Here is a 52947-nt window from a genome sequence, read left to right as displayed (position 1 = left end):
TGGGCCACCTGCTGGATCACGACGGGCGGTTCACCGAGCGGTACGTCGTGCCGCCGGCCTAGGCGCCCGTCTTCCACGGGGGGGGAAGCGGACGACGGAGGGGGAAGCGGACGACGGCGCCGCGGCGGGTCCTCCGCGCACCCCGCTATCCACAGCCTCGCTCCCCGCGCGAGATCGGTGGGCGAAGCCGTCCTAGACTGCCGGTGACGCCTCCGAAGCCAAGGACACCATGACCCGCAGCCTCCGCCTGATCCGCCCCGATCCCGCCCGCTGGCGGGACCTTCCCCTCGACGTGTCCCCGGCGCTCCAGGCGCTCGTCGCCGGGCTGATCACCGGCGCGACGGTCGGCGGCCTGCTGCTCATCGAGCGCCTCCTGCCGGACGAGGGCGGGGGCCCCGCCGTCGAGTACTTCGTCGGCGGCTTTCTCATCGGACCCCCGTGGGCCTCCTATGTGTTCGTCGGCCTCTTCTGGGTCGGCCTCGGCCGGCACGCATCGATCGCGACGCCGCCGGTGCTCGCCGCGCTCGCGGTCCCCTATGGGATCGACGGATCCGGCGGCGCCTACGTTGCCGCTGCGGGCGCCGTGCTGTCCCTGGCGTGGGCCGCCGTCTGCCTCCGCCGGTCCGTCCGCGGCACCCTGGCCGCGGCGTCGCTCGCCCGGGACACGCCGGACGGGGGAATCGTCCCGGAGGTCGGGGCCGGGGTCGACTCCTACGTCCTGCGGACTGCCCGCAAGGGCGTCCTCCTTGCCGTCGGCACCACCGCGGCCGCAATCATCCTTTTCCTCATCGCGGACTTCGAGGTCGTCTCGGACCCGGAACCGATGTATCAGAGGCGCTTCCCGAGGTTGGACTTCAGGGGCCACCACCCGGGCGCAGGCGCCGTCTTCGCCGTCCTCTTCACCGCCCTGGCCTTCGGGTACTGGGCGCGCGTGGCAGGACGTTCCGCCGCGCGCCTGATGGTCGGCCTTGCCGTGTGGGAGGTTCCGCTGCGCGAAGGCCCGCTGCGGCTGCCGGCGGAGGCGGCGCACGACGCGGACACGGGGTTCGTCGCCTACTACTTGGGGCCGGCCTCCACCGGGCTCGCGGTGACCCGCTCGGGCCGCGGGTTCACGGAAGTGGGAACGGAGGCTCCCCCGGCCATCTCGGTGCATGCGCACCCGGACGCCGCCGGGCCACGCGGACCCGGGAGCCCGTGAACCGGCCTCAGCCTTCGCCGGCGAGCAGCCCGTCGAGCTCGGTGCGCGTGGGCGGGTTCGCCCCGGCCCGGCGCACGGTCAGGGCCGCTGCCGCCGCGGCGAGCGAGCCGAGCCGCGCCAGTTCTGCCACCCCGAGCTCCTCCGTCCCCGTTTCCAGGACGCCCGCGATGAGCGCCGCCATGTAGGAGTCGCCGGCGCCGATGGTGTCCACGACCTGCGAGGCGACCGCGGGGACCCGCAGCTCCCGGTCCGCGCTGCGCAGCAGCGAGCCGCCGGCCCCGAGGGTGACGACGCCGAGGCGCGCGCCGAGCTCGACGATCCTGGCCGCGACGTCGTCGAGCCCGCGACCGGGGTAGAGCCAGGCGGCGTCCTCGTCGCTGAGCTTGACCACGTGCGCGAGCGGGGCGAGCTCCTCGAACGCCGCGAGCGCCTCGGCGTGCGTGCCGAGCAGCGCGGGACGGATGTTCGGGTCGTAGGTGATCACCGTGCCGGCCGGCGCTCCCTCGAGGATCGAGCGCACCGTGGCCGCGCCGGGCGCCAGGAACGCGGCGATCGAGCCGGTGTGGATGGCCCGGGCCGCGGGCAGCGGCAGGACGGGTGCCGGCTCCCAACGGATGTCGAACTCGTACTCGGCGGAGCCGTCCGGGGCGAGCACCGCCGTCGCACTGGCCGTGCGCTCGAGCGGAGCCTCGACGGGGGCGAGCCCGACGCCGGCCCCGGACAGGTGCTCCCGGATCAGCGCCCCGTGCGCGTCCTCGCCCAGGGCCGTCAGGAGCGTCGTGTCCAGGCCGAGGCGGGCCAGCCCGTAGGCGACGTTCGCCGGCGAGCCGCCGGGGTGCTCCCGCGTGCCGCCGTCCTGCAGGACGACGTCGACCAGGGCCTCGCCGACCACGAGGACGTCATGGGACGGAACGGTGTTCTCTGCTGCGGGCATGGGGAAGGGACCTCCGGTGCGGTGGCGGTTGGGGTGGGTGGCCGCGACGTCGTCGACCGTTGCCGTCCAGCGTAGGCGCGCGGCCGTGATGCGGGGCACACATTGCGCCAACGTGACGCACTCCGGTTCCGCGGCCCGCGCACGGCAGGCACTCGCAGGCTCAGCCTTCCAGCCGGCGCTCGAGCGAGTCCAGGATCAGCTCGAGCCCGGGCGCGAACTCGTCCGCGTAGGCGTAGTCCCGCCGCGAGACCACCCCGCCGACCATCTCGAGCAGGTGCGGATACGGCGCGAGGGCGTCGAGGAGGCCCTCGGCGAAGTCCGCGGCCGCTCCTCCAGTCTCCCGGCCGGCGTCTCCGCTCCCACCGGCTCCCGCGCCCGCCGCCCGGCCCGCTGCCGCCTCCCGACCGGCTCCCCCGCCCCCGCCGTCCCCCGCCTCCCCGTTCGCGCCGTCCCCCGCGGCGTCGAACGGCAGGTTCAGTTCGGTCAGCACGAACCCGTAGACGTACGAGTCCAACGCGGAGAACGCGTGGGCGGCGAGCCGGACGGGGAAGCCGTTGGCGCGCAGGTTGCCGAGGACCGCGTTGTGGTGGGCGAGCAGCGCCGGTCCGGGCACGCGGCGGGACTCGATCAGGCCCAGCGCCCACGGGTGCGCGGCCAGGACCGAGCGCGCGGAGGCGGCGCGTGCGGCCATCGCGGGCCGCCACGGATCGCGCTCCCCGGGCAGTTCGATCCGTGCGAAGACCCAATCCACGAGCGCGTCCAGCAGGGCCTCCTTGCCGGCCACGTGGTGGTAGAGCGACATCGCCTCCACGCCGAGCTCCGCCGCGACGCCGCGCATGCTCGCCGCGGCCAGCCCGCCGCGGTCGGCGACGGCCACGGCGGCCTCGACGACGCGCTCGCGGCTCAATGGTTCCCTCGCGTTCACGTCCCACCCCTTGTCTTCTTACAGCCGTAAGCCTACGCTCGATCCCACAGGCTTACGAGTGTAAGGGGAAGTTCATGAAGGCAGCGATCGCGCACCGCTACGGCCCGCCGGAGTCGCTCGACGTCACCGAGGTCCCGCGCCCCATACCGGGTCCCGGCGAGGTCCTCGTCCGCGTCGAGGCCTCGGCCGTCACCGCCGGGGACTCGCGCATGCGCGGCGGCCGCTTCCCGCGCGGCTTCGGCCTCCCGGCCCGCCTGGCGATCGGCCTGCGCGGCCCGCGCCGCAAGGTCCTCGGCATGGCGTTCTCCGGGACCGTCGAGGAACTGGGCGACGGAGTCGAGGGCCACGCGCCGGGCGATCAGGTCGCCGGGATGAACGGACGGCTCGGCACCCACGCCCAGTTCGCCGTCGTCCCCGCCCGCATCCTCGTGCCCAAGCCGGCGCAGCTCGGCCACGCGGACGCCGCGGGACTGCTCTTCGGGGGGACGACGGCGCTGCACTTCCTGCGCGACAAGGCCCGCCTCGCGCCGGGTGCGAGGGTGCTGGTCAACGGGGCCTCCGGGGCCGTGGGCTCCTCGGCGGTGCAGCTCGCGAAGCACTTCGGCGCGCACGTCACGGCCGTCGCGGGGCCCGCCAACCAGGAGCTCCTGGCCCGGCTGGGCGCGGACGAGGCCGTGGACTACACGCGTACGCCCGTCGAATCGCTGACCGGCCCCTTCGACCTGGTCCTCGACGCGGTCGGCAACGTCTCCGCCGCGCTCGGCAAGCGGCTCGCCGGCGAGCGCGGCACCGTGGTGCTCGCCGCCGCCGACCTGCTGACCACCATCACGGCGCGCGGGCGGGTCGTCGCCGGGATCGCGAGCGACTCCCCCGAGCTGGTCGCGTACCTGCTGGACCTCGCCGCCCGCGGCGCGCTCGACCCGTTCACCCGCGTGATCGGCGGCCTCGACGCGCTCCCGGAAGCCCACGCCCTGGTGGATTCCGGCCGCAAGACGGGCAACGTCGTCGTCCTCCCCTGGGCCTGACCACCCCCACCTTCCCCAGCGCACTTTTACCTTCAAGCAATCCGAAACGCCCTGGTCAGCGGCGTCCGCGCGGAGCAAAAGCGCGCCCGAGGCGTGAAAGGTGCGCGGGAAGCGGGCGGCGGCCCGGCAATGGATCGTCGCGACGGCCATCGCCGCGCTCACGATCGCCGCGGCGTTCGTCGCCGACCGCGGCTGGGAGCAGCTCGACGGGCCCACGTGGGAAGGCCCGTGGACCGTGCGGGAGGCGTACGAGCAGGCGGGGCTGTACCTGGTGCTCGCCTTCTGCTTCGGCGCCTGGACCCTGGGGGGCGCGCCCCGGCCGCCGCGCCGCCCGTCCTGGCCTACGCCGCAGCAGTCTTCCACCTCGAGGGCAAGCCCGGCGTGGCCCTGGTCTGGCTGGCGGGCGCGGCCGTCGCGGCCGGCTGGGCCGGGTGCCAGCTGCTCGGAGTCCGACGCCGGGGCGCCGCCGTCCGCACCCTCCTCGTCGCGGGCGCGACGTCCGAATCCGTGGAGGTCGGCCCTCGCGCCCGGGCCAGCCTGTCGCTGGCCCGGCGGCGTGGGCTGAAGACGGCGCTGTTGTTCACCGCCGGTTCCGCGGCCGGCTTCGCGGCGGCGCGGTGGATCCTGCCCGGCGAGCTGGGGCTGACCGAGGCCGAGCTCGGCGAGACGACCTTCTCGGACGTGGCGCTCGCCGTGGGCCTCGGTGCCGGGCTGCTCGCCGTGATCTGGTGGGCCGGGTGCCTTGCCCGCCAGGTGGTCGTCGGCGGCGCAACGGGCATGGTGTGCCAGCTGCCGTTCGCGCCGGGCGGCCCGGTGGTGCTCGACCCGAGCCGGGAGACGGGCATGGTCCCCTGTGAGGGCGGCCCCGATTGCTCGTGTGCCGCGGAGCTCGAGCGATGGCCGGACGACGCGGAGCTGTTCGACGAGCTGGTCCCCGCCGCCCCGTATTGCCCCGAGCACGGGATCGACGTGGTCAACGCGCTGCGGCCGGACGCGTTCCGCCGGATCGCGGAGCAGCCGTGGCTCTGGGACGGGGAGGCCACGCCGCCCGTTCCGCGGGACGCGGGCGGCACGGGACCGTACGTCTTCGCGTTCGCCGGGGAGCTCTTCGCCGGGATCCCCGTGGCGCGGACGCCGAGCGGCGTGGAGGCCGTGACGGCGTCCACGGAGGAGGCGGAGTTCCTCGGCGAGGACGAGTACCGGGACCGCGTGCCCGCCGTCCTCCGCCCGCAGGACGGAGTGCTGGACCGGATCGACCTGCGCCCTGCCGGCTTCGACGGCTGGGCCGTCCGATACCGCCACGGCCGGGCCTGGTTCGAGCAGGAGTCCTCGTAGGCTCCACACCCGAGGGCGGCCCCTTGGCTTCAAGCCCGCTGCGTAGGGATGATGGCTCCATGACGACGGATTCCGGCAACCCCCGACACGATCGGCAGGACCCTTGGGACACCACCCTGATCAAGCTCCGTCAGGCTACGGACAACGGGCACCGCACCGATCTAGACGATGCCCTCGAGGCCTTCGGTACGAGCCGCGACGAGCTTCAGGCCGAGCTCGAAGCACATCCGCTGCGGGACAGCTGACCACGGGAGCCGGGCCCCGGCGTCGTGCTCCTGGCCGTCGCGCGGATCAGCCGAGCTCGACGACTTCGAACTCGAGCAGCTCCGCGCCCGAGGCGACGGGCGCCTGGCCTGAGTGGTCGCGCGCGGCGCGGTGGTCCCGCCAGTTCTCGTAGTCCTCCCGCGTGGCCCACTGCGTGTAGACGAAGTAGCGCGACTCACCGGCCGTGGGGCGCAGCAGCTTGAAGCCCTCGAAGCCGGGGGCGTTGTCGACGGCGTGCTTGCGCGCGGCGAAGCGGGCCTCCAGCTCGGTGCCGGCCCCCTCGGGGACGTTCAGGGCGTTGATGACGACGACGGACATGGTGCTCCTTTGCCTCGCCGGCCCCACCACACGGGGGCCGCTTCCGGCCCACGCTACCCCCTCACAACCACCCCCCCGCCCCCCCAGCGCACTTTTCCCTTCAAGTAACCCGGAGGGCCCCGGGGTGGCGCGGTTCACACGGGGTAAAGGTGCGCAACAAGGGCGAAAGGTGCGCAGGAATGAGCACGACGGCGGGGCGAGGAGCGGAAGGGAGCACGACGGCGGGGCGGGGCGGGCGCGGGAGGGAAGCCCGCGAGGGGGCTCAGCCGCGCAGGCGCGCCGGCAGGGTGAGGATCTCGGCGCCGTCCTCGGTGATCGCGATCGTGTGCTCGCTGTGCGCGGTCCGGCAGCCGGTCGCGCTGCGCAGGGTCCAGCCGTCGTCGTCCGTGACGAGCTCGGCGGTGTCCGTCATGACCCACGGCTCCAGCGCGAGCAGCAGGCCGGGGCGCAGCCTGTACCCGCGGCCCGCCCGGCCCGTGTTGGGAACGTGCGGGTCCTGGTGCATCGTGGAGCCGATCCCGTGGCCGCCGAACTCGAGGTTGACCGAATAGCCCGCCCTCTCGAGGACCGAGCCGATGGCGTGGGCGAGGTCCCCGATCCGCGCGCCGGGCCCGGCTGCGGCGATGCCGGCGGCCAGCGCCTCCCGGGTGGCGCGGATGAGGGCGGCGCTCTCCGGCGCGGCCTCGCCGACGACGAAGCTGATCGCCGAATCCGCGGCGATCCCGTCGAGGGAGACGGCGAGGTCGAGCGTGACCAGGTCCCCGTCGGCGATCGCGTAGTCGTGCGGCAGGCCGTGCAGGACGGCGTCGTTCACCGAGGTGCAGATGTAGTGGCCGAACGGCCCGCGGCCGAAGGCCGGCGCGTAGTCGACATAGCAGGACACCGCCCCGGCGGCCTCGATCATCTCCCGCGCCCAGCCGTCGAGCTCGAGCAGGTTGGTGCCGACCCCGGCGCGCTGGCGCAGCGTGTCCAGGATGTCGGCCACGAGCGCGCCCGTGGCACGGGCGCGGTCCAGCTCGGCGGGGGTCAGGATCTCGATCATGGGGGTCGCCCTTCGCGCGGTTCCGGTAGGTTCCCACCCTAGCGCCCGGGGCCGGGGCCCCCTCTACTTGACCGGCGGGGTGCGGCCGACCTCCGAATGCCGGATGGCCACGGCGAGCGCGAAGTCCATGAGGTAGTCGTTGAGCGCCAGGGCGGCCTGCTGGGCGTGCCCGGACTCCCGGTCCAGGAGGGCGTCGAGCAGGTCCAGGTGCAGCGCCTTGCCCCGGGCGACCTCTGCCTCGGCGTCGACGATGTTGGCGAGCCAGAAGCGGCGGGAGAGTCCCTGCAGCGGGGTCATCGCGTCGGCCAGGTACTCGTTGTGCGCGGCGGCGGAGAGCAGCTCGTGGGTCTGCCGTACGGCGGCCAGGTAGGGTTCCAGCTCGTCCAGGCCGCGCAGTTCCCCGGTGAGCGCGCGGATGACGGCGAGCTCTCCGTCGGTCGCGCGGGCGCAGGCCAGCGCCACGGCGAGGGCCTCCATGGAGCGGCGCACCTCGAGGCGCCGCAACTGGTCGTCCACCGAGATGGAGGGGATCTCGATTCCGTGGCCGGGCCGGATGCGCACCAGGTGGTCGCGGTCTAGCCGCTGCACGGCCTCCCGCAACGGAGTCCGCCCGACGCCGAGCTCCTCCACGAGCCCGGCCTCCGTCCAGAAGTCGCCCGGCTTGAGCTTCCCGGTCTCGATCATCTCGGCCAGCAGCTCGTAGGCCTCGTCCGCCTTGGTCATCGGTCACCCCCTTCCAGAAGAGATTACACATCTCTCCGCCACATACCCTTGATATACGCCGCATATATGGCGTACGGTGGCCATGTCATAGTGACACCGATCACCCTTGGAGCTCCCTCATGAAATACAACCCCGGCTCGGAACCCAGCCCCCTGCCGTTCTCCCCGTTCAAGAGCTGCACCGTCCCCCGCCCCATCGGCTGGCTCTCGAGCGTCAGCGCCGACGGCGTCGAGAACATCGCCCCCTACAGCCAGTGGCAGAACCTCACCTTCGATCCCCCGATGGTCATGTTCTCCGCCAACCAGTACCCGGACGGCCGCCGCAAGGACACCGTCCTCAACGCCGAGACCACCGGATGGTTCGTCTGGAACATGGCCACCTACCCCCTGCGCGAGGCCGTGAACACCTCGGCGATGGCACTCGAGCCGCACGAGAGCGAGTTCGACCATCTGGGCCTCGAGCGCGTCTACGCGGACAACCACCCCGTCCCGATGGTCAAGGCCAGCCCCGTGAAGTTCGAGTGCAAGTACCACTCGACGCACCGCGTCAAGGGCGCCTCCAACGTCGGCACCATTGACATCGTCTTCGCGAGCGTCGAGACCATCCACATCGACGACGAGGTCATCACGGTCGACGGCCGCCTGGACATCCGGAAGATCGAGCCCATCGCGCGGCTCGGCTACTTCGACTACACGGTCGTGCGCGAGACGTTCGAGATGCGCGTCCCCGGCGCGGACCTCGACGCCCAGCTCGGCCTGGAAGGACGGGCGGCATGAGCGCCGGAACCGCACCCACCGGCACGGCCGGGCGCGCGCACGACGCCGGGCGGGCGCGCCGCGTCCGCGACCTGATCGCCGTCAACTTCGGCAACACCCTCGAGTGGTACGACTGGACGATCTACTCGATCTTCGCCCCGTACTTCGCGGTGCAGTTCTTCAACCCCGAGAACGCCGCGTCGGCGCTGCTCGCGACGCTCGCCGTGTTCGCCGTCGGATTCGTCACCCGCCCGCTCGGCGGATTCCTGTTCGGCGCGTATGCCGACCGCGCCGGGCGCCGCAAGAGCCTGACGGTGGCGATGATGCTCACCGCCGCCGGCAGCCTCGTGATCGCGTTCGCCCCGACCTTCCAGTCCGTGGGGCTGCTGGCCTCCGTGGTCCTGCTCAGCGCCCGGCTCCTGCAGGGCCTCGCCCACGGCGGGGAGATGGGCACCTCCGTGACCTACCTGGTCGAACGCGCCCCGGCCGGCCGCCGCGCGCTCTGGGGCAGCACGTCCTGGGTGAGCGTCGTGCTCGGCACCATCCTGGCGACGCTCACGGGCCTGCTGCTGACGTCCAACCTCGCCGAGTCGGACATGCGGGAATGGGGCTGGCGCCTCGCGTTCGGCGTCGGCGGCGTCCTGGGCCTCTACGCGCTCTACCTGCGACGCCGGCTGACGGAGACGGACGCCTTCGAGGAGACGCGGGAAGACACGCAGGACGACGCCGGGGCCGCACCCGCCGCCGCCGGCCCGGCTTCCGCGGGCCCGGACCGTCGCGGACTGTGGCACCACTGGCGGGCCATCCTCGTGGTCTTCGGCCTCTCCGCGGGCGGCTCGGTGATGTTCTACACGTGGCTGATCTTCATGCCGACGCACGTCCAGCTGCAGCACGGGCAGTCCGCCTCGAGCGCCCTGACGGCGAGCCTCGTGGCGCAGGTGTTCTTCCTCGGGGCGATCCTCGCGGCGGGCTGGCTCGGCGACCGGATCGGCCGCCGCCCGCTGGTCATCGCGTTCGGCGCCGCCTTCATCATCCTGACGATTCCGGTGAACATGCTCCTGGACGGGACCTTTGCCACGACGTTGACCGCACTGCTGATCGCGCTGACCGCGCTGGCCCTGCTCTTCGGCGTCAACGGCGCGGTCTGGGCGGAGGTCTTCCCGACGCGCGTCCGGGCCGCCGGCGTCGCCGGGCCGCTGTCCCTGGCCACCGCGATCTTCGGCGGCACGGCCCCGTACGTGAATACGGCCCTCGCGCAGGCCGGGCGGCAGGACCTCTTCCTCTACTACCTCATCGGCGTCGCGGCGATCACGCTCGTCACCGGCCTGCTCATGAAGGAGACCAGGAACAACAAGCTGTCCCGGTGACCCGGACGGCCCACGGAACGCCCCCTCCCCCGCAACAGGCCGCCGCCCCGGACCACTTGGTCCGGGGCGGCGGCCTGTTTCCCCGTGTGTCGCGGTTTCCGAACCGCGGAGTTCCGGCGCGGCCCGTCGTCGGCGACGGGCCGGTGCTGCTACGCGGTTCCGCCGCTGGACTTCAAGAACGTCCGGACGGCCTCCTCGGGCACCCGGTAGGTGTGCCCGAAGTGGACCGACGGAAGCTCCCCCGAGTGCACCAGGCGGTACACCGTCATCTTCGAGACCCGCAGGACCTCGGCCACCTCGGCCACGGTCATCAGGTGCGTGTCCGGAAAGTGTTCTACGACGCTCATTCTGCTCCCTCCCCAACGAGGTTTCGGCCGCCCCCAAACGGCGCCGGCACCCCGCCTTTTCGGGGCGCCGATGCATCAACGCTATCCACGGCTGGGGACGATGTGAAGCACGGAGACGATGTTACTGACGAGGTGCAATCAATCCGTGACCGGGCCTGCGGATAACCGAAAGAAATGTGGTCGCGGATCATCGGAATTCCGGCAGAAGTGTATATTTGCAGAACTGCTAATTTGCACTCCCCGCACCACAGAACGGCGGCCCATGGGTACCCCTGTCCTCGAAGCCCACGACATCCACAAGACCTACGGCCACGGCGCGGGGGCCTTCAACGCCCTCAAGGGCGTCTCGCTTGCCGTCCACGAAGGCGAATCCGTGGCCATCGTGGGCAAGAGCGGCTCGGGCAAGTCCACCCTGATGCACATCCTCGCCCTCCTCGACGCCCCCGACGCCGGCAGCCTCGCCGTCAAGGGCTCCGACCCCGCCCGACTCAAGGGCCGCGACATCAACCGGCTGCGGAACGAGGACTTCGGGTTCGTCTTCCAGCAGTTCTTCCTGGTCCCCAACGCCACCGTCCTGGACAACGTCGTGATGCCCCTGAAGATCGCCGGCGTCGGCTCCGCGGAGCGCACGCGCCGCGGCATGGAGGCGCTGCGCGCCCTGGAGCTCGAGGACAAGGCCAGGAACAAGGCCACCGACCTCTCGGGCGGCCAGAAGCAGCGCGTCGTCATCGCCCGTGCCCTCGTGAACAACCCCAGGGTCCTCTTCGCCGACGAACCCACGGGCAACCTCGACTCCGCCACGGGCGAGGTCGTCGAGGACATCCTCTTCCAGCTCAACCGAGAACAGGGCATCACCTTGATCATCGTCACCCACGACCACGAGCTGGCCTCCCGCTGCGACCGCCAGCTCCACCTCCGCGACGGCCTCGAGGTCGCGGCATGAGGGCCCCGGACCTGCTCGCGAGCGCCGTCCAGAACACCTTCCGCAGCAAGCTCCGCACCGGCCTGACGGTCGTGGCGATCTTCATCGGCGCGTTCACCCTGACCATCACGAGCGCCATCGGCGCCGGCATCTCGAGCTACATCGACAGCCAGCTCGGGGCCATCGGCGCCGAGGGGGTCCTCAACGTCACCGCCGCCCCGGAGGCGCAGGGCGCCACCGACTCGGGACCGGCCCCCTACGACCCGGAGAAGGCCACGGCGGGCGGCCTGCCCGGCGGCGCCCCCGGCTTCGGCGAGCTGCTCGGCGACGCGGACATCGACGCCATCTCCGCCGTCGCGGGCATCGACCGGGTCGAGCCGAGCCGGATGGTCGCGGCCGACTTCATCGGAACGCCGGACGGCGACCGGTTCGAGGTCTCGCTCAACCCCTTCTCCGCGGCGACGAACCCCGACCTGGCCGCCGGCTCGGCCCTGTCCACCGACGCCCGCCACGAGATCCTCCTCCCGAGCGACTACGTCGAGCCCCTCGGCTTCGCCGACGCCGCCGACGCGGTCGGCGCCGAGGTCGTCCTCGGCGCGAGCAACGCGCTCGGCGAGCAGGAGACGCTCACCGCGACCGTCGCCGGCGTGCAGAACACCACCCTCCTGGACCTCGGCGCCGGCGTGAACACCCACCTCATCGACGCGCTCAACGAGATCCAGTCCTCCGGGCGCACCACGGCCGCCCCGAGCGGATACGTCGGGGCGATCGCCCACTTCGACCCGGCCCTCGGCGAGGACGAGCTCGACCGGATCAAAGACGAGCTCGCAGCCGACGGCTTCCAGGCGATGACCACGGAGGACCAGATCGGCGCCTTCCAGACGGTCATCAGCGGCATCATCGGCGTCCTGAACGCCTTCGCGGTCATCGCCCTGATCGCCGCGGGCTTCGGGATCGTCAACACGCTGCTCATGAGCGTCCAGGAGCGGACCCGCGAGATCGGCCTCATGAAGGCCATGGGCATGGGCAGCGGCAAGGTGTTCGGCCTCTTCAGCCTCGAGGCCGCCTTCATCGGCTTCCTCGGCAGCGCCCTCGGGGCCGGCGTCGCGATCGGCGCGGGCACCCTGATCAGCAACGCGCTCGCCGACACCGTCCTCTCGGGGCTTCCGGGCCTGCGGATCATGCTGTTCGAGCCCTCCTCGATCGCCGTCGTCGTCCTGGTCGTCATGCTGATCGCGTTCATCGCCGGAACCCTTCCAGCCCGCCGCGCCGCGGTCCAGAACCCGATCGACGCGCTGCGGTACGAGTAGGCGCTCCCGTGACGGACACCCATGAAGAGGGGCTGCGGGCTCGCAAGCGGCGGGCGACGCGCGAGGCGATCGAGCGCGCCGCCGTCGAACTCTCGCTCGAGCACGGCTACGAGCACGTGACGGTGGAGATGATCTGCGAGGTCGCCGACATCTCGCAGCGCACCTTCTTCAACTATGCCGGCTCCAAGGAGGGGGCGGTCCTCGGCATCGAGCCGCCCCTTCCGGACCAGGAGCTGCGCGCGGCCTACGTCGCCGGCCGCGGCAGCGACCCCCTCGAGGACCTCCTCGCGACGCTGGCCGAGGCCTTCGCGCGCATGGGCGGCGCGGCCCCGGAGCTCTTCCGGAAGCGGCGGAGGGTCATCGAGTCCCATCCCGCGCTCGCGCTCAAGGAGTTCGCGCGGATGGAGGAGGCCCAGAGCACGGTCGTCGAGCTGGTCCGGGAACGCCTCGAAGAGGACGACGCCGGGGCCGCACCCGGCGGGGCCCCCTCCCCGGGGCGCGGGGCCGGGGATCGCCGGGCCGGGGAGCGCTCGCTGGACGCGCGCATGACGGTCTCGCTGGCCTTCGGCGTCATGCACTTCGCGGCGGCGAGCTGGCTCGACGAGGGCCTTCCGCCCGACCCGGGCCCGTTCCTGGCAGCGGCCCTCGAGCGGGCCCGCCGACTGACGGGACGCTGACCGCCCGCCGCACCTCCGCATTTCATTAGTTGCGCAATGATGCAAACAAGGGCAGAATGACCGCATGCTCCGCGCCCTCGCCCACCCCGCGTACCGCCGGCTCTTCGGGGCCCAGGTCCTGGCCCTGGCCGGGACCGGACTGGCCACCGTGGCCCTCGCCCTGCTCGCGTACGATCTCGCCGGTCCCCGGGCCGGAGGCGTCCTCGGCACGGCGCTGGCGATCAAGATGGCCGCCTACGTGCTCGTGGCCCCGCTCGCCGCGGCGGCCTTCGCCCGCTTCCCGCCGCGCCGGGTCATGGTCGGGGCCGACCTCCTCCGCCTGGCCGTCGCCGCGTCGCTGCCCTTCGTCGACGGGATCTGGCAGGTCTACGTCCTCGTCTTCGTCCTCCAGGCGGCCTCGGCGACGTTCACGCCGACGTTCCAGGCCGTCATCCCCGAGGTCCTCACGGACGAGGAGGACTACACCGCGGCGCTCTCGCTCTCCCGCCTCGCCTACGACCTCGAGGCCGTGTTGTCCCCTATGCTCGCCGCGGCCCTGTTGCTCGTGATCCCCGCCCCCACGCTCTTCTTCGGCACGGCGGCCGGCTTCGGCGCGTCCGCGCTGCTCGTGATCTCGGCCTCCCTGCCGCGCCCGCGCGCGGCAAACGAGGGAGCCGGCGCCACCGCGGACAACCCAGCCGATGCCCAGGCCACGCCGGAAGCCACCGCCGGCCCGGACTCCTCCCGTCGTACCGGGCCCGCGATGCCGTTCGGCGCGAGGGCGCGCGAGGGCACCGCGCTCTTCCTCGGCACGCCCGCCCTGCGCCCCATCCTGGTCCTGAACCTCGCCGTCGCGGCGGCCGGGGCGCTCGTCATCGTGCAGACCGTGGTCATCGCCCGGTCCGTCCTCGGCCTCGACGCGGCGGCCGTCGCCTGGCTGCTCGCGGCCAACGGGGCCGGGTCCATGGCGGCGGCGCTCGCCCTGCCGGCGGCGCTCAAGCGCATCGGGGAGCGGCAGGCGATGCTCGGCGGCGCGGCCCTGCTGGCCGGAACGACCGCGGCCGCGGCCCTCCTGCTCGGCTCCGCCACCGCCTCCGCATCCACATCAGCGTCCGCCATCATGTCCACCACCGCACCGGCCGCGCCGCAGGCCGGAGCGCACACGTGGACCCTGGCCGGGATCGCCGCGCTGTGGTTCGCGATCGGAATCGGCTGGTCCGCGGTGGAGACGCCCGTCGGCCGCCTGATCCGGCGCCACGTCGAACCGGCCCGGCGGCCCGCGGCGTTCGCGGCTCAGTTCTCGCTCTCCCACGCGTGCTGGCTCCTGACCTATCCGCTGGCCGGTTGGCTCGGCTCCTGGGGGCTCGGCCCCACGGCGTGGCTCCTCGCTGGCCTCGCCGGCGCGTCCGCCGCCTGCGCAGCCTGGCTCTGGCCCCGGCGTCGTCCCCCGGCGCCCCTGGGGCAGGAGGAGCGCGACGCCGGCACCGCACCCCAGCCGCGCCCGGAACCCCGGGCGGGCGCGGGCACGGCAGAATAGGCCCATGAGCTACGTCAAGGCGACCGGCCCGGCCCTGCCGGGCGATGCCGAACTCGGGCAGTCCGTCGAGGTCCTGCGGCTCCTCGCCGACCGGACGCGTCTGGCCCTGCTCGCCCTGCTCGACGGGCGGGAACTGTCCGTCGGCGCGCTGTGCGGGGAGCTCGACCGCCCGGCCCCGGCCGTCTCCCAGCACCTGGCCAAACTGCGGGCCGCCGGGCTCGTCGCCAGCCGGCGGGAGGGCACGAGCGTCTTCTACACGCAGCCGGACGAGCACGTCGCGCTGCTCGTGGCCAACGTGGTCCAGTACGCCGAGCACGTCCTGGACGCGGACCCGGCCCACCACCGGGGTTGAGCTAGCCGCGGAGGCCGAGCTCGGGGCCGGCGAGCGCGTCGAGCGAGCCGGGGACCAGCGAGTAGTAGGCCCACACGCCGCGCTTCTCGCGGGACAGGAAGCCTGCCTGGACCAGGACCCGCAAGTGGTGGGAGACGGTGGGCTGCCCCAGGTCGAGGGGCTCGGTGATGTCGCAGACGCAGGCCTCCTGCCCGTCGGCCGCCGCGACGATCGAGAGGATCAGCAGGCGGTTCGGATCCCCCAGCGCCTTGAAGCGGGCCGCAAGGCGGTCGGCCTCCGCCCGGGCCAGTCGGACGGGCGCTCCGGAGGGCGCGCAGCACTCGGTCCCGGTGCACGCGCCGGAGTCGGAAGCGGAGCCGGAAGCGGACGCTGCCACGGATGCCGACCCGGGCACGGTCCCAGGTACCGGCGCAGCATCCCCGGCGCCCCGCTCGTGCTGGACGGTCACCGAAGGCGTGGGCATTGCGTCTCCTCGCATGGCTTCACATTGACACTCATCAATATAGTCCACGATACTCAATCCATCGATGATCATCGATGGAATCGATCTTGTCCCGTCGCCTGCCCCACCCATCGGAGCACCCCGTGCCAGCTGCCCCACGCCCTTCCACCTCTCGGTCCTCCGCCCCGCGGCGCCTGGGACTCGCCACCCTCGACCGGTGGCTCCCTGCCTGGATCCTGGCCGCGATGGCCGTGGGGCTGGGCATCGGCCGGCTCGTGCCAGGCCTGGGGGTGGCGCTCGAGTCCGTCCAGCTCGCCGGCGTCTCGCTGCCGATCGCCCTCGGCCTGCTCGTGATGATGTATCCCGTCCTGGCCAAGGTCCGGTTCCACGAGACCCGCCGGGTCGTCGGCGACCGCAAGCTGATGGCCACCTCGCTCGTCATCAACTGGCTCCTGGCCCCGGCGTTGATGTTCGGCCTGGCCTGGCTGTTCCTGCCGGACCTGCCCGAGTACCGCACGGGGCTCATCATCGTGGGCCTGGCCCGGTGCATTGCCATGGTGCTCATCTGGAACGACCTGGCCTGCGGCGACCGCGAGGCCGCCGCGGTGCTCGTGGCCGTCAACTCCGTGTTCCAGGTGGCAGCCTTCGGCGCGCTGGGCTGGTTCTACCTGCAGGCGCTTCCCGACTGGCTCGGGCTGCCGACCACGTCCGCCGAGTTCTCCGTCGGGGCGATCACGCTCTCCGTCCTCGTCTTCCTCGGCGTGCCCCTCGCGGCGGGCTACCTCAGCAGGACCGTCGGCGAGCGGACCAGGGGGCGGGACTGGTACGAGTCCAGCTTCCTGCCGCGCATCGGCCCGTGGGCGCTGTACGGCCTGCTCTTCACGATCGTCGTCCTCTTCGCCCTGCAGGGGGACGCCGTCATCGCCCGGCCGTTGGACGTCGCCCGGATCGCCGTGCCGCTGCTGGTCTACTTCGTGGTGGTCTTCGGCGCGTCGATGGTCATCGGGCGCGGCCTGGGCATGGGCTACGCCCGGACCACGACGCTGTCCTTCACTGCGGCCGGCAACAACTTCGAGCTCGCCATCGCCGTCTCGATCGCCACCTTCGGAGCCGCGAGCGGGCAGGCCCTGGCCGGCGTCGTCGGGCCCCTCATCGAGGTGCCCGTCCTCGTCGCGCTTGTCTACGCGGCCTTGTGGTCGCGCCGCTTCTTTCCCACGGCAGGACACGACGGCGGATCCCCCGCCCCGCGTCCTGCTCCCGCCACCACCACGACCCGAAAGGCCTGACCCATGGGCAGCCCCGTCCCCGTTCCTCCCGCTTCCGGAAACCACGCCGCCGGTCCGGCCAGGCCCTCGGTGCTCTTCGTCTGCGTCCACAATGCCGGCCGCTCCCAGATGGCGGCGGGCTTCCTGACCGCGCTCGGGCAAGGCCGGATCGAGGTCCGCTCCGCCGGTTCCCAACCGGCCGAGACCGTGAACCCGGCGGCCGTCGCCGCGATGGCCGAGCTCGGGATCGACCTCTCCGCCGAGACGCCCAAGGTCCTCACGACTGACGCCGTGCAGGCCTCCGACGTCGTCATCACCATGGGGTGCGGCGACGAGTGCCCCTACTTCCCCGGCAAGCGCTACGAGGACTGGAAGCTCGATGACCCCGCCGGCCGGGGAATCGACGCGGTCCGTCCCATCCGCGACGAGATCCGGGAACGCGTCGAGGCCCTGATCGCGTCGCTTCTCCCGCCCGTCGCCTGAGCGGTCCGGGCAGGGCGGCCGTCCTCAGCCGCGCCCGTCTCGACGCCCCGTGGCGCTCTGCTGCACGCCCGAGACCAGGAGCACGGCGCAGCTGAACCAGATCGCCCCGGCCGGACCGAGGGGCGCCGCGGCCGCGCCGGCGAGCAGCGGCATCGCGACCTGTCCGACCCGGTTGCCCATGAGCCGCACCGCGAGCGCCGTGCCGCGCCAACCGTGCGGCACCGCCTCCGAGATGAGCGACATCGTGAGGGGCTGCCCCAGCCCCAGGAACACGCCGCCGGCGAAGAGCAGCAGCAGGCTCAGCCACGGCACGTCGAGCAGCAGCGGCGGCACCGCGAGGCCGGTCCCGGCCCCCAGCAGGCTCGCGCGCAGCAGCGTCCGGCGGGCGAAGCGGCGGCTCAGGTACGGCAGGAAGCCGCGGGACAGGATCGTGCCGATGCCACGGGCGGCCAGCAGCACGCCGACCCACGCCGGGGAGATCCCGTGCTCCTCCCCCACGAGCGGCAGGAACGCGGTGAGGATGTCGAGCATCGCCAGTAGGGCGAGCGAGGCGAACATCTGCCCCGGAACGCCGGGAACGTGCAGGATCCCGGACATGGTCGGCCGGGGCACCGCGGCCCCGCCGTCCGCCGCCGCGCCCTCGCGCGCAGCACCTCCGCCCCCGGCGGCGGGCGCGGAGGAGGCGGGCCCCGGCGTCGTACTGCCCGGCCGGCGGCGCGGCGAGAGGCCGGCCCAGCTCGAGCGTCCGATCAGCACGATCGCCGGCAGCACGAGCAGGGACAGGACCGCGCCGAGCCAAAAGGACGAGGTGATGCCCGCGGAGCGCCCGGCCGCGCCCTGCGTTCCGAGGAGGGCGCCGGCGATGAGCGGGCCCACGATCTGCCCGCCCGCGTAGGCCGCGGTGAACCAGCCGAAGCCGGCGTCGAGGGACCCGTTCGGGGAGAAGCGGCCGATCGCCGCCTGCCCGGCGATGGTGAAGACGAGGTGGCCCATGCCGAGGACCGCGCTCGCGACGGCGACCGCGGCGATCCCGGGCGAGAGCGCCAGGCCCGCCGCGCCGAGGCCCAGCATCACCGCGCCGCCGCCCACGAGCAGGCGCAGGCCGGGGACCCGGTCCGTCAACCGGCCGAGCCACAGCGCCGCGACGACCGGCAGCACCGCGTACGCAGCCGTGACCAGGCCGATCACCGCGGCGTCCGCGCCGAGCTCCAGGAGCCGGTAGGTCGTCACGGGCCGGACCAGGTTCAGCGCCGTCTGCGAGAAGAAGGCCGCGACCACGAGGGACCACAGCCACAGCGTCGAACGCCGGCCGGCTGCGGGCATGGGTCCTCCCGGAGGGTGTCGTCAAGGGTCCCTTCAGGCTACTCCGCGGCCCCGTGGTGGCAGAATCGGAGCATGGCGCCGCGTCGAGGTCCTTCCAGCCCGTCCCCGGACGCCGCGCGGCTGCTGCCGCCCGGCGCGGTCGAGGAGTTCGCCGAGGCCGCGGGCGGACGGTTCCGCGTCCTGCGCAGCACCGCGTCCGGGACGGGCACGCCGCTCCTGCTCATCCACGGTGGCGGGCCGGACAACGCCGCGATCTCCTGGTACCGGGCCTTCGCTCCCCTGTCCGTGGACCGGCCCGTGTTCGCCGCCGACCTGGCCGGATGCGGCTACACCGAGGACGTCGCCGTGACGGGGACCGCCGCGGGGATGGCGGACCAGCTGGCGGAGCTGGCCGACGCGTTGGGGCTGGGCCGCATGGCCGTCGCCGGGGTCTCGATGGGCGGTGAGGTCGCGCTGCAGTTCGCGCTGCGGCATCCCGGGCGCTGCGCGGCGCTCGTCGCCGTCGCCCCCGGAGGGCTCGTCGAACGCCTCCAGGGCCGCTACGCGCAGCGCGCCGCCTGGCTCGCGACGCTCCTGCCGGATCCGGTGCTGAGGCCGCTCGCGGCCCTGGCCAACCGCTTCGTGGGCGCGGCGGTCAAGCGCATGGTGCACGATCCGTCCACGCTGCCCGCCGAGGTCGTCGCCGAGATGGTGCGCGAGGCCCGGCGGCCCGGATCCGGGATGGCCTACGGCGCCTACAACAAGGCCTCGATCGGCCCGCGCGGGATGCTGAACAACCTGCTGCCCGAGGTCGGCCGCATCACGGTTCCCACGCTGTTCTTCCACGGCGCCGCCGATCCCCTCGTCCCGCCGTCGGGTTCCGCCGGGGCCGCCGCGCGGATCCCCGGCGCCCGGCTCGTCCTGGTCCCCGATTGCGGGCACTGGGCGCAGCTCGAGGCGCACGGGGCCTTCGTCGACGAGGTGCGGGGCTTCCTGGCCGGGTAGCCCGGCCCCGGAGCCCTCCCGCTCAGCCCTCCAGGACCCGCGCCTCGGCCTCGGCCCGGGCCTTCGCGGTGTGGCGCGCCTCGAGCCAGATCGCCAGGAGCACGATCCCGGCGCCGGCGAGCGCGAGGATGCCGGCCGGGAACGCCTCCCCGGCGCCCGCGGCGACGAAGTTGCGGTCCTCGTCCTGCCACGGCCACAGGGCCCGCAGCCCGCCGGCCATGAGCCCGGTGACCACGACCATGGTGGCGTGGTGGTAGTGGTGCAGGAGCCAGCGCAGGAAGAACACGATCGCGACGCCGCCCAGCGCCGCGCCGCCGAAGAACCAGGCGAGGTGGCCGAAGTCGCGGTTGTTGACCGCCGACAGCGTCGGCTCGTACATCCCGAAGGACAGCAGCAGGAAGGACCCGGAGAGCCCCGGCAGGGCGAGCGCGCAGACGGCGACGGCCGCGGTGACGACGATGATGAGCGGCGTGGGCTCGAGGGTCTGCGGCGGCAGGGACACGGCGAAGCCGGCCAGCACGGCGCCCGCGACGGAGATCGCGACGTCCCGCAACCGCCAGGTGCCGGCCAGGCGCACGGGGATCAGCAAGGACGCGGCGACCATGCCGAAGAACGCCGCCCGGACCATCACGGGGTGCTCGTGCAGGAGGGTCTCCATGACGTCGGCCATGGTGACGGCGCCGACCAGCATGGCGGCGAGCAGGGGCGCGACGAGCAGCCATTCGACCTCGCGCAGCCGCGCCCGCCCGCGCGCGGCGTGCTCCTTGTCCTTCCACAGCGAGGTGGTCAGGAGCACGAGGCCGCCGAGGAGGGCGGTCGCGGAGTCGATGAGCCGCTCGTAGACCTTGACCACGAGGGCCACGGTGCCGCCGCTGACGCCGGGCATGGTCTCCACGGCGCCGATGAGGAGGCCGCGCAGGGCGTTGAGGAGGATTTCGACGGCGGGGCGGGCCTTGCGCCGCTCCCTCGCCTCGGCGGCGGCCGCGTCGAGGAGGGCCGCGCGCGCGTCCGGATCAGGCTCGAGGTCCGGGTTGCGGAGGAGTTCGGGATCCGGGCGGCCGGAGGGCCGGTCTGCGGGAGGATGTGCCAAGGGAGCTCTTTCGGTGGCCGGTCGCTGGTGCCCCTCAACCCTACCGGGCAACGGGGCACTCGCAGACCCTGCCGCGGCGCCGACGGAACTGGTCTGCTGGTCATGGCGCCCCGCCGAACCGAGACCCCGGGGCGTGCGAAGGAGCCCCGCCGTGACCGACCGAACCATCCCCGCCACGCCGCACCGAGTGAGCCCGCCACCGCGCCCGTCCGCGCTACGGGGGAGCCGGACCTGGATGGTGGCGGCCGCCGTCGTCTTCGCCGCGCTGAACGCCCGCACGGTGATCGCCGCCGTCTCCCCCGTCGCCGCCGAGGTGGACGCGGAACTGGGGCTCGGGACGCTCGGATTCGGGATCCTCGGCGCCCTGCCGCCGATCGTGCGACGGAATTTCCGGAACCGGATCGGCACGGCGACGTCGCTCTACGTCGTGGCGATGTCTCTCGGAACCGGCGGCCCGGCGCTACTCGGCGTGCCCGTCACCGATGCCGCCGGATGGCGCGCCTCGCTCGCCGTCTGGGCCGTCGCGGCCGCGGCCGCGGCCGTCCTCTGGTTCGGGGCGGTCCTCTTCCCCCGCCGGCGGCGACCACTCACCGGACCCGAGCCGAAGGCGGCGTCCGGGCGGCAGTCGGGCCCCGTCGTCGTCCCCGGCCCGGTATGGCGCTCCCCCACCGCATGGGCCATCGCCGCGCTGTTCGCGCTCGCCGCGACGCACGCCTACGCCGCCATGGCGTGGCTTCCACTCATCATGGCCGAGACGGCGGGGGCCTCGCGGGCCGGCGCCGGAGGGCTCTTGGCGCTGTTCGGCATGATCGGGATCCTGCCGTCGCTGACCGCCCCGGGCCTCGCGGCCCACCGGGTGCGGCTGAGGTCCTACCTGATCGCGGCCCTGGCCCTCATGGCATCCGGATACGCGGGGCTCATCGCCGCGCCGGGCGCTGCGCCGCTCGTCTGGACGGCGTGCATCGGGACGGGCAGCGCGTTCTTCCCTCTGTGCCTCGCGCTCGTGAACTTCCGGACCCGGACCGCGGAGGGCACGGTGGCGCTCAGCGGGTTCGTGCAGGCGTTCGGGTACGGCGCCGGGGCGCTGGGGCCGCTCGTGGTCGGAGTGCTGCGCGAGGCGACGGGCACGTGGACGCTGCCGCTCGCCCTACTGCTGGGCAGCACCGTGGTGGTCGCCGCGAGCGCTTGGGTGCTGGAGCGCGGCGCCTGCCTCGAGGACGAGACGACGCCGGCTACCGGCCGAGCAGCTCCTCCATCAGGGCGATCTCCGACTCCTGGTCCTCGATGACCTTCCCGGCCAGCTCGAGCGCCTCCGGGTCCCGCCCGTCATCGAGCTGGGCGCGGGCCATCTCCACGGCGCCCTCGTGATGGGCGATCATCTGCTCCAGGAAGAGCGGCCCGGCAGCGGCGGCATCGGCGGACCCGAGCTCGGCGAGCTGCCCGGGGGTCATCATGCCGTCCATGTGCCCGCCGTGCCCGGCGTGCCCCTCCTCCGGCTCGCCCCACCGCCCGAGCATGGCCTTGAGCTGGCCGATCTCCGGCCCCTGGGCGGCCTTGATGTCGACGGCCAGCTCGCGGATCCGGGGGTCCAGCCCGTCCTTTCCGAGGACCGTCTCGCTCATCTCGATGGCCTGTTCGTGGTGCGGGATCATCATCTGCGCGAACGCCACGTCGGCGTCGTTGTGCCCGGCGTCGGCGGATGGCCCGGCCGAGCACCCCGCGATCAGCAGGGCGAACAGGACGGCGGGCAGGGCGCGGATCAGGCGCGTCATGGCTTCCTCGGGGTCGGTGGCGCTGGCATGCCGCGGACGGCACCGACGACTATATACCCTCCAGGGGTATCTTGGGGAGGGTGGCGGCCGCGTCCCCATGCCTCGCGGACGCGGGGACGCCGGCGTCGGAGGGCTGCGGGAGCATCGGAGCGGCCCCCGCCGCCGGGCCTTCAGGCGGACTCGCGGCGAACGATCGTCGACCCCGTCCCGTCGGACGGCACACCCTCCGCCTCCAGCCCCAGTGCACGGCGCGCCGCACGGCGGCCGTAGGCCTCCGCGTCGATGCGGAGCGTGGTCAGGGACGGTTGCCAGATCGCCCCGTGCGGACCCTCGTCGAACCCCATGACGGCGAGCTCGGACGGCACGGACATCCCGAGGTCGCGAAGGGCGGTGAGGGCGAGCAGGGCGGTGTCGTCGTTGAACGCCGCGATCGCCGTCACCGACGGCCGCTCACGCCGCATCCGGGCCAGGGCGGCGACCGCTTCGTCGCGCGACGGGCCCACCACGACCAATCCGGGCTCGGGCAGGCCGAGCGACTGCGCGGCCCGGCGGGCGTGCGAGAGACGCAGCGCGACGACCCGTTCGTCGATGTCGTCCCGGGGGCAGGCCAGGGCGATGTGGCGATGCCCGCGTTCGGCGAGATACCGCAGTTGGGCCAGGGTGTGCGCCGCCATCCCGTCGACCCATCCCCCCTCCCACCCCGACTCCTCGCTTCCGTCGAAGACGGCCGCGAGATCGAGGACGGCGCGGGGGGCGAACGCCTGGATGACCTCCCGCGTCAGGGAGTCCGCATCGCGGCGATGCGTGACCAGAAGGATGTGGTCCAGCCGGCGCAGCTCGTCATCCAGCCCCGCGATGAATCCGCCGAGGCCGCGCCCGGAGGGAACCCCCGCCGTGTTCAGCACCACCATCCGCGACGCGCCTTCGCGCAGCGCCCGGGCGATCCGGTGCGGCGTGTAGCCGAGCCGCCGCGCGGCCGCGCGCACGCGCTCCTGCGTGTCGGCGGGGATCGTCTGGCCGGGCGTCTCGTTGAGCACGAAGCTGACGGTCGACGGCGAGACCCCGCTCTCCCTGGCGACGTCCTTGGCGGTCGCGCGCGCCCTGTCCCGTTCGATGTCCACCGCACCAGACTACGGTTACTAATTCGATTTAGTGACGACAGTCGGCCATGGCGTCGTCCGGCGCCCCACCCCCGCAGGAAGGAAGCCATCATGAGGTCCGTCTACGTCACGGGAGCCGACGAGAATTCGTGGGTCGAGGTCGGCGACCACGTCGTCGTCGACACGATGGCGTTCTCCGACGGGCTGCTCGGGTCCGGCGGGGCGCAAGGGGCGCTGTCCGAGTACGTGATCGTCCGGGACTTCGAGCCCGGCCACCAGCTCAAGGTCATCCCGAAGGAGATCCCCTGGCACGTCGCTGCGGGGCCGGCCACATCGTTGTCGTGGACATCGTCGCCTCGCGCCTCGAGAAGGCCCTCACGATCGGTGCGGACGCCGTCATCAACTCCGCCGAGGAGGACGTGGCCGCCCGGCTCGTCGAACTCCATGGCGACGGCCGGAGCGCCCTGGTCCACGGCACCCGTTCCGGAACGGACGTCTTCCTCGACGCCGCGGGCGTGGCCCGCGTCGTCCAGTCGGCCACGGGCCTCGCCAAGCACGGTGCCACGCTCGGCGTCGTCGCCGTCCACAAGAGGCCCGTCGAGATCGACTTCGGGGGCATCCTGACGACCGAGCTGAACATCGTGTGGTCGGTCGGCTACCCGACGGAGATCTTCGACGTCACGGACGACATCGTCGAGAACTGGGAGCGCTACGCCCACATCGTCAGCCACACGCTGCCGTTCGACCGGGCGCTCGAGGCCCTCGAACTGGCCAAGACGCCGGGCGCGGCCGACAAGGTCGTCGTCACCTTCGACTGACGCCCGGCGGGACCGGCGGCACGACGGCGGCGATCCTCGCCTCGAGCTCGCCCGGGTCCAGGGCGAGGCCGTCGGGGCCGCGGAGCGCGCCGTCGCGGTACTGCCAGAGGACCTCCACGCCGGCATCGGTCACGAGCCGCCAACGCGTCCCCTCGACCATGGCCTCCGCCCCGACCCCGGCCTGCGCGCCGGCCTGCGCGAAGGAGGCCACCGCGGCCGGGAGTCCGGCCGCCGCCACGGCGTCGACGCGGTAGGGCGTGTTCTCGAGCCGCTTGCGGCCGGGCCCGCCGCTCAGCCCCAGCCGCGCGGCGACCGGGCGCGCGTCCTCCGCCTGCGACTGGTCCGCCGGCCAGCGCTCCTCCTGCCAGAACACGCACGCGTGCCCGGGGGGTCCGACGTCGGCGCGCAGCTCGCGCGCCGTCACCGCCTGTCCCGCGGGGCCGGGCACGGTCTCGAGGACGTGGAGCACGCACGACGGCGTCCGCCGCGGCTGCGTCAGCAGCAGCCCCTCCGGTGTCGCCCGGCCGTCGCGCCCGATGAGCCCGGCCTCGAGCAGGGGGCCCACCGAACCGTCCGCGACGGCCCGCGCGGGCGCCCTCGCCGCGAAGTTCCGCCACAGCAGGTCGACTTGGTGCTGGTCCAGCACGGGTCCCGCCGAGGCGCGCAGGTGGGGCCCCGGCGTCGTTCCCGGCCCACCCGGCGCACCTGTCTCCCGGCCGGGGCCCGCGGACGAGGCGAGCGTCCACGCCGGCAGCCGGGCGGGCGTCCCGTCGGCGGCGCGGACGGGCTCCAGCCCCTCGATCTGGCGGATCCACGACGGACGCAGCCCGGCGGGCATCCACCAGTACGCGAACACGACGCCGGCCACGACGCCCACCGCGCCGAGGGCGCCGAGTCCCGTGCTTGCCCACTGCCACGCCGTGCCGTCCGGCGCCGGGACCGATCCGGCCACCGCGGCGCCCCACGCGATCCAGACGGCCGCGGCCACCACGAGGAGACCGCCGCCCATCCAGGCCAGCGCCGGGCCGAGGTAGGCCATGAACACGTTCCATGGGCGCCACAGCCCCCGGTAGCACTGGATCCCGAACCACAGGGCCGGGGCGCCCGCCACGGTCAGGCCCAGGGCGAACAGCAGGGTCGATTCGGTGTCCATGCGGGGCTCCTTCGCTCGTCACCGCCAGCCTAGCGGCGCCGTCCTTCCCCGCGGGGCGGACCGCCTGCGACGATGGCCCCATGACCTCCGCGCGCGGACCCCTGCAGCCCCTCGGCCCCGGGCGCGCCGTCGTGACGCGCGCGGCTCCCCCGGCGCACCTCGCCGGACTCGTGCGGCACTACTGGAGTGCCCGCTGGGACGTCCCCGACGGCGCCGTCCAGGTCCAACGCGTCCTGACCTACCCCAGCTGCAACCTCGTCGTGGAGACGGGCGCGGGCGCCGAGGGCATGCTCTACGGACCCGTCACCGGGCTCTCCACACGGCGCCTGGCCGGGCGCGGCACCGCCTTCGGCGTCCTGCTCCAGCCGGCCGCGGGGGCCCTGCTCTCCGACGTGCCGATGCCCCGGCTCGCCGACTCGGGCCGGCCCGCCGCCGCCATCGGCTTCACGGCCGGACCCGACATCGCCGCGCTGCTGCCGCTGGGGCTGGACGGGGACGACGCCGGCGCGGCCGGTCGCGCGCACGGCGGCACCACCGGCGCCCCGGAAGACGACGACGGGAGGGTGGCCCCGGCGTCGTACGCCCGGCCCTTCGAGGACTGGCTCGCCGCGCGGCTCCCGGACGGGGCGGACCCGGAAGGGGCGCTCGTGAACCGGATCGCGGAGGAGGTGGAAGCGGACCCGGCGCTGCTGCGGGTGCGGGAGCTCGCCGCCCGGTTCGAGATCGGCGAGCGCACGCTGCAGCGCCTGGTCCGCGCCCGGCTCGGCCTCACGCCGAAGTGGCTCATCCAGCGCCGCCGCCTGCAGGAGGCCGCGGCCCGCCTCGCCGACGGCGCCGGACCGGACCTGGCCCGGCTCGCGCACTCGCTCGACTACGCCGACCAGGCCCACTTCTCCCGCGACTTCTCCGCCGTCACGGGGATGTCTCCGGGTCGGTACCTGGGCCAGCTAGGTACTGGGCCAGCCACGCGTTGACGCGCGCCTCCGACGCGGCGCGGGAGAGGTCCTCGACCCGCGTCATGACCGCCCAGCGCCGGTGGAACGGGTCCAGGACGGTCGCGTAGCGGTCGCCCGAGACGAAGTCCGACGGCGGCTCCACCACGGTCGCGCCGCGCGCCACCGCCGCGGCGAAGACCGCGTCGACGTCGGGGACGTAGAGGCAGATCGAGCCGCTGACGTGCTCCGCGTCCTGGGCGCGCAACCCGGGCATCGGGTCGGCGAGCTGCAGGATGCCGTGGCCGAAGTCGAGCTCTGCGTGGGAAATGGTCTCCGATCCGTCCTCGCGCGGGGCCCCGGGCATCCGGGACAGGACCGTGGCGCCGAAGACGTCCCGGTAGAACTCGAGCGCCTGCGCCGCCGGCTCGACGACGATGAACGGGGTCAGCGAGGTGTAGCCGGCCGGGACGCCGTGCGTGGTGTGCTCCCCGTGGGCCGGGGCGCGGGGCGTGGTGCTCATGGCGGGATCCTCCTGGTGGGGGGCGGTGCGGGCCGCCCGTGCTGGTCGATGCCTCCAGCCAACGCCGGAATGCTCCCGGGGTCTTGAACAAACGCGACACCCTTCTCGCCCGCGGTGTCGGGGTAGATGTCGGAACTCGACACGTCTTCCCGCACTTTCCCCGACACCGCCGATGGGGGTCGGGAGTGTGGGGCGTCAGGAATGCGCGGGCGTCAGGTCGTCAGCCGTCCGTGGTCGACGAGCCCTCCGACGCCGGCGCGCCGCCGCCCGGGGCGCCCTCGGGCGGGGTGCCGCCGCCACCGGGGCCGCCCTCGCCGCCACCACCGCCGCCCATCGTTCCGGCGGTCGGCTCGGTGCGCGTGTCCACGCCGACGGTGAGCTTCACGGCATACCCCTCGCCGACACTCCCGGTGACGGTCGCGAGCTGGGTGGCCCCGGCGTCGTCCCCGAAGACGTTGTCCGTCTCCAGGGTGAGGCTCGAGAGGTTCCGGACCGAGGATTCGTAGCCCGCCGTCGCGTAGACGGCGTCGCTCACGTCCTGCGGAATGGCGACCTGGGAGGTGGAGATGGCGTTCGCCGCGTCCGTGATGGAGTCCTGGTCGGGGTAGACCTCGAAGTGGATGTGCGGCCAGCGGCCCGTGTAGCAGGCGGGGAAGATGCTCGTGTACCGGACCACGCCGTTCTCGTCGGCGATCTGGACGCCGCGCAGGTAGTTCTCGCCCTCCACGCCCTCCGAGTAGAGGGAGTAGTTCCCGTCCCGGTCGCAGTGCCACACGTACACGGCCACGCCGGCGAAGGGGACGTTGCCGTTGGCCATGTCCAGGATCGTCAGTTCGAGCGTCATCGGGATGCCCTCGGCCGTGACGGACGCGTCGCCGAAGCTCGAGCGGATGTCGCTGCGCACGATCCCGCTTTCCTGCAGCGCGTTGGGCCCGTTGGACCCGTCGCCCGGGTAGGGGCCCGCGGTCTCGTCCGGGATCTCGGTCAGGCCGGAAGCGGAGGACGACGACGATGCCGTCCCCGTCGCCCCGCACGCCGCGAGCCCGAACGCCGCCGCGCCGAGGCCCAGGAACTGCAACGCCCGGCGACGCCCGATGAGCGTCCCGACGTCGAACGCCAGACCCTGGTCCTCGAGGTCCTCTTCGGGCCGCGGCAGCGGGCGTCCCTCGTAGTGCGTGGGCTTGCCGGTCGTGGCGCGCGAGGCCTCGAGGTCCCGGGCCAGCGCTGACGGCGCGGACGGCACGGGCAGCGGGCGCGTGGGCGGCGCGTCGAGGACGGCGGGTAGCTGGGCTGTCGTCGATCGGTCCATGGGTTCCTCCTGGTTGCTTGGCTGCTGCCAGCCTAGGAACCGTTCCTATGGCAACCCTGTGGCGGCGGACAGGCGGGGCTGTGTCCATGAACGGGGCCCGACCGGGCGGTGTCCGGCTTCACTGGGTCGGCGCGGCCGGGCTGGCCGCCGCGCCCCGGTTCAACCGGTCGGCGCGGCCATGCATGCGGCCGTGCGCGCCGCCGCGGCCCGCGCGTCCTCGAGGGCGAGCTCGGCGTTGATCGCCGCGGCCGCCATCGTTCCGCCCCCGCCGGCGACGGAGACCATCGCCGAGAGGTCGCTCGAGTTTCCCGCGGCCCATACGCCCTCGATCGGCGTACGACCCATGGGGCCGGTCTCGATGAAGCGTCCCATGGGGTGTTCGGACAGCTCCCCGCCGAGCTGCTCGTAGAGCCCACCGCGCGCGATCATCCGCGGCCCGACGGCGAGCGCGTCGACCTCGATCCGCTCCCCGCCGGCCAGGACCACGGCGAGCGGCGACGAGCCGTGGTCGTCGGCGTGTTCGGCGCCCGCTTCCTCCGGTTCGACCCGCGCCACGGGCCCCGGGACGGTGCGGACGCCGAGGGCGGCGAGCTGCGCGGATTCCTCCGGGCCGAAGCCGTCGATGCGGTGCAGGAAGACGGTCACGGTGTCGCTGAGCTGGCGGAACAGGAGCGCCTGGTGGACGGCGAACGGCGTGGTGGCGAGGATGCCGATCCGCTGCCCGCGCACCTCGTAGCCGTGGCAATACGGGCAATGCAGCACACGCCCGCCCCACTCCCCGCGCACGCCGGGCACGTCAGGCAGCTCGTCGACGAGGCCCGTGGCGAGCAGCAGCCGCCGCCCGGTCACCCGGGTGCCGGTGGAGAGGACGACGGCGAACGCTTCGCCTTCCCGGGCGGCCGAGACGGCCTCCGCCGCGACGATGCGCGCGCCGTAGGCCTCCGCCTCCGAGCGGCCGGCGGCGAGGAGCTCGAGCGGGTTCACGCCCTCGCGGCCCAGCAGGTTGTGGGCGGCGTGCGCGGGGGCGTTGCGCGGTTCCCCGGCATCGACGAGGAGGACGCTGCGCAGCGAGCGGGCGAGCGTCGTGGCCGCGCTGAGGCCGGCCGCTCCCCCGCCGACGACGACCACGTCGTAGCTCGTGGATTCCACGGGGACGGCGGTGGATCCGGGATCGGCGGCGGTGGATCCGCGCTCGGTGTCGTGGAAGGACCGGTGGCTGTCAGTGTTCACGGTTGGCTCCTGTCGGTGTGGGACGGGTTGGCGGTCAGGACGGGTTGGCGGGTCGGCGCGCGGCCCACGCGGTACGGCGCGTGCGCAGGCCCACGACGGGCAGGTGGTCGAGCGAGCCCAGCCCGTGGCCGAGCAGGGCATCGAGTGCGGCCCGGTCGGCGGGGTCCGGTTCCGGGCCCGCGACCCCCGGGCGAGGCGTGGCGTGGCCATGCCCCGCGTGACCGGCCGGGCGCGGCCCCCCGATCCCTGCTTGGAGGCGCTCCAGATAGAGCCGGGCGAAGCGGCGGACCTGCGGAGAGTCCTGGGCGTGGACCTCGAACACACGCCGGCCGGCGGGCTCGAATCCCGCCGCCTCGAGGACGGGGCCCCAGTCCGGGTGTCCGTTCCAGCCGGCGGCCTCGACGGCGCGGTGGCAGCGTTGCTCCAGCGCGGCGGGCTCCTCGCCGGCATCCTCGAGGAAGCGTGGCAGGCCGTCGAGCTCGAGCACCAGCAGCAGCCCGCCCGGTCTGAGCGTCTCGAAGACGCCGCGCAGCGTGCTCCCCGGATCGGCCACGTGGTGCAGCGAGGACGAGGCCCACGCCAGATCGGCCCAACCCACATCGGCGGCCGGCCCGGCATGCTCCGGTCCGCCGGCCGAGAGGCCGCGTTGCGCGTTGGCCGCAGGATCCGACGGCCGGACAGCGGCGACCCAGCCGCCGTCGAGGTCGGCCTCGACGGTCCGCAGCCGCGAGCTGGAACCTGCGCCGGCGCCAGCGCCTGCATCGGAGCCGGGGCCGGCACCTTCCGCCGCGGACCTCAGCCGCTCGAGCATCGCGGGCGACCCGTCGACGGCGGTCAGCCGGGCCTCCGGGAAGCGCCGGGCCAGGGCCAGCGTGCCCACGCCGGTGCCCGCGCCGAGGTCGACGGCCTCGCGGACGGGGCCGGCCGCCAGCGCGGCGATCCATTCCGCGGCCTCGTCGGCGTAGCTCCCGCCGAGAGCGGCGTCGAGCTCGATGACCTCGGCCATCGCGGCGTCGTGGTCGCCTTCGTGGTGATGTCCACCGTGCCCAAGTCCGGTGTGGAGGTGTCCGCCGTGCTCGTGGTCGGCGTGGAGGTGTCCGTCGTCGTGTTGTCCGTGGTGATGGTCCATGCCCTCAAGGCTAGGCGTCCCGTGCTTTCAGCGCATAGACTCTTGCGTATGACGCAAGAATTCGAGATCGACGCCGTCGTCCGCCGCCGCATCCGTGGCCTCCGCACCGCGAGGGGCTGGTCCCTCGAGGCCCTCGCGAAGCGCTGCGGCATGACGCCGTCGACGCTGAGCCGCATCGAGACGGGCCACCGGCGGATCGCCCTCGACCAGCTGGTCCCCCTTGCCCACGCCCTGGACACCACGCTGGATGCCCTGGTGGAGGCGGAAGCCGACTCCGACGTCGTCATCCGTCCCGAACCCCAGCACGCGCCGGGCCTGACCACGTGGCTGCTCTCGAGCGAGTCGACCCTGCACGGGGTCACCGTCGCGAAGATGCGCATCACCAACGAGCGCGAGGTCCCCGCCGAGCTGCCCGTCCACCCGGGGCGCGAGTGGCTGACGGTGCTCTCCGGAACGGCCCGGCTCCAGCTCGGCGCGCGCGTCGTCACCGTCCGCGCAGGCCAGGCCGCGGAGTTCTCCACGATGGTCCCGCATGCCATCACGGCCGAAGGCGGGCCCGTGGAGATCCTGACGATCTTCGACCACGACGGCGAACGCGCGCACCTGCACTGAGGCGCGCCTCCTACTCCCCCGTCTCGCCGTCGACGGCCTCCCGCAGCAGGTCCGCGTGCCCGTTGTGCCGGGCGTACTCCTCGATCATGTGCACGAGGATCCAGCGCAGGCTCGGCGGATCCTCGCCATGCCGTGCGTGGTCGGCCGGGCGGCCGAGCCCGCCGTCCGCCACGGCCCGGGCGACGTGTGCGCGGGAGCGGGCGACGGCGTCGTCCCAGAGCGCGCGCAGCGCCTCCGGCTCGTCGCCGGCCGCCGAGTTCCACTCCCAGTCGGGGTCCCGTTTCCAGTCCACGTCCCGCCAGGCGGGATCCGGCTCGAGGGCCAGGAGCTGGCAGCCGAACCAGAAGTCCTCCACCCACGCCATGTGCTTGAGCAGGCCACCGAGGGTCATGGCGGACGCGGCCGTCGTAGCGCGCAGGCCGTCGGCGCCAAGCCCGCGGCACTTCCACTCGAGGGTCTGACGCTGGTAGTCGAGGAACCCGGTGAGCGTCTCGAGCTCCCCGGCGGACCCGGGCGGCTCGGTGCGGCCCTGTTCGTCGATGATCGTCATGCGGCGTCCTTTCAGTCGTTTCAGGGGCCGTCGGCGAAGACGGCGTCGGGGTCGTCGGGGGCGCGGCGGTCCTGGAGGCCGGGCGGGGCGCCGTCGTTGACGTCGTCGGCGATGTTGCCGCCACTCCGGCCGCCGGTGCCGAGCAGTCCCGTGAAGGACCAGTCCTCGTTCGGGGGTGCGCGGTGGCCCTCGAACCAGGAGGCGGGAGTCCCCAGCGGGCCCGGTACGACGCCGGACGGCTCGGCCGCGCTGTGCCCCGCGGGGCGGTGCGGGGCCGGGCCGGACGCGTCGGCGCCGGGGCCGGATTCGGCGTCCCCGAAGGGTTTCGGTTCAGCCTCCCCGGCGGTTGCCGGCTCGACGTCCCCGGCGGGTTCCGGATCAGCGTCCCCGGCGGGTTTCGGATCAGCGTCCCCGGCCGATCCCGGTCCGGCGCTACCGGCAGGCCCCGGTTCGACATCGTCGCCGCCGGAGCCGCTGGCGGGTTCGGGGTGGGCGGGTTGCTCCCCACCGGTGCTTGGGTTCTCCATGGTCAGTCCGTTCTCCCGCGTGCTGCGCCACCCCCAGGTGGTGGAACCGACGCTACTCCGGAGCGCGTCGGCTGGCGAGGTGCCGCGCAGGCCACGGCGCTCGCACGGATCATCAGTTTCTGGACGAATCGTCGTCCAATGGTCACTGATTCGTCCAAAACCGGATGATCGGCCGGGCCAGCCACTCGGCCATAGCGCGGGCCGACCGCTTCCTCGGCATCCCGGCCGCACGCGGGCCCCACGACCGGGGATCCCGGATGGACTACGTCGGGCCGAGGAGCGCCCACGTCCCGACGGGTTGATAGGCAGAGTCGTAGACGTCCTCGCCACTGCCCTCGACGAGCGGATAGTTCTTGAGGTTCCCGGCCCAGTAGCGCAGGATCCGCGCGAGCTCGGGTTCCACCTCCCCCGTCAGCTGGTCGGTGTCCACTTCCAGCACGAACCGCATGGTCCGCTCCCCTCTGTCGCGTTCCGACCGTCGGCGGCGCTGCCGGCGGTCATCCCAGCGTAGGCGGTGCGGGACGGAGCCGCACGGGATCAGATACGCGGAAGCCAAACCGTCGGTGCCGGATCCTAGCCTCGGGAACATCACTCGCCGCCGCGCGGCCGGGCAGCCCGCCCGGATCAACGGCGGCACTTCATGAAAGGTGTTCGCGCGATGCTTCCCACTCAGCCGAACTCCGGAGCGGCGCCCGACGGCGTTCCTCCGTTCCCTCCGTCCACCGCGACCACGACCCGGGCCAAGCGGCCCTGGTACCGCCGCTGGTGGGCGATCGCCCTCGCCGCCTTCTTCGCGGCCGGGGTCCTCGCGAACCTCGTCGGCGGCGGCGACGGGGCCCCGGCGGCGGGCGACGCCCCGACCGGGCAGGCCGGCGTCGTCGCCGCCGTGGCGAGCGATGATCCCGCGGCGGAGGCGTCGGCGGCCGCAGCCTCCGAGTCCGCGTCCGCCGCCGCTTCCGAGTCCGCAGCCGCCGAGGCCGAGCGCAAGGCCGAGGAGGAGGCCGAACGCAAGGCCGCTGAGGCCAAGGCGAAGGAAGAGGCCGAGGCCAAGGCAGCCGCCGAGGCCAAGGCCCAGGAGGAAGCCGAGGCGAAGTCGAAGAAGGAGGCCGCGGCCGAGGAGAAGAAGCGGATCGACGGCGCCCAGCCCGTCTCGGCCCGGGACCTCTCGCTCATCGTCAAGAAGCCCGACGCGCACGTCCTCGAGACGCTCGTGGTCCACGGGGAGATCACGCAGTTCGATGCCGCCACCGGGGAATGCATCTTCCGCGCGAACATCGGGCACACCAACATGGCGCGCTCGTGGGACTACGACCACAACGCGATCTTCATGGCCGGTGACGGAGACGCCGACTGCCCCGAGCTGGACGACTTCGTGGCGGACGACGAAGTGCGCATCACGGCCACCGTCGTGAGCGCCTTCAGCTACGACACCCAGATCGGCGGCAGCACGACCGTGCCGCTGTTCAAGGTGGAGAAGATCGCGCTGGCCAAGTAGCGCGGGCCGGACCGGGGACAACCGAAGCCCGGACCGGGGACGACGGCGGGCGGCCCCCGAAGGTGCCGCCCCGCCGTCGTGCTGCCTGATCCGTGCCGCGCGGATCCGCCGCTACTGCTTGAACGCGGCGTCGAAGGAGGTCTCCGACGCCGGGAAGTCCAGCTTCCTCAGCGCCGCGAGCGCCTCCGGCGCCCCGTGCAGGCGGTCCATGCCGGCGTCCTCCCACTCGATCGAGATGGGGCCGTCGTAGCCGATCGCGGCGAGCGCGCGGAACGCGTCCTCCCACGGCACGTCCCCGCGCCCGGCGGAGACGAAGTCCCAACCGCGCCGCGGATCGCCCCAGGCCAGATGGGAGGAGAGGATGCCGTTGCGGCCCCCGCCCATCCTCATCCGGGTGTCCTTGCAGTCCACGTGGTAGATCCGCTCGGCGAAGTCGGAGATGAAGGCCACGGGGTCGATCCCCTGCCACATCATGTGGCTCGGATCCCAGTTCAGCCCGAACGCCTCCCGGTGCCCGATCGCCTCGAGCGTGCGCTGCGTGGACCAGTAGTCGTAGGCGATCTCGGACGGATGCACCTCGTGGGCGAAGCGCACGCCGCACTCGTCGAAGACGTCGAGGATCGGGTTCCAGCGGTCGGCGAAGTCCTGGTATCCGGCGTCGATGACCTCGCCGGGCACGGGCGGGAACATGGCCACGTACTGCCAGATCGAGGACCCCGTGAACCCGACGACGGTGTCCACGCCGAGCTTCTTCGCGAGCCGCGCGGTGTGCTTGAGCTCCTCGGCCGCCCGCTGCCGCACGCCCTCGGGATCGCCGTCGCCCCACACCCTCTCCCCCACGATCCCCTGGTGGCGGAAGTCGATCGGATCGTCGCACACCGCCTGGCCCTTGAGGTGGTTGGAGATCGCCCAGACCTTGAGCCCGTACTTGTCCAGGATCCCGAGCCGTTCGGCGATGTACGCGTCGTCGTCCCAACGCCAGGCGTCCAGGTGCTCGCCGGAGACCGCGATCTCCAGCCCGTCGTAGCCCCAGCCGGCCGCGAGCCGCGCGACCTCCTCGAGCGGCAGGTCCGCCCATTGCCCCGTGAACAGGGTGAAGTTCCGTGCCATTCCTACTCTCCAATCCTCAACGGGGCCCCGCCGCGGGCCGCGCTGGACTCGATCGCGTCCAGCACCTCCTGCACGGCGAGCCCCTCGGCGAACGACGGCGATGCCTGGGTTCCGGACGCGACCGCGCCCAGGAAGTCGGCGGCCTGGTGGGTGAACGCGTGCTCCCATCCCAGCACATGGCCCTGGGGCCACCACGCGTCGAGATAGGGGTGCTCCGGTTCGGTGACGACGACCCGGCGGAATCCGGACTCCGAGGCCGGATCGCTCCCGTCGAGGAAGCGCAGCTCGTTGGGCCGTTCGAGGTCGAACGCGAGGGCGCCGGCGCTGCCGTAGACCTCGATGGTCAGCGCGTTCTTGCAGCCCAGCGCCACGCGGGACACCTCGACGGAGGCGACGGCCCCGCCGTCGAGCCCCAGGGTGGCCCAGGCGGCGTCGTCCACCGTGACGGGCTCGGTGCCGTCCGGCCCCGGGCGCTCGGTGACGAACGTGCGCAGGGTGCCCGACGCCGTCGTCACCTTCTGCCCCGTGAGGTACTGGACCTGGTCCACGGCGTGGGAGGCGATGTCCCCCAGCGCGCCGGAGCCGGCCGTGTCCTTGCGCAGCCGCCACGTCATGGGCGCCGCGGCGTCGGCGAGCCAGTCCTGCAGGTAGGAGGCGCGCACCTGGCGCACCGTGCCCAGCCGGCCCTCGGCGATGAGCCGGCGGGCGTAGGCCAGGGCGGGGACGCGACGGTAGGTGAAGCCCACCATCGCGACCTGGCCGGGCGCGGCAGCGGCGGCGTCCACCATGGCCCGGGCCTCGGCGAGCGTGTTGGACAGCGGCTTCTCCACCAGCACGTGCTGGCCGGCCTGCAGCGCCGCGATGGCGATCTCGGCGTGAAGCCAGCCCGGGGCGCAGATGTCGATCACGTCGATGTCGTCCCGGCCCACGACGTCCCGCCAGTCCGTGGCCGTGTCGGCCCAGCCGTGACGGCGCGCGGCCTCCTTGGTCGCCGCGGGGTCCCGGCCCACGAGGACGGCTTGCTGCACGTCGGGGACGTCGAAGTACGCGCCCACGTTCCGCCACGCGTTCGAATGCGCGCGGCCCATAAAGGCGTAGCCGATCGTGGCCACCCTCAACTCGGTCATGGGGACTCCTTCTATTTCACGGCGCCGGCGGACAGGCCGGCGACCAGGTGCTTCTGGACCAGCATGAAGCCGATCAGCACGGGCAGGGACACCACCACGGAGGCGGCCATCAGCTGGTTCCAGAAGACGTCGGTCTCGGAGGCGTAGGCCCGCAGGCCCAGCGCCAGGGTCTTGGTGGATTCGTTCGCGAGCACCGAGGCGAAGAGGACCTCGCCCCACGCCGCGATGAACGAGTAGACGGCCACCGCCACGATGCCGGGCTTCGCGACCGGCAGCACCACGCGGAACAGCGCGCCGAGCCGGCTCGTGCCGTCGATCATCGCGGCCTCCTCGAGCGCCTGCGGGATGGAGGCGAAGTAGCCCGTGAGCATCCAGATCGCGAACGGCAGCGTGAAGGTCAGGTACGTCAGGATGAGCCCGCCGAGGCTGCCTTGGAGCTGGATGCCGGTGACGTTGCGGATCTGCGTGAAGATCAGGAACAGCGGCAGCAGGAACAGGATGCCGGGCAGCATCTGCGTGGACAGCACGGTCAGGCTGAAGGCCCGCTTGCCGCGGAAGTCCAGCCGAGAGATGGCGTAGGCCGCGAGGATCGCGATGACCACGGAGCACACGGTGGCGGTGCACGTGATGATGAGCGAGTTGACGAAGTAGCGGCCGAGCGGCACTGTCTGCCAGATGTCCAGGTACGGCTCGAGGGTGATCCGCTCGGGGATCCAGCGGAAGACCCCGGAGACGTCGGAGAGCGGCTTCACGGACGTGGAGAACACCACGTACAGCGGCACCACGACCCACACCGTCAACAGCGTCAGGACGATCGCGCGGATGATCTTGAACTGCTTGGTCTCAATCATGCTGGGCTCCCTTGGGCAGGACCAGGCGCACGTAGAACGCGGTCGCGACGAGCATGGCCAGCAGCAGCAGGACGCTCATCGCGCCGCCGAGGCCGAAGTTCCAGGACCCGAACGAGTTCTGGTAGATGAGCGGCGTGACCAGCATGGCCTCCGCCGGGGACGAGGGGCCGAAGAGCACGAACGGGATGTTGAACTGGTTGAAGGTCCACAGCCCCATCACGAGCACCAGGACGCCGTTGGCGGGACGCACCATGGGCAGCGTGATGTGCATGAACTGGCTCCACAGGCTCGCGCCGTCGAGCGACGCCGCCTCGTAGACGTCCCCCGGCACGTTCTGCAGGGCGGCGAGCAGCATGAGGAACGCGAACGGCCACAGGGTCCAGATGTTCACGACGATCATGGCGGTGAGGGAGTTCTCGCCGAGGAGCCAGAACGGCCGCTCGCCGCCGAAGAGCCCGAACACGTCCACGAGGAGCTGGTTCACGGCGCCGTCGCGCTGGTTGAACATAAAGGCCCAGGCGATCGTGCCGACGTAGGTCGGCAGGGCGTAGGGCACGAGGAACAGGGTGCGCAGGAAGGTGCGGCCGCGGACCTTGGAGGAGAGGAACACGGCGCCGGCCATGCCCAGGATCCAGGACCCGCCGACCACGATGACGGTGTAGACCGCGGTGCGGCCGAGCGCGGAGAAGAACGACTGGCCGATCGTGGACTCGGGGTTGAGCCCGTTGACGAAGTTCTGCAGCCCCACGAACGGGGCGTTGAGCCAGTTCGTCAGGTTCAGCTGGTTCAGCGCGGTGAACGCGATCCAGATGCCGAGCGCCATGGGGATGATGTGGATCAGCAGCTCCATGAGACCGGCCGGCGTGACGAGGTAGTAGGCGAGCCGGGACTCGGCCTTGCCGCGCGGGGTCCTGCGACGGATCGCCTGCGCGTCGGGCGCCTTCCGGGCCCTCCCGCGCGGGGCGGGGGATCCGGCGTCGTCCGGGGTGCCGGTTCCGGGCGCGGTGTGGGTGCCGCCCCCGCCGGCCGCGGGGCGCAGGGCCTCCGCGGCCGGCCCGGAGGCGGACGACGCCGGGGCCAGGCCCACGCCGTCCGCGTCCGCGGGTGCCGGGATGGTTCCCGGCACGGTGTTCTTCGGTGCCATGGCCGCGGTCCCTACTGCGCGGCCGTCATCTGGTTCTGGGCGTCGGTGAGGGCGCGCTCGACGTCGGCGCGCGTCACCGTCCCCGTGGCCGCCTGGGCGAAGAGGTTCTTCACCGCGGTGCCCACGAGGGTCTCCATCTGGCCCTCCTGTGCCACGAGCGGCATGGGCTGCGCGTGGTCCGCGAGGGTCTTCTCCTTGAGCTTGGCGGACTCGTTCTGGAACTCCTCGGCGTCGTAGGCGTCGGCGACCGTGGGCAGCGAGGTGTAGGCGTCGTTGAGGTAGACCTGTTCCTCGGTGTCGGTCAGGTGGGCGACGAGCTGGTAGGCGGCGTCCTTGCTGTCCGAGTTCTTGAACACGGAGACGTTGGAGCCGGCGGCGAAGCTCATGACGGCGCGGTCGCCCGTGGCGTTCCCATCGACGAGCGGCATCGGGGCGACGCCCCAGTCCTCGAAGTCGCGGGCCGTGAAGTTCTTCACCGGGTTCTGGTTGAAGACCATGGCCGCGCGGCCGTCGATGAGGTTGGCCACGGCGTCGGCGCCGTTGGTCATCTCCGCGTCGGAGGGGCTCATGACCTTGTGCGTTCCCATGAGGTCGACCCACTCGGCGACGCCGTCGATCTGGGCGTCGGTGTTGAAGGTCGGCTGGCCGTCGGCGTCGAACATCGCGCCGCCGTGCTGCTTGCCGCGGATGAAGGAGTGGTGGGCGCCGTTGGTGACCGCGCCGGCCTCTGTGGAGATGCCCCACTGGTCGATCTTGCCGTCGCCGTCCGTGTCCTTCGTGAGCTTCTTGGCGGTCTCCACGAACTCGTCCCACGTCGCGGGCGGGGCGTCGATCCCGGCCTCCTCGAAGAGCTCCGTGTTGTAGTAGAGCGAGTACGCCTGGCTGTAGAGCGGGACGGAGGTCGGCGCCTTGCCCTCTGCTCCGGCGGTGGCCCATGCGGCGGACATAAAGCGGTCCTGCCCGCCGATCGCCTCGAGGAACTCGCCCTCCACCGGCTCGAACGCCCCGGTCTCCTGGAGGGTCACCGCCCAGGTGTTGCCGATGTTCAGCACGTCGGGGCCGTCGCCGGAGGTGACGGCGGTGAGGATCCGGTTGTACATGTCCGTCCAGGGGATCACCTCGAGGTTGACCTTGATGCCGGTCTCCTCGGTGAAGCGCTCGAGGGACTCGCTGAGCACCTCGCGGTCGTGGTCGAGCGACTGGCCCTGGTTGGTGGCCCAGTAGGTGATCTCCTGGGAGCCGGCGTCGCCGCCACCCCCGGAGGAACCGCAGGCCGCGAGGCCCAGGACGAGGACGGAGGCCGCGGCGGCGGCGCCGAGGCGGAAGGTGTGCTTCATGGTGTTCTCCTGTGGGTTGGTTCGATCGTGCGGAGGCCGCCGCGGCGGCGCGGAGCCCGGGGGTGCCCGGTGGGGCGGAAGGTCAGAGGGTCGCGGCGGCGGGGTCCCACTCGGCCGGGAGGGCCGGGACCACAGGCGCCGAGGATTCGACGGCGACGAACTCGCCGGTGGCGGCGGACTGTTCGATCGCCAGGAGGGCGTCGACCACGTGGAAGGCGAGCGCGCCCTGGGCGCGGTGCGCGCGTCCGGCGCGGATCGCCCGGGCCATGTCCAGCACGCCCTGGCCCCGTCCGGCCGTCGAGCCCTCGAGCTCGAGCACCTCCCACTCGTCCGCGCCGGCGCGCATGAGCCGCAGTTCGCCGTCGAACATGTTGGGATCCGGAAGGGACAGCGTCCCTTCCGTGCCAGAGATCTCGATCCAGCCCATGCGCTTGAGCTCGGACTGGAAGCTGAAGATCGACTGCGCCTGCTGGCCGGACTCGAATTCGATGAGGGCGCCCACGTGGGTGGGCACCGTGACGTCGAAGGCGGTGCCGGCCTTGGGGCCCGTGGCGATCGTGCGCTGGTCGCGGGAACGGGTGCCCATCGCGGCGACCCTGCGGATCGAGCCGAAGGTCTGGATCAGGGCCGTGAGGTAGTAGGGGCCCATGTCCAGGAGCGGTCCGGCGCCGGCCTGGAAGAGGAACTCAGGGCTCGGGTGCCAGGCTTCGGGGCCGGGCACGTGGAAGAGCGTCAGGGCGGTCAAGGGCGTGCCGATCACCCCGGCCTCGATCGCCCGGCGGGCGGACTGCAGGCCGGCGCCGAGGAAGGTGTCGGGGGCGCAGCCGAGCAGGAGCCCCGCGGCCTCCGCCTCCGCGAGCAGCTCCCGGCCGGAGGCGCGGTCGAGGGAGAACGGCTTCTCGCTCCACACGTGCTTTCCGGCGCGGACCGCGGACTGGGCCACGGGTACGTGCGCGGCGGGAATGGTCAGGTTGACGACGATCTCCACCTCCGGGTGGGACAGGACGTCCTCCGGGGTGCCGTGGACGGCGATCCCGTACTGCTCGGCGCGCGCCTTCGCGGCCTCGGGGAAGAGGTCGCCGATCGCGTGGACGACGACGTCGGCGAAGGTCGTGAGGTTGTCCAGGTACTGGGTGCTGATCACGCCGGCTCCGATGATGCCGACCCCGACCGGACCCGTGCGCTGCGTGGCGGGCGCCGCGGCCGGAGCCGACGCCGCGGTGTCCTGCGCGTTCATCGGGCGGCTCCGGCCGAGAGGTAGGCGAGCGATGCCGCGAGGGCCTCGAAGAGGTCCCCCGTGTAGGAATCGAACTCGACGACGCCGGTCTCGACGCCGTTGCGGACGGCCGCGGCGACGACCGCGTCGACGGGCATGGCGCCCTGGCCGGCGGGCTGCTGGGCCGCGGTGTCGCGGCTGATGGGGCCGTCCTTGAGGTGCACGAGCCTGACGCGGTCGCCGAGCCGGTCCAGGAGCGCGGCCGGATCCTCGCCGCCGACGGCGACCCAGTAGGTGTCGACCTCGAGAACCACCTCCGGATCCAATTGCGAGGCGAGCAGCTCGAGCGCGGTGGTGCCGTTGAAGCGCGAGGAGATCTCCCACTCGTGGTTGTGGTAGCCGACGCGGATCCCGTGGGCCGCCCCGGCGCGGGCCGCGGCGTTGAGCTTCGCCGCCGTCTCGGCGACCTGTTCCTCGGTCTCCCAGTGCTCGGCCGGGAGGTAGGGGTCGATCACGGTGCCGATGCCGAGCTTCACGGCGGCGGCGAAGATCTCCTCCTGGTCCTCGCGGAGCAGGGGCGCGTGGCCGGACGGCGCCTTGAGGCCCGTCGCGTCCAGGGCGGCGCGCAGCTCGTCGGCCAGCGCGACGAAGTTGTAGGGCTCGACGTTGGCGAAGCCGATCCGGGCGAGGCGGGCGACGGTGCCCTGCAGGTCCTCGGCGACGGCGTCACGGACGCTGTAGAGCTGGACGGAGAGCTCCAGGCCGGCGGCCCCGGAATCGGTGGTGGCGGTCGCGGATGCTGCCGCGTGCGGTTCGGTCATGATGGCTCCTTGCGAGACGGAGGGAGTGACTGTCGTCACAGTGACTCTAGGATCACTTTTGACGATCGTCAAGCAAAAGGTGTTTGATGATCAAAAGAAAGACGCATCGGGGGCAACACGCGGCAAGAGCGTGCACGGAGCCTCCGCGGCTGTCATGCTTCTGTCACCACGGCGCGGAGCACGCGCCGCGGAACGCACGGACACGGGCCCGACGAGAGGAGCAGGACCATGACCACCAGCGCATCCGGCGCCTCGGCCGAGGCCGCCGAGGCCGATCTGGCCCGTGCCGGCGAGTTCCTGCAGCTGCTCCGCGACGGCCGCCCGCGCACCCGGGCCGAGCTGGCCCAGCTTACGGGCATGGCCCGCTCCACCGTCGCCTCCCGCGTCGACACGCTCCTCTCGCTCGGCTACGTGGCGCCCTTCGGCGGGGCGAGCTCGACGGGCGGGCGCCCGCCGTCGTTGTTCGCCCTGAATCCGCAGGCCCGCGTCGTCGTCGGTGCCGACCTCGGCGCCACCCACGCCCTCGTGGCGCTCGCCGACCTCGGCGGAACGATCGTTTCCGAGGTGCGCGAGTCCCTGCCGATCAACCGCGGCCCGGAGGAGGTCCTCGCCTGGCTCTCCGGCGCCGTGACCGGCCTGCTCGCCGACGCCGGCCGGCCTGCCTCCGACCTCACCGCGATCGGCATCGGCCTGCCCGGCCCCGTGGAGTTCGAGACGGGGCGCCCCGTGAGCCCGCCGATCATGCCGGGATGGGACGGATTCGACGTCCCGGGCCGGCTGCAGCGCGACTTCGACGTCCCCGTGCTCGTGGACAACGACGTGAACATCATGGCGCTCGGCGAGCGCAAGACGGCCTGGCAGGACGTGGACGAGCTGATGTTCGTCAAGGTCGCCACGGGCATCGGCGCGGGCATCATCGCCGGCGGTCGGCTCCAGCGCGGCGCCCAGGGCACGGCCGGGGACTTGGGCCACGTCCGGGTCCCGGGCGGCCCGGACACCCCGTGCGCGTGCGGCAACGCGGGCTGCCTCGAGGCAGTCGCGAGCGGCCCGGCCCTGGCGCGGCGGCTCGGCGTGGACGTCGACGGCGCGGCGGGCGGCCCGGAGCACAAGGCGTCCAAGGTCATCGCCCAGCGGCTGCGCGACGGCGATCTGGAGACCGTCCGGCTGGTCCGCGAGGCGGGCCGGCACCTCGGCAGCGTCCTGGCGAGCTGCGTGAGCCTGATCAACCCGTCCGTCATCGTCGTCGGCGGTTCCGTGTCCCAGGCGGGCGAGCACTTGCTCGCCGGGATCCGCGAGGTCGTCTACACCCGCTCCCTCCCGCTGGCGACCAAGCACCTGCGGATCGTCACCTCGACCGCCGGCGCGCGAGCGGGCGTCCTCGGAGCCGCGGCCCTGGCCACGGACCACGCCCTCTCCCCCGGAGCCATCGAGGCCGCCGGCCGGGCGCCGCGCCGGAGCGCCTGAGGAGGACCGCGTGGCCGCGAAGATCGACGTCAAGAAGACCCTGGAGGCCTACCGGGCCGCCCCCGGCGTCTTCCAGGTCCTCGACGTGCCCGCCCTGCAGTACCTCATGGTCGACGGGCACGGGGACCCGAACACGGCTCCGGCCTACGAGGAGGCGCTGAAGGCGCTCTATCCGGTGGCCTACAAGCTCAAGTTCGCCTCGAAGCAGGAGCTCGGCCGGGACTACGTCGTGCCGCCGCTCGAGGGGCTGTGGTGGGCCGAGGACCTGGAGTCCTTCACGTCCGCGCGGGACAAGTCGCGGTGGGACTGGACCCTGATGATCATGGTCCCGGACTGGCTCGGGCCCCGGGACTTCCGCGCCGCCGTCGAGCGCGTCGGGGCGAAGGACGCGCCGGCCTCGCTCGGCGCGGTCCGCCTCGAGCCGCTCGCCGAGGGCACGTGCGTGCAGGTCTTGCACGTGGGCCCGTACGACGACGAGGCCGCCGTCCTCGAGGAGCTGCACCACCGCTTCCTTCCGGGGAACGGGCTGCGCCCGAGCGGAAAGCACCACGAGATCTACCTGGGCGACCCGCGCCGGACGGCCCCGGAGAAGCTGCGCACCATCCTGCGGCAGCCGGTCGTCCCCACCGCTTGACGCACACCTCTGACAGTTGCGACACCTATGACACTTGCTGCGCAGTCAGCACAAGCCCACCTTTTCAACGGAGTCCGCCAATGCCCATCACCATCGCTCCGTCGGAGACCACAGCGACCGACCTTGACGCCCTCGAAAACGAGGTCCTCGACTCGCTCTGACACGCTCCGCCACCGCGCGAACGCTGCCCGACGCCGAACTGTCAGCCCCGGCGGCTGCGGTCGGCGCATGGGAACGAACCGTCGCATCACGCTCGGATGCCTGGCGCGTCCTGCCCGACAGCGGCGAGTCCATCCTCTACGCCGCCTACATTGAGTCCGGCGTGATCGCGGATGCAGACGACGTCTCCCGCCATGCAACTCTGCCTGTCGGCTATCTATCAGAAGGACTGAGGCTCGGTGTTCGAGCGCACTCTGTGAAGAAGTCGGGCCTGAGGACCTCCTACCTACTGCCCCATCCGCCGCTTGGTCTTCGCCGTCGCAGGCGCCGTCCACGGATCCTCCGGCCACGGGTGCTTGGGGTAGCGGCCGCGCATCTCGGCCCGGACCTGGGCGTACGGCCCGGACCAGAAGGACGCGAGGTCGTCGGTCACCGCGAGCGGCCGCCCCGCCGGGGAGAGCAGGTGGAACAGCACGGGCACGCGGCCCCCGGCCACGCGCGGCGTCCGGTCCCAGCCGAAGCACTCCTGCAGCTTGACCGCGACGACAGGCCGTCCGGCGTCGTCCCCGGGCTCCGGGTAGTCGATGCGCACGCGCGAACCGCTCGGCACCTCGAGGCGCTCGGGCGCGAGCTCGCCGAGGCGCGACGCCTCCGGCCACGGCAGCAGGCGCCGCAGCGGCTCGGCCAGGTCGATCCCGCGCACGGACGCGCCGCCGGCGAGCGCCTCCAGCTCCGGGGCCAGCCAGTCCCCCAGCCGGGCGGCGAGGGCCGCCTCGGAGACGTCGGGCCACGGCGCCCCGAGCTCGCGGTGCAGCAGCGCCAGGCGGCGCCGCAGCGCGTCGGCCGCCTCCGAGAAGCCGATGATCCCGAGCCCGCCGGCGGCGAGCGCCCGTTCGACCGCGGCGCGCCCCTCCTCGGGCCCGGGACGCACGGGCGTGGAGTCGAGCAGGATCGCGCCGAGCCGGCGTTCGCGCCGGGCGCTCACCCGGCCGGACGCGAAAGCGGCCTCGACCTGGTCGAGGAGCAGCCCTCCCGCCGCGGCGAGCGCCGTGTCCTCGCCCAGCGGGGCGGCGGCGCGGATCACGGCGCCCGTCCCGGCGGCGTCGCGCCCCGCGGCGCGCGTCGCCTCAGCGACGGCGAGCCACTCGTGCCCCGCCAGCGGGCTGCCGGCCGGCAGGCCCGCGCGCGTTCCCGAGGCGAGGAGGTACGTTCCGGCGCCGGGGACGAGGCGCCCCACGCGCTCCGGGAAGGCGAGTGCGACGACGAAGCCCACCTCCTCCCCCCACGGCACCCGCGTGCCGCGGGGTACCGAGGGGCCGGCGTGGGCGGCGTCGGCGCCCGATCCGGATCCGCCTGCCCCCGGCCCGGCGATCCGGCGCAGCCGCTTGACCTCGTCCTTGAAACGGGTGGATCCCGGCTCTCGGCCGGACCGTAGCGCCGTCAGGAGCCGGGTCAGGTCGGCCCCCGGGGCGCGGGCGTCCGATTCGACGAGCGCCACGGCCTCCGCCGCGAGCGGCGCGCCGGCCCCGAGCAGCCGCGATCCGTCGAGCAGCGCGCGGGCCAGGCGCGGGTCGGCGGGGATCCGGCTCAGGCGGCGGCCGAGCCCTGTCGCCCGGCCCTCGGCATCGACGGCGCCGAGGGCGGTCAGCACCGCCACGGCGTCGGCCAGGGCCGCGGCGGGCAGGGCGTCGGGCAGCCGCAGCCCCTCCCCGCCGGGCGCGCCCCAGCACGCCAGCGTCAACGCCGCGGACGTCAGGTCCGCGACCGCGACCTCCGGCGTCGGATGCGCCGGGGCTGACGCGTGGCTGCGCTGTTCGTAGCAGCGGACCACCGTGCCGGGGCCCTGGCGGGCGGCGCGGCCGGCCCGCTGCTCCGCGGAGGCGCGCGAGGCCGAGACCGTGACGAGCCCGTTCATGCCGCGGGCCGCGTCCCGGCGCGGTTCGCGGGACAGCCCGGCGTCGATCACGAGCCGGACGCCCGGCACCGTGAGGGAGGACTCGGCGAGGGACGTGGAGACGATGATGCGCGGCGGCCCGCCCGGCCCGCGCCCGGACACCGCCCGGTCCTGCTCCGCGGGCGGGGCCTGGCCGTGGAGCTCGAGCACCTCGACGCCGGGTCCACCCGCGCGGCCCGGGGCGGCCCCGGCGTCGTTCTCCGTGCGCCGCAGCGCCGCGGCGACGTGGGAGACCTCCCGCGCCCCGGGCACGAACACGAGCGCGTCCACCGACGGATCGGCGGCGAGCGCCGCCGCGTGGGCGCGGGCGGCGGTGGCGGCGACGTGGTCCAGGAACGCCCGCGTCACGCCGCGCTCGTCCAGCCGCGGGCCGGGGCCCGGCTCCCAGCGGATCTCGAGCGGATGCAGCGCGGAGGGGCAGTCGACGACGGGCGCGGGCCCGTCCGCGTCGGCCCGGCCGAGCAGGGCCGCGAAGCGCGAGGCGTCGAGCGTGGCGGACATCGCCACGAGCGCCAGGTCGCCGCGCAGCGCGTGCACCTCGGTGAGCATCCCGAGCAGCAGGTCGGTCTCCAGGCCGCGCTCGTGGACCTCGTCCAGCACGACGGCCGCGACGCCGTCCAGCCCCGGATCCTCCAGCAGGCGGCGCAACAGGATGCCGGGCGTCACGAACTCGACGAGCGTTCCCTCACCGGCCCGCCGCTCCCCGCGGACGGTGTAGCCGACGCGGGTCCCGAGCTCGGATCCGTCGAGCGCCGCCAGCCGGCGCGCGGCGGCGCGGGCCGCGACGCGGCGGGGCTGGGTGACCACGACGCGCGGCGGGCCGGGCGCGGCGGGCGCGGCCCCGGCGTCGTCCTGTCCCGCCCGGACCAGATTGGCCACGAGCGGCGGGACCAGGGTGGTCTTGCCCGTGCCGGGCGGGGCCTGGACCACCGCCGTGCCGGCCGGGGCGGCGGCCTCCAGCTCGGCACGCAGGGAGGGAAGGGAGGAAGCAAAGACCAGGCCGGCGCCGATCCGCTCGAGGTCGAAGGCGGGCGGGGTGGATCGGGTCGGCGGGGTCACCCCACCATTGTGCCCGGGCGGGGTCCCTGAAATTAACGGGCGGGACTGACAGAATGACATCGTCGAACCCGGCACACTCCCCGAGACACGTAGGGTCCCATGCATCTTCCGACGAGCCTGCCCAGCCCCGATCCCGTCTTCGCCCAGATCCACCTGGGGCCCCTGACGATCCACACCTATGCCCTGTGCATCCTGGCCGGCATCGCCGCCGCGATCCTGATCGCCCAGCGCCGCATCGCCAAGCGCGGCGGCAACCCGGAGCTCGTGCTGGACGTGACGATCTGGGCCGTGCCGCTGGGCCTCGTCGGCGCACGGCTCTACCACGTGTTCACGCACATGTCCGACTACTTCTACGAGGGCGCCGACCCGTGGGCGATCGTGCGGATCTGGGACGGCGGCAACGCGATCTACGGCTCGCTGATCGGCGGCGCGCTCGGCGCCTACATCGCCTGCCGGCGCTCCGGCGTGCGCTTCCTGTCCTTCGCCGACGCGGTGGCCCCGGGCATGCTCGTGGCGCAGGCGATCGGGCGGCTGGGCAACTGGTTCAACCACGAGCTGTTCGGCCTGCCGACGACGCTGCCGTGGGGCCTGGAGATCGAGTCCAGCAACCCCAATTTCCCCGCCGGGCTCCCCGAGGGCACGCTGTTCCACCCCTTGTTCCTCTACGAGATGATCTGGAACCTCATCGGCGTGGCCGTGATCATCCTGCTCGAGCGCCGCTTCCGGCTCCGCTGGGGCCGCGCCCTCGCCGTCTACATCATCTGGTACGGGCTGGGCCGCAGCTGGCTCGAGTCCATCCGGATCGACCCCACAAGCGACGGCTTCCTCGGGATCCCCGCGAACATGTGGGCCTCCTTCGGCGCCATCGCGCTCGGCATCGCGATCCTCGTGATCCAGGGCATCCGCCACCGCGAGCCCGAGGAGTCGGTCTACCTGGACGGCCGGGCTCCGGAGGAGACGGAGGACGCGGACGACGCCGGGGCCGCGCCTGCGCAGAACGGCGCCGCCCCGGAGGCCACGGCGTCGGGTGACGAGGCGGGCGACCAGGCGGGCCAGGCGGCGGAGCCGGGTGACGGCGCCTCGCCTGCGGGCGACGGCCGGCCTTCCAACTAGGCGCCCGGGACCCGGCGGCGGGAGCCCGGAACCCGGCGTCGCGAACCCGCTCCGTCAGGAGCTCCGGCACTCAGTCGCTCAGGCGCCCAGGACCACGACGGCACCGAGGACGCCGAGCCCGCAGACCGCCGCCCCTGTGGCGCACACGGCGACGGCGTCGGCCCTCAGCGCCTCGCGGGCGATTCCGCGCGTGGCCGCCGCGTAGCGGTGCTTCTGGGTCGCGTAGATTCCGGCGCCGATCGCGGCGGCCACGACGGCCGGCGCGAGCGCCCCGTATCCGTAGAACGGCAGCCAGCGCAGCAGCACGCCCGCCGCGAGGAAGAGGGCCAGCATGGTCCGACCCCAGGCCAGGGACGTGCGCTCGGGCTGCAGGCCGGGATCGCCGTGGGCCACCGCGGGCACGTCAGCGTCCCAGGAGGACGAGGACCACAACGGCCGCCCCGGCCAGGGCGCCGCCGATCCCCAGCAGCGGGGCGATGAGCGGGAGCTTGAGCGGGCGGCCGTGGCGCATGCTCGACTCGGTCCGCAGCCAGCGCAGCGTGGCCCCCGCGCTGAGCAGGATGCCGAGCACCACGATGAATAACGCCAGTCCGCGCCGCAACGGCTCCTCGAAGACGTCGGCGGCGAACGCCTCGATCGCGATCCCGCCCGCGATGAATGCGAGCGACGTCCGGATCCAGGCCAGGAAGGTCCGCTCGTTCGCGAGCGTGAAGCGCGGGTCCGGCTCGCTGCCGCCGGGCAGCACCTTCTCCGCGAACCATCCGCGTTCGGATCCGCCACCCATGCCGTTGCCTCCTCGTCCTGCCCCGGCCCCGCGGCCCGCGCGTCGGCGCGGGCTCCTCCCGGGGCCGCGCCACCATCCTAGGGCAGCGGCGGGGGCCACCCCGCGGCCACGGCCCCGCGGACCCCGGCCTCCTACCCGCCGAGCGGCGGCGCCTCCGGCTTGAACCCGTCCATGAACTCCTGCACCGGTGCCGGCAGCTGCCCCTCGCAGCCGCGCGTCACGGCGAGCTTCGCCACGCCCAGGCCCTGGTAGCCGACGTCGAACGCCCGCTGCAGCGGCCCCGCCGGCCGCGGGTACTCGAGCACGCGCAGCCCGCCGTCCCAGCAGCGTTCCATGACCCAACGGGTCCTCGTCACGTGCGCGTCGAAGGTGAGGACGTTGACGGATGTCCACGCGTGCTCGGCTGCGAGTCCGCGCAGCGCCATCGCCTCGCCCTGGGTCGTGAAGGGATCGGGCGTGAAGCACAGGACCTCGTAGTCGGTGCGGGGCGCGCACAGCTCCCCCACCGCCGCGGCCGTCGCCTCGTCCACCGTCGCGGCGGCGGGCACGGAGTACGCCACGGTGTCCGCGATGCCGGCGTCCATCAGGGTCCGGGCGGTGTCCAGCCGGGCGTCGACGGGTCCGAGGACCAGGAGGGCGTCCGCCGGTGCCGCCTCGTCCACGCGGGGGAAGGAGATCAGGACAACGGCGGCGAGCGCCACGACGGCGGCCAGGCCGGCACCGGCCGCGAGCACCCGCGCGGCCCGCCGGACGGGACGGCCCGGGGTACGACGACGTCGCGGTCGCCCCGGGCGGGCACCGCTCGCCTTCGCTGCCGCTTCCCTCGCGCGCATGCCACCACGGTATCTCCCGACGGGGCACAATGGTCAGTGACCCACCCGAGGAAAGGCCCGCCATGACCACGCTCAAGGACCGGCTCCGTGCCGACATGACCACGCACCTGAAGTCCGGGAACAAGGTGGCGCTCACGACGGTGCGCAACCTGCTCGGCGAGATCAACACGCGGGAGAAGGGCGGCAAGACGCCCGTCGAGCTCGACGACGTCCAGGTCGTCGCGCTCCTGCAGAAGGAGGCCGCGCGGCGCCGCGAGACCGCCCAGACGTACACCGACGCCGGGCACTCCGAGCGCGCCTCGGCCGAGACCGCGGAGGCCGAGGTCATCGAAGGCTACCTGCCGGCGCCCCTGACCGAGGACGACGTCGTCTTGATCGTCGACCGCGCGATCGAGGAGGCCTCCGCGGGCGGTGAGCGCCCCGGGATGCGGCAGATGGGCCAGGTCATGAAGACCGTGTCCGCCGAGGTCGCCGGCCGCTTCGACGGCAAGCGCGTGAGTGAGCTCGTCAGGGCCCGGCTGGCCTAACCGGCCCCGGGGACGGGAACGACGCCGGACGCCGGGTCCTGCGCGCCGGAGGCGGCCTGCGGGATCCCCTCCGGCCACGCCACGGCGTCCCACCCCTCCGCGGGCGCGCCCTCGAGCACCACGACGCCGCCGTTCGGCACGGGATGCCGGGCGGCGAATGCCGCGTCGATGTTGGAGGCCCGTGCCGCGGCCCAGCCGCGGATGAGTGCGCCATGGGTGAACAGCGCCACGGTCCCGGCACCCGTGGTGGCGGCCTCCTCGACGATCCGGTCCAGGCGCCCCAACGCCTCCAGGCCGTCCTCGCCACCGGGGATCCGGTGGTGCTCGGCGCCCTCGCTCCAGCTGAAGATGGTCTCCAGGTAGGTCTGCCGGGAGGCCTCGTCGCCGCGCATCTCAAGGTCGCCGGCCAGGACCTCCCGCAGTCCGTCGCGGATGTTGATGTCCAGTCCCAGACGGGCGGCCAGCGGCGCGGCGGTCTGCTGGGCGCGCAGGAGCGTCGACGCGTAAAGCACCCCGATACGCTCCCGGTCGAGCACCGACGTGATCGCCTCGGCCTGCCGCTCGCCCAGCCCGGTGAGCCCGGGGCCCGGGCGGGCCGTGTCCAAGAAGCCACCGATGTTCGAGCTGGTCTGTCCGTGGCGGACGAGAATCAGGCGCACTGCGTTCCTCTGCTCGGTCGGGGTCGGGTGAGAAGGCCACACTAACCGACGATCCTCAACGGCGCATCCGGTTTGTCCGGCGAATGGCGCAGAAGGCCCGATGCGTCGCGGGATGACATCCGGCGTCATCTGCCGTGGTTCCGCCGGCCTGGCTACGCTGGAGGAATGGACCCGCTGACACCAGCGGAGCGCTCCGCGATGATGGCCCGGATCAAGGGCAGCAACACCGCCCCGGAACTGGCCGTGCGCCGGATCGCGCATGCCGCCGGCTACCGCTTCCGCCTGCATGGGGCGATCTCACGCACCGCCCGGGGCGCGGCCGCACGGACGGCCCCGGACGTGCGGCTGCGCGGCGGCCGGCTCCCGGGCCGGCCGGATCTGGTGTTCGCCTCGCGGCACAAGGTCGTGCTCGTCCACGGGTGCTTTTGGCACCGTCACGATTGCCCGGCCGGGCTCCGCACCCCCGGAACCAACACCGCGTTCTGGGTGGACAAGCGCCTCCGCAACGTGGAGCGCGACGCCCGGCAGCTCGAACAGCTGCGCGCCCTCGGCTGGGAGCCGCTCATCGTCTGGGAGTGCCAGCTCAAGGACCCGGAGGCGGTGCTCCGGGAGCTCGCCGCATTCCTCGGCTGAGGCCTACAGGTACGGGCGCGTGATGAGCTCGAGCGCGTGGCCCGCCGGGTCCTTGAAGTAGACGCCGCGGCCACCGTGCTCCGTGTTCACCTGCCCGGGGCGCCGCATCTGCGGATCCGCCCAGTGCTCGATCCCCTGCTCGCGCAGGCGGGCGTAGGCGCGGTCGAAGTGCGCGTCGTCCACGAGGAAGGCGTAGTGCTGCATCTGGATGTCCACGGGCGGCTCGGCGAACTGCATCAGCACCCCGCCCTCGAGCTGGATGTTGGCGAAGATGCCCCAGGACTCGGCGGCCGGGACCTCGAGGAGCTCGCGGTAGAAGCGCGCGGATTCCTCGCGGTCCACGGCGGCGATGATGGTGTGGTTGAAGCTGGCTGGCATGGGACCTGGCCTGCGGCGGGCGCGGGACCGGCATCTACGTGGGAGGGTGTTTCATAGAGTGTGTAAGGGTCCGGTCTCTAACTGGGGTGTGACCTGTGGTTTCACCCCTTTGAAAGGACGGGCCTCATGGCAGATACCAACACCATTCCGAACCCTCTTGAAGGCGTTCTCAGCGCCGATCAGATCGACGCCCTCGTCACCGCCGCGGAGGATCTCGGGCAGGGGCGCCACGGCGTCGAGGAGCTGCTGGCGCGAATGACCCGCGCGGTCCTGGAACGGAGCCTGGAGACCGAGATGAGCGACCACCTCGGCTACGAGTCCGGGGACCCCGCCGGGGCCGGGACGGGAAACTCGCGCAACGGCAAGACCACCAAGAACGTGCAGACCCTGCAGGGGCCGGTGCAGATCACCGTGCCACGGGATCGGAACGGCTCCTTCGCGCCGGTCATTGTGCCCAAGCGGTCCCGCCGGCTGGGCAAGGTCGAGGACATGATCCTCTCGCTCTACGCCCGTGGGATGAGCACCCGCGACATCGGGGCCCACCTCGAGGAGATCTACGGGGCCAAGGTCTCCGCCGCGACGATCTCCCGGGTCACCGACGTCATCGCCGACGAGGTCGCCCAATGGCAGAACCGGCCGCTGGAAGCGGTGTATCCGATCGTCTACATCGACGCGATCTGGCTGAAGATCCGTGACGGCGGGGTCGTGGCGAACAGGGCCTGCCACATCGCCGTGGGCGTGGACGTCGAGGGCCGCAAGCAGGTCCTGGGCCTGTGGCTGGGCGCTTCGGAGGGGGCGAAGTTCTGGGCCAACGTGCTCACCGAGATCCGCAATCGCGGCGCCACGGACATCCTGGTCCTGTGTTGCGACGGGCTGAGCGGCCTGCCGGCGGCGGTGAACAGCATCTACCCGCAGACCGTGGTCCAGACGTGCGTGGTGCACCTGCTGCGCTCGGCGATGCGCTACGCCTCCTACGGGGACCGCAAGGCGATGGCCAAGGACATGCGTCCGATCTACACGGCTCCGACCGTGCAGGCCGCGGAGCTGGCCATGGAGGCCTTCGCCGAGGCCTGGCAGGCCAAGGCCCCCGGGGCGGTGCTGGCGTGGAGGAACGCGTGGGAGGACTTCACCCCGTTCCTGGCGTTCACACCCGAGATACGCAAGGTCATCTACACCACGAACCAGATCGAATCGATCAACTACCAGCTCCGGAAGATCACCAAGACCAGGGGCTCGTTCCCCTCCGACGACGCGGCGCTCAAGCTGGTCTACCTGGGGATCCGGAACATCGAGACCACCCGCGGAGGCGAGCTCGGAACCGGCACCCAGGGATGGCACCAGGCCCTGAACGCCTTCGCCGTCCAATTCCCCAACCGACTCCCGATCTGACCACCCGG

58 protein-coding genes (1 of these 58 only partly in view) are annotated in these 52947 nt (G+C 73.1%); 26 read left to right on the top strand and 32 right to left on the bottom strand.

Going from position 1 to position 52947, the window contains the following annotated elements; translation table 11 throughout:
* Together ACQ3I4_RS12985 and ACQ3I4_RS12980 are read left to right on the top strand one after the other, a co-directional pair.
* Positions 1-62, top strand: partial view of an AsnC family transcriptional regulator gene (locus tag ACQ3I4_RS12985; protein ID WP_430633691.1) — the final stretch only. The gene continues 946 nt to the left of window position 1, outside the view; only the last 62 of its 1008 coding nucleotides appear in the window; its start codon lies beyond the left edge, outside the window; the stop codon is at positions 60-62.
* Between the two features lie 167 nt (positions 63-229).
* Complete coding sequence (locus tag ACQ3I4_RS12980) at positions 230-1198, top strand: hypothetical protein (protein ID WP_430633690.1); 969 nt, start codon at positions 230-232, stop codon at positions 1196-1198.
* Between the two features lie 7 nt (positions 1199-1205).
* Here the strand turns inward: ACQ3I4_RS12980 and ACQ3I4_RS12975 are convergent, their stop codons facing one another.
* Together ACQ3I4_RS12975 and ACQ3I4_RS12970 are read right to left on the bottom strand one after the other, a co-directional pair.
* Positions 1206-2132 carry a carbohydrate kinase family protein gene (locus tag ACQ3I4_RS12975; RefSeq protein ID WP_430633689.1) on the bottom strand — a complete coding sequence of 309 codons (927 nt, stop codon included), beginning with the start codon at positions 2130-2132 and terminating at the stop codon, positions 1206-1208.
* Between the two features lie 160 nt (positions 2133-2292).
* Positions 2293-3057, bottom strand: coding sequence for a TetR/AcrR family transcriptional regulator (locus tag ACQ3I4_RS12970; protein ID WP_430633688.1), 765 nt, complete (start codon positions 3055-3057; stop codon positions 2293-2295).
* A 74-nt stretch (positions 3058-3131) separates the two neighbouring features.
* On the opposite strand from ACQ3I4_RS12970, the gene ACQ3I4_RS12965 reads away from it, so the two are divergent.
* The 3 genes from ACQ3I4_RS12965 to ACQ3I4_RS12955 all read left to right on the top strand — a co-directional run bounded on the left by ACQ3I4_RS12965 (position 3132) and on the right by ACQ3I4_RS12955 (position 5662).
* Positions 3132-4082 carry an NAD(P)-dependent alcohol dehydrogenase gene (locus ACQ3I4_RS12965; RefSeq protein WP_430633687.1) on the top strand — a complete coding sequence of 317 codons (951 nt, stop codon included), beginning with the start codon at positions 3132-3134 and terminating at the stop codon, positions 4080-4082.
* Between the two features lie 381 nt (positions 4083-4463).
* Positions 4464-5417, top strand: coding sequence for a hypothetical protein (locus tag ACQ3I4_RS12960; RefSeq protein ID WP_430633686.1), 954 nt, complete (start codon positions 4464-4466; stop codon positions 5415-5417).
* A gap of 59 nt (positions 5418-5476) precedes the next feature.
* Positions 5477-5662, top strand: coding sequence for a hypothetical protein (locus ACQ3I4_RS12955; RefSeq protein WP_430633685.1), 186 nt, complete (start codon positions 5477-5479; stop codon positions 5660-5662).
* A gap of 46 nt (positions 5663-5708) precedes the next feature.
* Here the strand turns inward: ACQ3I4_RS12955 and ACQ3I4_RS12950 are convergent, their stop codons facing one another.
* The 3 genes from ACQ3I4_RS12950 to ACQ3I4_RS12940 all read right to left on the bottom strand — a co-directional run bounded on the left by ACQ3I4_RS12950 (position 5709) and on the right by ACQ3I4_RS12940 (position 7764).
* Positions 5709-5999, bottom strand: coding sequence for an antibiotic biosynthesis monooxygenase family protein (locus tag ACQ3I4_RS12950; RefSeq protein WP_430633684.1), 291 nt, complete (start codon positions 5997-5999; stop codon positions 5709-5711).
* A 262-nt stretch (positions 6000-6261) separates the two neighbouring features.
* Positions 6262-7041: a type I methionyl aminopeptidase gene (gene map / locus ACQ3I4_RS12945; protein WP_430633683.1), complete on the bottom strand. Its 780-nt coding sequence runs from the start codon at positions 7039-7041 to the stop codon at positions 6262-6264.
* 63 nt (positions 7042-7104) lie between these two features.
* A complete protein-coding gene (locus ACQ3I4_RS12940; protein ID WP_329863409.1) occupies positions 7105-7764 on the bottom strand; it encodes a GntR family transcriptional regulator in 660 nt (219 codons plus the stop codon).
* A gap of 119 nt (positions 7765-7883) precedes the next feature.
* On the opposite strand from ACQ3I4_RS12940, the gene ACQ3I4_RS12935 reads away from it, so the two are divergent.
* Positions 7884-8540: a flavin reductase family protein gene (locus ACQ3I4_RS12935; RefSeq protein WP_329863407.1), complete on the top strand. Its 657-nt coding sequence runs from the start codon at positions 7884-7886 to the stop codon at positions 8538-8540.
* Positions 8537-9886: an MFS transporter gene (locus ACQ3I4_RS12930; RefSeq protein ID WP_329863406.1), complete on the top strand. Its 1350-nt coding sequence runs from the start codon at positions 8537-8539 to the stop codon at positions 9884-9886. The genes ACQ3I4_RS12935 and ACQ3I4_RS12930 overlap by 4 nt, the downstream gene beginning before the upstream one ends.
* Before the next feature lie 149 nt (positions 9887-10035).
* Here ACQ3I4_RS12930 and ACQ3I4_RS12925 read toward each other — a convergent pair whose 3' ends face one another.
* Entirely contained in the window at positions 10036-10233 is a 198-nt protein-coding gene (locus ACQ3I4_RS12925; RefSeq protein ID WP_329863404.1) for a helix-turn-helix domain-containing protein, read from the bottom strand.
* A gap of 262 nt (positions 10234-10495) precedes the next feature.
* On the opposite strand from ACQ3I4_RS12925, the gene ACQ3I4_RS12920 reads away from it, so the two are divergent.
* The 5 genes from ACQ3I4_RS12920 to ACQ3I4_RS12900 all read left to right on the top strand — a co-directional run bounded on the left by ACQ3I4_RS12920 (position 10496) and on the right by ACQ3I4_RS12900 (position 15010).
* Positions 10496-11176 carry an ABC transporter ATP-binding protein gene (locus ACQ3I4_RS12920; protein WP_430633682.1) on the top strand — a complete coding sequence of 227 codons (681 nt, stop codon included), beginning with the start codon at positions 10496-10498 and terminating at the stop codon, positions 11174-11176.
* The gene (locus tag ACQ3I4_RS12915) at positions 11173-12465 is read left to right on the top strand and encodes an ABC transporter permease (RefSeq protein ID WP_430633681.1); all 1293 of its coding nucleotides are present in this window, start codon (positions 11173-11175) and stop codon (positions 12463-12465) included. The genes ACQ3I4_RS12920 and ACQ3I4_RS12915 overlap by 4 nt, the downstream gene beginning before the upstream one ends.
* A gap of 8 nt (positions 12466-12473) precedes the next feature.
* Entirely contained in the window at positions 12474-13142 is a 669-nt protein-coding gene (locus ACQ3I4_RS12910) for a TetR/AcrR family transcriptional regulator (RefSeq protein ID WP_430633680.1), read from the top strand.
* Positions 13143-13206: 64 nt separating this feature from the next.
* Positions 13207-14658: an MFS transporter gene (locus tag ACQ3I4_RS12905; RefSeq protein WP_430633679.1), complete on the top strand. Its 1452-nt coding sequence runs from the start codon at positions 13207-13209 to the stop codon at positions 14656-14658.
* Between the two features lie 4 nt (positions 14659-14662).
* Positions 14663-15010 carry an ArsR/SmtB family transcription factor gene (locus ACQ3I4_RS12900; protein WP_430633678.1) on the top strand — a complete coding sequence of 116 codons (348 nt, stop codon included), beginning with the start codon at positions 14663-14665 and terminating at the stop codon, positions 15008-15010.
* Position 15011: 1 nt separating this feature from the next.
* Here the strand turns inward: ACQ3I4_RS12900 and ACQ3I4_RS12895 are convergent, their stop codons facing one another.
* Positions 15012-15386: an ArsR/SmtB family transcription factor gene (locus ACQ3I4_RS12895; RefSeq protein ID WP_430633709.1), complete on the bottom strand. Its 375-nt coding sequence runs from the start codon at positions 15384-15386 to the stop codon at positions 15012-15014.
* Positions 15387-15547: 161 nt separating this feature from the next.
* Here ACQ3I4_RS12895 and arsB point away from each other — a divergent pair, with 161 nt between their 5' ends.
* Both arsB and ACQ3I4_RS12885 read left to right on the top strand, forming a co-directional pair.
* Positions 15548-16738, top strand: coding sequence for an ACR3 family arsenite efflux transporter (gene arsB / locus ACQ3I4_RS12890; RefSeq protein ID WP_430633677.1), 1191 nt, complete (start codon positions 15548-15550; stop codon positions 16736-16738).
* A 3-nt stretch (positions 16739-16741) separates the two neighbouring features.
* On the top strand, positions 16742-17200 hold the full coding sequence (locus tag ACQ3I4_RS12885; RefSeq protein WP_430633676.1) for an arsenate reductase ArsC: 459 nt from the start codon (positions 16742-16744) through the stop codon (positions 17198-17200).
* A 24-nt stretch (positions 17201-17224) separates the two neighbouring features.
* Here the strand turns inward: ACQ3I4_RS12885 and ACQ3I4_RS12880 are convergent, their stop codons facing one another.
* On the bottom strand, positions 17225-18523 hold the full coding sequence (locus ACQ3I4_RS12880; RefSeq protein ID WP_430633675.1) for an MFS transporter: 1299 nt from the start codon (positions 18521-18523) through the stop codon (positions 17225-17227).
* A gap of 72 nt (positions 18524-18595) precedes the next feature.
* On the opposite strand from ACQ3I4_RS12880, the gene ACQ3I4_RS12875 reads away from it, so the two are divergent.
* On the top strand, positions 18596-19507 hold the full coding sequence (locus tag ACQ3I4_RS12875) for an alpha/beta fold hydrolase (RefSeq protein WP_430633674.1): 912 nt from the start codon (positions 18596-18598) through the stop codon (positions 19505-19507).
* 22 nt (positions 19508-19529) lie between these two features.
* On the opposite strand, the gene ACQ3I4_RS12870 is transcribed toward ACQ3I4_RS12875, so the two are convergent.
* The gene (locus tag ACQ3I4_RS12870; protein WP_329863387.1) at positions 19530-20597 is read right to left on the bottom strand and encodes a DUF368 domain-containing protein; all 1068 of its coding nucleotides are present in this window, start codon (positions 20595-20597) and stop codon (positions 19530-19532) included.
* A gap of 151 nt (positions 20598-20748) precedes the next feature.
* Between ACQ3I4_RS12870 and ACQ3I4_RS12865 the strand changes: the two genes are divergently transcribed.
* A complete protein-coding gene (locus tag ACQ3I4_RS12865) occupies positions 20749-21885 on the top strand; it encodes a CynX/NimT family MFS transporter (RefSeq protein WP_430633673.1) in 1137 nt (378 codons plus the stop codon).
* On the opposite strand, the gene ACQ3I4_RS12860 is transcribed toward ACQ3I4_RS12865, so the two are convergent.
* Complete coding sequence (locus ACQ3I4_RS12860; protein ID WP_430633672.1) at positions 21830-22369, bottom strand: DUF305 domain-containing protein; 540 nt, start codon at positions 22367-22369, stop codon at positions 21830-21832. The two genes, ACQ3I4_RS12865 and ACQ3I4_RS12860, sit on opposite strands and share 56 nt — an antisense overlap.
* Positions 22370-22539: 170 nt before the next feature.
* Positions 22540-23490 (bottom strand): LacI family DNA-binding transcriptional regulator, encoded by a 951-nt coding sequence (locus ACQ3I4_RS12855; protein ID WP_430633671.1) that lies wholly within the window; start codon positions 23488-23490, stop codon positions 22540-22542.
* Between the two features lie 320 nt (positions 23491-23810).
* On the opposite strand from ACQ3I4_RS12855, the gene ACQ3I4_RS12850 reads away from it, so the two are divergent.
* The gene (locus tag ACQ3I4_RS12850) at positions 23811-24287 is read left to right on the top strand and encodes a zinc-binding dehydrogenase (RefSeq protein WP_430633670.1); all 477 of its coding nucleotides are present in this window, start codon (positions 23811-23813) and stop codon (positions 24285-24287) included.
* Here the strand turns inward: ACQ3I4_RS12850 and ACQ3I4_RS12845 are convergent.
* Positions 24274-25440: a hypothetical protein gene (locus tag ACQ3I4_RS12845; protein WP_329863378.1), complete on the bottom strand. Its 1167-nt coding sequence runs from the start codon at positions 25438-25440 to the stop codon at positions 24274-24276. The two genes, ACQ3I4_RS12850 and ACQ3I4_RS12845, sit on opposite strands and share 14 nt — an antisense overlap.
* An 80-nt stretch (positions 25441-25520) precedes the next feature.
* Between ACQ3I4_RS12845 and ACQ3I4_RS12840 the strand changes: the two genes are divergently transcribed.
* On the top strand, positions 25521-26414 hold the full coding sequence (locus ACQ3I4_RS12840; protein WP_329863376.1) for a helix-turn-helix domain-containing protein: 894 nt from the start codon (positions 25521-25523) through the stop codon (positions 26412-26414).
* Here ACQ3I4_RS12840 and ACQ3I4_RS12835 read toward each other — a convergent pair.
* The 4 genes from ACQ3I4_RS12835 to ACQ3I4_RS12820 all read right to left on the bottom strand — a co-directional run bounded on the left by ACQ3I4_RS12835 (position 26353) and on the right by ACQ3I4_RS12820 (position 30563).
* Positions 26353-26895, bottom strand: a complete 543-nt coding sequence (locus ACQ3I4_RS12835; RefSeq protein ID WP_329863374.1) for a VOC family protein — start codon at positions 26893-26895, stop codon at positions 26353-26355. The genes ACQ3I4_RS12840 and ACQ3I4_RS12835 overlap by 62 nt on opposite strands.
* 220 nt (positions 26896-27115) lie before the next feature.
* Positions 27116-28204, bottom strand: coding sequence for an intradiol ring-cleavage dioxygenase (locus ACQ3I4_RS12830; protein WP_329863373.1), 1089 nt, complete (start codon positions 28202-28204; stop codon positions 27116-27118).
* A 159-nt stretch (positions 28205-28363) separates the two neighbouring features.
* Positions 28364-29434 (bottom strand): NAD(P)/FAD-dependent oxidoreductase, encoded by a 1071-nt coding sequence (locus ACQ3I4_RS12825; protein WP_329863371.1) that lies wholly within the window; start codon positions 29432-29434, stop codon positions 28364-28366.
* 34 nt (positions 29435-29468) lie between these two features.
* Complete coding sequence (locus tag ACQ3I4_RS12820) at positions 29469-30563, bottom strand: class I SAM-dependent methyltransferase (RefSeq protein WP_430633669.1); 1095 nt, start codon at positions 30561-30563, stop codon at positions 29469-29471.
* A 48-nt stretch (positions 30564-30611) separates the two neighbouring features.
* On the opposite strand from ACQ3I4_RS12820, the gene ACQ3I4_RS12815 reads away from it, so the two are divergent.
* Positions 30612-31175, top strand: a complete 564-nt coding sequence (locus ACQ3I4_RS12815) for a helix-turn-helix domain-containing protein (protein WP_329863368.1) — start codon at positions 30612-30614, stop codon at positions 31173-31175.
* A gap of 10 nt (positions 31176-31185) precedes the next feature.
* Here the strand turns inward: ACQ3I4_RS12815 and ACQ3I4_RS12810 are convergent, their stop codons facing one another.
* The 3 genes from ACQ3I4_RS12810 to ACQ3I4_RS12800 form a co-directional block, all read right to left on the bottom strand.
* Positions 31186-31725: a DinB family protein gene (locus ACQ3I4_RS12810; protein ID WP_430633668.1), complete on the bottom strand. Its 540-nt coding sequence runs from the start codon at positions 31723-31725 to the stop codon at positions 31186-31188.
* A 20-nt stretch (positions 31726-31745) separates the two neighbouring features.
* Positions 31746-32252 (bottom strand): hypothetical protein, encoded by a 507-nt coding sequence (locus tag ACQ3I4_RS12805; protein ID WP_430633667.1) that lies wholly within the window; start codon positions 32250-32252, stop codon positions 31746-31748.
* A 262-nt stretch (positions 32253-32514) separates the two neighbouring features.
* Positions 32515-32700, bottom strand: coding sequence for a hypothetical protein (locus ACQ3I4_RS12800; protein ID WP_329863362.1), 186 nt, complete (start codon positions 32698-32700; stop codon positions 32515-32517).
* Between the two features lie 210 nt (positions 32701-32910).
* On the opposite strand from ACQ3I4_RS12800, the gene ACQ3I4_RS12795 reads away from it, so the two are divergent.
* Positions 32911-33747 carry a hypothetical protein gene (locus ACQ3I4_RS12795; RefSeq protein ID WP_430633666.1) on the top strand — a complete coding sequence of 279 codons (837 nt, stop codon included), beginning with the start codon at positions 32911-32913 and terminating at the stop codon, positions 33745-33747.
* A 111-nt stretch (positions 33748-33858) separates the two neighbouring features.
* Here ACQ3I4_RS12795 and ACQ3I4_RS12790 read toward each other — a convergent pair whose 3' ends face one another.
* From ACQ3I4_RS12790 to ACQ3I4_RS12760, 7 genes are all read right to left on the bottom strand, one after another.
* A complete protein-coding gene (locus ACQ3I4_RS12790) occupies positions 33859-34857 on the bottom strand; it encodes a sugar phosphate isomerase/epimerase family protein (protein ID WP_329863698.1) in 999 nt (332 codons plus the stop codon).
* Between the two features lie 2 nt (positions 34858-34859).
* Positions 34860-35984 (bottom strand): Gfo/Idh/MocA family protein, encoded by a 1125-nt coding sequence (locus ACQ3I4_RS12785; RefSeq protein WP_430633665.1) that lies wholly within the window; start codon positions 35982-35984, stop codon positions 34860-34862.
* An 11-nt stretch (positions 35985-35995) separates the two neighbouring features.
* Positions 35996-36835 (bottom strand): carbohydrate ABC transporter permease, encoded by an 840-nt coding sequence (locus ACQ3I4_RS12780; protein ID WP_329863694.1) that lies wholly within the window; start codon positions 36833-36835, stop codon positions 35996-35998.
* Positions 36828-37979: a carbohydrate ABC transporter permease gene (locus ACQ3I4_RS12775; RefSeq protein ID WP_329863692.1), complete on the bottom strand. Its 1152-nt coding sequence runs from the start codon at positions 37977-37979 to the stop codon at positions 36828-36830. The genes ACQ3I4_RS12780 and ACQ3I4_RS12775 overlap by 8 nt, the downstream gene beginning before the upstream one ends.
* Before the next feature lie 11 nt (positions 37980-37990).
* On the bottom strand, positions 37991-39316 hold the full coding sequence (locus ACQ3I4_RS12770) for an extracellular solute-binding protein (protein ID WP_430633664.1): 1326 nt from the start codon (positions 39314-39316) through the stop codon (positions 37991-37993).
* 82 nt (positions 39317-39398) lie between these two features.
* Positions 39399-40553: a Gfo/Idh/MocA family protein gene (locus tag ACQ3I4_RS12765; RefSeq protein ID WP_430633663.1), complete on the bottom strand. Its 1155-nt coding sequence runs from the start codon at positions 40551-40553 to the stop codon at positions 39399-39401.
* Positions 40550-41293, bottom strand: coding sequence for a sugar phosphate isomerase/epimerase family protein (locus ACQ3I4_RS12760; protein WP_329863715.1), 744 nt, complete (start codon positions 41291-41293; stop codon positions 40550-40552). The genes ACQ3I4_RS12765 and ACQ3I4_RS12760 overlap by 4 nt, the downstream gene beginning before the upstream one ends.
* A 288-nt stretch (positions 41294-41581) precedes the next feature.
* Here ACQ3I4_RS12760 and ACQ3I4_RS12755 point away from each other — a divergent pair, with 288 nt between their 5' ends.
* Both ACQ3I4_RS12755 and ACQ3I4_RS12750 read left to right on the top strand, forming a co-directional pair.
* A complete protein-coding gene (locus ACQ3I4_RS12755) occupies positions 41582-42817 on the top strand; it encodes an ROK family protein (protein WP_430633662.1) in 1236 nt (411 codons plus the stop codon).
* Positions 42818-42827: 10 nt separating this feature from the next.
* Entirely contained in the window at positions 42828-43451 is a 624-nt protein-coding gene (locus ACQ3I4_RS12750; RefSeq protein ID WP_430633661.1) for a GyrI-like domain-containing protein, read from the top strand.
* Positions 43452-43896: 445 nt separating this feature from the next.
* Here ACQ3I4_RS12750 and hrpB read toward each other — a convergent pair whose 3' ends face one another.
* Entirely contained in the window at positions 43897-46623 is a 2727-nt protein-coding gene (gene hrpB, locus ACQ3I4_RS12745) for an ATP-dependent helicase HrpB (RefSeq protein ID WP_430633660.1), read from the bottom strand.
* Between the two features lie 99 nt (positions 46624-46722).
* On the opposite strand from hrpB, the gene lgt reads away from it, so the two are divergent.
* Positions 46723-47736: a prolipoprotein diacylglyceryl transferase gene (lgt, locus tag ACQ3I4_RS12740; protein ID WP_430633659.1), complete on the top strand. Its 1014-nt coding sequence runs from the start codon at positions 46723-46725 to the stop codon at positions 47734-47736.
* A gap of 78 nt (positions 47737-47814) precedes the next feature.
* On the opposite strand, the gene ACQ3I4_RS12735 is transcribed toward lgt, so the two are convergent.
* From ACQ3I4_RS12735 to ACQ3I4_RS12725, 3 genes are all read right to left on the bottom strand, one after another.
* Complete coding sequence (locus tag ACQ3I4_RS12735) at positions 47815-48138, bottom strand: DUF202 domain-containing protein (RefSeq protein ID WP_329863678.1); 324 nt, start codon at positions 48136-48138, stop codon at positions 47815-47817.
* A 1-nt stretch (position 48139) separates the two neighbouring features.
* Positions 48140-48520 (bottom strand): YidH family protein, encoded by a 381-nt coding sequence (locus tag ACQ3I4_RS12730; protein ID WP_329863676.1) that lies wholly within the window; start codon positions 48518-48520, stop codon positions 48140-48142.
* 131 nt (positions 48521-48651) lie between these two features.
* A complete protein-coding gene (locus tag ACQ3I4_RS12725) occupies positions 48652-49353 on the bottom strand; it encodes a hypothetical protein (protein WP_329863674.1) in 702 nt (233 codons plus the stop codon).
* A gap of 62 nt (positions 49354-49415) precedes the next feature.
* On the opposite strand from ACQ3I4_RS12725, the gene ACQ3I4_RS12720 reads away from it, so the two are divergent.
* Positions 49416-49880: a GatB/YqeY domain-containing protein gene (locus ACQ3I4_RS12720; RefSeq protein WP_329863672.1), complete on the top strand. Its 465-nt coding sequence runs from the start codon at positions 49416-49418 to the stop codon at positions 49878-49880.
* Here the strand turns inward: ACQ3I4_RS12720 and ACQ3I4_RS12715 are convergent.
* A complete protein-coding gene (locus tag ACQ3I4_RS12715) occupies positions 49877-50539 on the bottom strand; it encodes a histidine phosphatase family protein (protein ID WP_329863671.1) in 663 nt (220 codons plus the stop codon). The genes ACQ3I4_RS12720 and ACQ3I4_RS12715 overlap by 4 nt on opposite strands.
* 165 nt (positions 50540-50704) lie before the next feature.
* Between ACQ3I4_RS12715 and ACQ3I4_RS12710 the strand changes: the two genes are divergently transcribed.
* Complete coding sequence (locus tag ACQ3I4_RS12710; RefSeq protein WP_329863669.1) at positions 50705-51172, top strand: very short patch repair endonuclease; 468 nt, start codon at positions 50705-50707, stop codon at positions 51170-51172.
* A gap of 3 nt (positions 51173-51175) precedes the next feature.
* On the opposite strand, the gene ACQ3I4_RS12705 is transcribed toward ACQ3I4_RS12710, so the two are convergent.
* Positions 51176-51550, bottom strand: a complete 375-nt coding sequence (locus tag ACQ3I4_RS12705; RefSeq protein WP_430633658.1) for a VOC family protein — start codon at positions 51548-51550, stop codon at positions 51176-51178.
* Between the two features lie 126 nt (positions 51551-51676).
* On the opposite strand from ACQ3I4_RS12705, the gene ACQ3I4_RS12700 reads away from it, so the two are divergent.
* On the top strand, positions 51677-52939 hold the full coding sequence (locus ACQ3I4_RS12700) for an IS256 family transposase (protein ID WP_329864319.1): 1263 nt from the start codon (positions 51677-51679) through the stop codon (positions 52937-52939).
* Positions 52940-52947: the final 8 nt, after the last annotated feature.

This window comes from Zafaria sp. Z1313, from assembly GCF_050563205.1.
Taxonomy (GTDB): domain Bacteria; phylum Actinomycetota; class Actinomycetes; order Actinomycetales; family Micrococcaceae; genus JAZDCJ01.
Note: the sequence above shows the minus strand (reverse complement) of the source record. Positions and strands in the feature narration are given on the sequence as shown.

Excerpts from the sequence above, each read along its gene's own strand:
- ACQ3I4_RS12820 (WP_430633669.1), bottom strand. The coding sequence starts at position 30,563 with ATGGACCATCACCACGGACAACACGACGACGGACACCTCCACGCCGAC.
- ACQ3I4_RS12905 (WP_430633679.1), top strand. The coding sequence starts at position 13,207 with ATGCTCCGCGCCCTCGCCCACCCCGCGTACCGCCGGCTCTTCGGGGCC.
- ACQ3I4_RS12790 (WP_329863698.1), bottom strand. The coding sequence starts at position 34,857 with ATGGCACGGAACTTCACCCTGTTCACGGGGCAATGGGCGGACCTGCCG.
- ACQ3I4_RS12730 (WP_329863676.1), bottom strand. The coding sequence starts at position 48,520 with ATGGGTGGCGGATCCGAACGCGGATGGTTCGCGGAGAAGGTGCTGCCC.
- ACQ3I4_RS12795 (WP_430633666.1), top strand. The coding sequence starts at position 32,911 with ATGCTTCCCACTCAGCCGAACTCCGGAGCGGCGCCCGACGGCGTTCCT.
- ACQ3I4_RS12725 (WP_329863674.1), bottom strand. The coding sequence starts at position 49,353 with ATGCGCGCGAGGGAAGCGGCAGCGAAGGCGAGCGGTGCCCGCCCGGGG.
- ACQ3I4_RS12955 (WP_430633685.1), top strand. The coding sequence starts at position 5,477 with ATGACGACGGATTCCGGCAACCCCCGACACGATCGGCAGGACCCTTGG.
- ACQ3I4_RS12920 (WP_430633682.1), top strand. The coding sequence starts at position 10,496 with ATGGGTACCCCTGTCCTCGAAGCCCACGACATCCACAAGACCTACGGC.
- ACQ3I4_RS12930 (WP_329863406.1), top strand. The coding sequence starts at position 8,537 with ATGAGCGCCGGAACCGCACCCACCGGCACGGCCGGGCGCGCGCACGAC.
- ACQ3I4_RS12965 (WP_430633687.1), top strand. The coding sequence starts at position 3,132 with ATGAAGGCAGCGATCGCGCACCGCTACGGCCCGCCGGAGTCGCTCGAC.
- ACQ3I4_RS12915 (WP_430633681.1), top strand. The coding sequence starts at position 11,173 with ATGAGGGCCCCGGACCTGCTCGCGAGCGCCGTCCAGAACACCTTCCGC.
- ACQ3I4_RS12880 (WP_430633675.1), bottom strand. The coding sequence starts at position 18,523 with ATGCCCGCAGCCGGCCGGCGTTCGACGCTGTGGCTGTGGTCCCTCGTG.
- map (WP_430633683.1), bottom strand. The coding sequence starts at position 7,041 with ATGATCGAGATCCTGACCCCCGCCGAGCTGGACCGCGCCCGTGCCACG.
- ACQ3I4_RS12805 (WP_430633667.1), bottom strand. The coding sequence starts at position 32,252 with ATGGAGAACCCAAGCACCGGTGGGGAGCAACCCGCCCACCCCGAACCC.
- ACQ3I4_RS12840 (WP_329863376.1), top strand. The coding sequence starts at position 25,521 with ATGACCTCCGCGCGCGGACCCCTGCAGCCCCTCGGCCCCGGGCGCGCC.
- ACQ3I4_RS12755 (WP_430633662.1), top strand. The coding sequence starts at position 41,582 with ATGACCACCAGCGCATCCGGCGCCTCGGCCGAGGCCGCCGAGGCCGAT.
- ACQ3I4_RS12720 (WP_329863672.1), top strand. The coding sequence starts at position 49,416 with ATGACCACGCTCAAGGACCGGCTCCGTGCCGACATGACCACGCACCTG.
- ACQ3I4_RS12975 (WP_430633689.1), bottom strand. The coding sequence starts at position 2,132 with ATGCCCGCAGCAGAGAACACCGTTCCGTCCCATGACGTCCTCGTGGTC.
- ACQ3I4_RS12925 (WP_329863404.1), bottom strand. The coding sequence starts at position 10,233 with ATGAGCGTCGTAGAACACTTTCCGGACACGCACCTGATGACCGTGGCC.
- ACQ3I4_RS12810 (WP_430633668.1), bottom strand. The coding sequence starts at position 31,725 with ATGACGATCATCGACGAACAGGGCCGCACCGAGCCGCCCGGGTCCGCC.
- ACQ3I4_RS12765 (WP_430633663.1), bottom strand. The coding sequence starts at position 40,553 with ATGAACGCGCAGGACACCGCGGCGTCGGCTCCGGCCGCGGCGCCCGCC.
- ACQ3I4_RS12785 (WP_430633665.1), bottom strand. The coding sequence starts at position 35,984 with ATGACCGAGTTGAGGGTGGCCACGATCGGCTACGCCTTTATGGGCCGC.
- ACQ3I4_RS12980 (WP_430633690.1), top strand. The coding sequence starts at position 230 with ATGACCCGCAGCCTCCGCCTGATCCGCCCCGATCCCGCCCGCTGGCGG.
- ACQ3I4_RS12705 (WP_430633658.1), bottom strand. The coding sequence starts at position 51,550 with ATGCCAGCCAGCTTCAACCACACCATCATCGCCGCCGTGGACCGCGAG.
- ACQ3I4_RS12935 (WP_329863407.1), top strand. The coding sequence starts at position 7,884 with ATGAAATACAACCCCGGCTCGGAACCCAGCCCCCTGCCGTTCTCCCCG.
- ACQ3I4_RS12815 (WP_329863368.1), top strand. The coding sequence starts at position 30,612 with ATGACGCAAGAATTCGAGATCGACGCCGTCGTCCGCCGCCGCATCCGT.
- ACQ3I4_RS12875 (WP_430633674.1), top strand. The coding sequence starts at position 18,596 with ATGGCGCCGCGTCGAGGTCCTTCCAGCCCGTCCCCGGACGCCGCGCGG.
- ACQ3I4_RS12780 (WP_329863694.1), bottom strand. The coding sequence starts at position 36,835 with ATGATTGAGACCAAGCAGTTCAAGATCATCCGCGCGATCGTCCTGACG.
- ACQ3I4_RS12700 (WP_329864319.1), top strand. The coding sequence starts at position 51,677 with ATGGCAGATACCAACACCATTCCGAACCCTCTTGAAGGCGTTCTCAGC.
- ACQ3I4_RS12835 (WP_329863374.1), bottom strand. The coding sequence starts at position 26,895 with ATGAGCACCACGCCCCGCGCCCCGGCCCACGGGGAGCACACCACGCAC.
- ACQ3I4_RS12830 (WP_329863373.1), bottom strand. The coding sequence starts at position 28,204 with ATGGACCGATCGACGACAGCCCAGCTACCCGCCGTCCTCGACGCGCCG.
- ACQ3I4_RS12950 (WP_430633684.1), bottom strand. The coding sequence starts at position 5,999 with ATGTCCGTCGTCGTCATCAACGCCCTGAACGTCCCCGAGGGGGCCGGC.
- ACQ3I4_RS12800 (WP_329863362.1), bottom strand. The coding sequence starts at position 32,700 with ATGCGGTTCGTGCTGGAAGTGGACACCGACCAGCTGACGGGGGAGGTG.
- ACQ3I4_RS12770 (WP_430633664.1), bottom strand. The coding sequence starts at position 39,316 with ATGAAGCACACCTTCCGCCTCGGCGCCGCCGCCGCGGCCTCCGTCCTC.
- ACQ3I4_RS12885 (WP_430633676.1), top strand. The coding sequence starts at position 16,742 with ATGGGCAGCCCCGTCCCCGTTCCTCCCGCTTCCGGAAACCACGCCGCC.
- ACQ3I4_RS12940 (WP_329863409.1), bottom strand. The coding sequence starts at position 7,764 with ATGACCAAGGCGGACGAGGCCTACGAGCTGCTGGCCGAGATGATCGAG.
- lgt (WP_430633659.1), top strand. The coding sequence starts at position 46,723 with ATGCATCTTCCGACGAGCCTGCCCAGCCCCGATCCCGTCTTCGCCCAG.
- ACQ3I4_RS12900 (WP_430633678.1), top strand. The coding sequence starts at position 14,663 with ATGAGCTACGTCAAGGCGACCGGCCCGGCCCTGCCGGGCGATGCCGAA.
- arsB (WP_430633677.1), top strand. The coding sequence starts at position 15,548 with ATGGAATCGATCTTGTCCCGTCGCCTGCCCCACCCATCGGAGCACCCC.
- ACQ3I4_RS12845 (WP_329863378.1), bottom strand. The coding sequence starts at position 25,440 with ATGGACACCGAATCGACCCTGCTGTTCGCCCTGGGCCTGACCGTGGCG.
- ACQ3I4_RS12775 (WP_329863692.1), bottom strand. The coding sequence starts at position 37,979 with ATGGCACCGAAGAACACCGTGCCGGGAACCATCCCGGCACCCGCGGAC.
- ACQ3I4_RS12860 (WP_430633672.1), bottom strand. The coding sequence starts at position 22,369 with ATGACGCGCCTGATCCGCGCCCTGCCCGCCGTCCTGTTCGCCCTGCTG.
- ACQ3I4_RS12710 (WP_329863669.1), top strand. The coding sequence starts at position 50,705 with ATGGACCCGCTGACACCAGCGGAGCGCTCCGCGATGATGGCCCGGATC.